Genomic DNA, 44,919 nt, shown 5'->3' with positions numbered 1-44,919 from the left:
GACGTATAGCCTTTAAATGACTTTACAGCTTTGTGGATGCCAAACTGAGGATCTACTTCCAAAAGCATATGAACATGATCTGGCATGATCTCCATTTCCAGAATGTCTACAGAAAGATTTGTAGCATACTCTGTGAGCAGCTCCTTCAGCCGGACGTCCACACCGTTAATTAATACTTTTCGTCTATACTTTGGACACCATGCTACATGGTATTTACAGGAATAGACGACATTGTTGTTTGATTTATATGTTGTGTTCATATTTATATTATACTATAGTTCATTAGTTAATACAATTACTATTTTGTCCATCTTCAATTACTTGCATAAATTCGATGGACGCGTCTTATATCCCCATAACTGAAGCAAGGGGTTTTACGACGCATTGGATAAAAACAGGCAATGAAATCGCCGCCTGGTTTCAAAACACGCCATATTTCATGAAATGCTTTTTGCTTATCAAGAAATGTATGAAAACCATTCATACTGACAACGGTATCAACAGATTCATCCTCCATTTGCAGGTTTCCCACACCCCCCTGAATACATTTGATATGCGCATGACTACCAAGTCTTTTTCTGGCTTGTTCAAGCATATCCATGCTGTAATCAATACAAGTAATATGTGCATTTTTCAGAGAGCTCCATTTGTTTTCCGTAAATACAGCAGTTCCAACCGGAACATCAAGAAGCTTTCCTGAAAAGTCATCAGGAACATATGATAAAACTTTTCGTGCTATATCATTATCATCCGTGCCACTCCAAAATAGCTTAATATACAGTTTGCTGAAAATATTTCTTTGCGTAAGAACATCGTCATATATATTTTTTGATGTTTCATAAGCATTTTGTATTTTGTCTGCCATATTACCCTCCAAATTTAATTTTAATTCTAAAAGCTTAAAACTATCGTTCTCTAATCTTCCTGACATTACGATTCATGAGGTGTCTTCCAATATGTCTATAAGCAAATGCTTTAAAGGCTGAAATTTCTTGATGATGTTCCTTCAACAGTTCATCTGGACAATCATAAACACCAAAATCCTGATTGATTCCCTCGCTCTGAATATAAGTATTGTTCCTATCAAACTCAATAATGAGATTTCTGAAATCCTTGACTGCTACTCCATAACCGCAAAATGCACCTGTACATTCCGAATTTTGTTCCTGTAACTTCTTTATGTAGGTTTTATCCAAAATGAAAGCTTCCAGTTCGTACCACTGATTTTCGAAATTAATTTCTACCCAGCTATGGAAAATACTTTTTGGAGCATTACGGTAAACAAACCCGGTCATAGCCCCTTTCTGCAATCTTTTATCAATCGTAAAACCATGTACTCTGCATGGAATATTGCAGGCACGTAAAAGTGCCATAAATAAAGTTCCTTTTGTATTACATTGTCCATAACCATCTGCAAGTACTTTTGAAGCTGAAATTCCGTCATCAATATTATATCCAAATAAAACATCATCTCTTACATAGTTGTAGATTGCCTTAATCCTTTCAAATTCACCCATTTCCTTCCATTTCATATTTTGAATAAGTTTTTGAATTGCCGGATTAGAAAAATCAACCATTCGTGTTTCCCTAAGATACTTATCTTTCATTTCCTATCGCCTTTCCCATAGGTTTTCTCACAACACAATGCATTCGCATACCTTTACGAATTTCAAATTTTTCTACTTTTAATCCTGCTTTTTTGCAACATTTTATGACCACATCTCTTGTTGGCACTTGGACATCTCCATGTCCGCATATATTTGCCAACGGCATTTCCAATGTATTCATTAGCCATACCAATACTTTATTGTCACTGGTCACATCTCTCAGTATCAATCTTCCATTTGGGCGAAGACATCTTTTCACACTGTCAAAAAATGCCTGTGGATCCGGATAATGATGGAAGCTCATAGAACAAATAATTGCATCAAATGAATCCTTTTCAAAAGGAAAGTTCTCACAGTCTCCTACAACAAATGTTGTATTTGGTATATTTTTCTTTTTTGCCTGTTCAATCATTGCCGGAGTCAGATCCAGTCCTGTATAATACCGGTCTGGATGTTTTTCTGCTAATAAAGAAATCATCGGAGCAGGCCCACAGCCTGCATCTAATAAATCTCTAAATGGCTCCTTCTCTAATTCTTCCAGAATATCCGGATAATCTTTCTTGCACATTTCGTAAATGCCAGCATGGTTACTTTCATATCTTCCTGCTGCTTTTGTAAACTCTTTAATTGACAATTTTTTATATTCTTCATTTTTCATGCTTTTTTCTCCAATCACTGTACCTTTTTCGCCTTGCATCCGCATTTCTTCATTTTTTTCATATAAACATAAAACTGCTTATGCAATTCCCTCATTTCATCTGGTGCCTTCATAGCATGTTGATACATAAATTTATCTCCAAAACTGCTTCCAAATGTAACTGCCAGCATAATCGTCAGAAATGACAATGGCAAAAAGCGAAAAATATTCATTTTCCATGGTGACAGTTTACCCTTTTGTTTTCGCAAAAAATTAAAATTTCTTTTCAGCCTTTCTGCTGTTTTCCTCATGATTTTCCATTCTTTTTCCACTTTCTCCGGATCGTCTGATTCATAATACGCATCTGCAATCGGTACCACCATAGCAAGATGACAAAGCTGCCATAGATGCATATCCGTTACTTTCTGGTATGGTATATGAGCATGCCTCAATAGCTCTGAAAACTGCTTAGTTCTTTCGGATTTATTTCCTGATATTTCTGCAAATGTTGTCGGCTGAATCAACCTTGGAGTAAGTGCTGCATCAAGGATACCATCATCATTTATACTTCCGCCTGCTCCTGGAAAAGCCGGTAATATTCTTCCTTTTCCGACAATGTCTTCCCATTTATTGTAACTGTCCAGTGAATTTATCATTGTAACAATCGTATTACTTTTATTATTTTTCAATTCAGTAAGTGCTTCATACAGCTGGTTTTCCCGGACAGTAAGCAAGACAAAATCATAAATATCATCGTTTGGTAGTTCTCCAAGAATCCTAATCTCTGCCTTTATTACTTCCTGATTTTTCTTATATTGCAATCCATTATTTCTTAAAACCTCAAGTCTTTTACCTCTGGCATAAATATTTGTATCATAACCGGCTTCTGCAAATAAAGCCGCATACAAGGATCCAATCACACCAGCACCATAAATCAATATTCTCATAAGAATCTTTCCTCTCCTCTTACCCCAGTGCCACATCCAAGATCATCATCAAACTAAATCCAAGTGCAAAGAAAAGCGTACCGATATTCGAGTGCTGTCCCTGAGACATTTCCGGAATTAGTTCTTCAACCACGACATATAACATAGCTCCTGCTGCAAAGCTGAGTAAATATGGTAATGCCGGGATTACCAGCTGTGCGACAAGAATCGTCATTACTGCTCCAATCGGTTCAACGACTCCTGAAAGTACGCCTCCCAGAAATGCCTTTCTCTTACTTTCACCCTCTGCCCTAAGCGGCATGGATATAATCGCTCCTTCTGGAAAATTCTGGATAGCAATTCCAAGTGATAAAGCAAGTGCACTTGTTGCTGTAATCTGTGCATTTTCAGCAAGAAATCCTGCATACATTACACCAACTGCCATACCTTCAGGGATATTATGTAACGTAACTGCCAACACCATCATCGTAGTACGGCCAAGTTTGCTTTTCGGTCCCTCTGTCTGATCACTTCCAACATGAAGATGTGGAATCAAATGATCAAGTGCGAGTAAAAACAATATACCAATCCAGAACCCAACAACTGCCGGAACAAACGATAAAGTTCCCATATTCTCAGATTGTTCAATTGCCGGAATCAGAAGACTCCAGATTGAAGCAGCAACCATTATACCTGCTGCAAACCCTGCAAGTGCACGTTGCAGTAACTTGCTAAGTGTTTTTCTCATAAAAAACACGCATGCTGCACCTAGCGTTGTTCCAACAAATGGAATCAGTATACCTTCAAAAACATTCATTAGCATTATATATTCCTTTCTGTATAGTCAAAAGTACTTTCACATCGCTCTGTTGTTAGCTTTGACTAACTACCATGTATAAAAGAAACCGTGCAAAAAGCAAACTGTAATTTCACACGGTTTTCCTTATGTTTAAGTATATCACTTACGAAATCATATAACAATATAATTCTTTTAACAATTTACAAGAGAAAGATCATCCATGTATGCACGATCTGCAAAAATCTCAGATGCTGTACGAAGTCCCTTGCTCTCAGCGATATCACCAAGAACTGCTCCTGCACAGTAATAAACGATCAGATCTTTGTCATACTCGCAGATTGCCTCACAGATCGCTGTGGAAATATCCTCGTCATACTGGCAGCCATTCCCCATTGCTCCATGAGGAGCGACATGCTGAAGCTTCATTCCGTAGCTCTTGGTAAATGCAGCCAGTGCTCCGATCTGGTATCTGACATAATTCTTAACTTCATCATGAGAGAGAACCATCTTTCTTCGTCCAAAGCCAAGAAGATCCGGATATCCAGGATGGGCTCCAACCATAACGCCACGTTCCTTTGCCATGCGGACTACCTTATCCATTACCATCGGATCGCCTGCATGCCAGCCACATGCTACATTTGCTGTTGTGACATATTTGATGATTTCTTCATCGCCGCCAAGCTTATATGCGCCAAAGCTCTCACCCATGTCACTGTTTAAGTCGATACTGTACATGTTGCTACCTTTCTTTACTTGTTGAAAGTATAACATGTTAAATAAAAATAATAAAATAGATTATTTTTTCAGAATATATTAATATTTTCTATATTTCTTTTGCAATAAATTTTACTTTTCTTTGATCCGTTCTTTGAAAAGCTGTTGACAAAGATTTTTATATATGATTAAATAGTCATATGAACATTAATTCATATATTCATATAAAAAACAAACGAATCAGCAAGGAGAGTTCATATGGAAGAAAAATTAAAGAAAGATTCCATGAAGTCCGCAGATTCCTGCGGCTGCGGTCACGAACATGCGCATCACAGCCATGATGAGCATGAAGAACATCACGATCATGAGCACCATCACCATGATGAGCACTGCGTCTGTGGTTGCGAGAATCATGACCATGAAGATCATGAACATGAGCATCATCACCACCATGAGCACTGCGGCTGTGGTTGCGAGGATCACGAGCACGAACATCATGCACATGAGCATCATCATCACCATGACGAGCACTGCGGCTGTGGTTGTGAGGATCATAAACATGAACATCATGAACACGAGCACCTTCACCACCATGACGAGCACTGCGGCTGTGGCTGCGAGGATCCCGAACACGAACATCATGCACACGAGCACCTTCACCACCATGGCGAGCACTGCGGCTGTGGCTGCGAGGATCATAAACATGAACATCATGAACACGAGCATCCTCATCACCATGACGAGCACTGCGGCTGTGGTTGCGAGGATCATAAACATGAACATCATGAACATGAGCATCATCATCACCATGACGAGCACTGCGGCTGTGGTTGTGAAGATCATAAACATGAACATCATGAACACGAGCACCTTCACCACCATGACGAGCACTGTGGTTGTGGCTGCGGGGATCACGAGCATGAGCACCATGATCACTCCCACAATGCTCTCACCGCAAAGCGTGTCTACATTCTGGAGAACCTCGGCTGCGCTCACTGTGCTTCCAAAATGGAGGAACGGATCCAGGCTCTTGAAGGCGTCGAAAGCGCTACCATTACTTTTGCAACAAAACAGCTTCGCTTAGGGGCTGCAGATCCAGACGCTCTGCTTCCGCAGATCCGCAAGATCTGCACATCCATTGAGTCTGAAGTTAAAGTTGTTCCGAGAAATCCAGCTCCGGCAGCTTCCACTGACACAACAACCAAGACCTATCTTCTGGAGAATCTAGGCTGCGCTCACTGCGCTTCCAAAATGGAGGAACAAATTGCAAACCTTGAAGGCATTTCCGAAGCAACCATCACTTTTGCAACAAAACAGCTTCGCTTAACTGCAAAGAATCCGGATCGATACCTGGATCAGATCCGTAAGATCTGTACATCCATTGAATCCGAAGTTCTTGTAAAAGAAAAGGATCCGAAGCCAAAGGCTCAGTCCCCAAAAACAGTGACTCACACAACCGCTTCCAAGAAGAAATTTTTCTCCAAGGAAAACATAGATATCATCTGTATTATCATCGGTGCAGTACTCTTCGTTGCCGGAGAGATCATGGAACACAAAGGCTTTGGTACCAGTGCCACTCTTCCTGTATTTGTGATCGCATACCTGGCGCTTGGGGGTGTTATCGTTGTAAAAGCTGCCAAAAACATCTCTCACGGACAGATTTTTGACGAAAACTTTCTCATGAGCATTGCAACACTTGCCGCTTTTGCCATCAATGATTCTGCTGAGGCCGTAGGCGTTATGCTCTTTTACCGCATCGGCGAGCTTTTTGAGGAAAAAGCCGTTGAACGAAGCCGCGGGCAGATCATGGATGCCGTAGACCTTCGTCCGGAAGTTGTAAACCTGGTCACAAGCGATGATATCCAGGTAATTCCCTCTGAAGAGGCTCAGATCGGAGACATTCTTCTGGTCCGTCCCGGAGACCGCATCCCTCTTGATGGTATCGTAATTGAGGGAAACAGCCGTATCGACACTTCTCCGATCACAGGAGAGCCTGTACCGGTTGCTGTAAATGAAGGTGATGAGATCACTTCTGGCTGCGTCAACACCTCCGGCCAGCTTAAGATCCGCGTGGAAAAACCTCTGGAAGAATCCATGGTCACTCGTATTCTGGATTCCGTAGAAAACGCGGCAGCAAGCAAACCGAAGATCGACCGCTTTATCACACGTTTTGCCAGGGTTTATACTCCTTGTGTTGTAGGAATCGCAGTGGCAACTGCCATACTCCCATCCCTTGTTACCGGAAACTGGCATTACTGGATCTACACAGCCATTACTTTCCTGGTAATGAGCTGCCCTTGTGCTCTTGTACTTAGTATCCCGCTGGCCTTCTTCTCCGGGATCGGTGCCGGTTCTAAAAAGGGTATCCTTTTCAAGGGTGGCCTTTCCATCGAAGGATTAAGTAAGCTCGGCGCTGTGATCATGGATAAGACCGGTACTATCACAGAGGGTAACTTCCAGCTTCAGAAGGTTGTTGCCACCGGTAAATACACGGAAAATGAACTCCTTTCCATGTGTGCAGGCTGTGAACAGAACTCCACACATCCTATTGCAAACAGCATCGTTGCTGCCGCAAAGGAACGTGAGATCCAATTTGAAAAACCGATCTCCCTGGAAGAAATTTCCGGTCACGGGATCGTTGCGGAAATGCCGGAGGGAAAAGTTCTCTGCGGAAATCGCAAGCTGATGGATAAATTCGGAGTTACAATCGGAGAATTAAAGGAAGCCGCTTACGGCTCTGAAGTATTTATGGCAGTAAACGGAACCTTCGCAGGATATATGCTGATCTCCGATACCATCAAACCTGACGCAAAGGAAGCCATTGCTTCTCTGAAAAAGCTTGGTCTCCACACCGTTATGCTCACTGGAGACTCCGAAGACAGTGCACAGGCTGTAGGAAAAGATGCCGGGATCGATGAGATCTATGCAAAGCTTCTTCCGGAGGATAAGCTCAATGCCCTGAAAAAGGTCCGCCAGGCACATGGAACGGTTATGTTTGTCGGTGACGGTATCAACGACGCTCCTGTTCTTGCAGGTGCTGATGTAGGTGCTGCCATGGGAAGCGGTGCAGATGCTGCCATTGAAGCCGCAGATGCCGTATTTATGAATTCCAATGTAGATGCGATCCCTCAGTCCATTGCCATTGCACGAAGCACAAACCGTATTGCATGGCAGAACGTAATATTTGCCCTGGTGATCAAGATCGCAGTTATGATCCTTGGTCTTGCCGGACATGCCAACATGTGGATGGCCGTATTTGCAGACACTGGCGTTGCCATGATCTGCGTGCTGAATTCCATTCGTATCCTGTATAAAAAATAAGATCCGTTCTGCAGGGCAGATATCCTGCAGCGGATCCCTGTGCATCCATACACCTCCCCAGTGATGCAGAAAAGAATTTGACCGGTGCGTTTTTTTCAGCTACAATAGAAGTTAACAGTTTGGAGGATGCGCAAATGAAGAAAACACATATAGATTACCCGATCAATGATGATACACTGTACCGGCTTGCCGACCTGTTCAAGGTTTTCGGTGATCCTACCAGGATCCGTATCCTGTACGTACTTTCTGTGGAAGAGCTCTGTGTTCAGGATATTGCCGATCGTCTTTCCATGACCCAGAGTGCCATTTCCCATCAGCTCCGGGTACTGAAGCAGATGTCACTGGTCAAATTTCGAAGAGATGGAAAAACCATTTACTACTCCCTGGCAGACAGCCATGTGGCAACCATCATGAATCAGGGGCTGGAACACGTTACAGAAGAATAACGCATAAAACACAATGCAAAAAGCCAATCCGCTTCCCAATGGAAGAACAGATTGGCTTTTTTCTCTGCCTTACTCGTGCATCATTTGTATTTATCCCTCGCCCTGTGGTGAAGCACCATCGCTCCGTATGCAGGCATCTTCACCTGAAGAATCCCTGCATCTGCAATATATTCTTCCGGCATTTCCGTATAACCCTCTCCGGAAGAAAGCATCAGACGCTGAAAAACCGTTGCTTCTTTCCGGCTTACACCGGTTTTCCAGGCTGTTACCCTTATGTCTCTCTCCTGATCCTGATTATTAAGGATCACTATGATCTGTTCAGAATCAGAAAAACGACCATAGCTCAAGCCCTGATGATCGTTCCACAGAAATTCCAGGGAACCCTTTGCAAGAATCGGATATGCCTTGTGTATGCAGATCATGCGTTTATGAAAGTCCAGCATCTCCTGGTCTTCTTTTCCCCAGGGATAAGTTCTGCGGTTATCCGGATCTGTAAAGCCGCAGACGCCGGCCTCATCCCCGTAATATACCGTAGGCGCACCAGGCCACGTCATCTGGATCACAACAGCCTCTCTCATGATGGCAGGATTGATGCCTGCAGATGCTGCCTCTGCGCCTGCGTAGGAAAGCCTTCCTACTCTGTGATTGGTCCTTGTCAAAAATCTGGAATGGTCATGGTTTGAAAGCTCATTCATGGCTCCATAAAGCGCTCCCATATGCAAAGACTGCATATGATGCTTCATCGCCCCGATAAAGGCCTCACTGTTGCCATAAAGGTCCTCCCGGTACTCATCACTGTGCTTCTCCATTCCGGTCAGGAACCAGGTTACAGGCTCCATAAAAGCATCATAGTTCATAACTGTATCCCACTCATCGCCGCGAAGCCAGCTTTCCGGATTTCCGTAGTGTTCTGCAAGGATCACTGCATCAGGATTGGCTTCTTTTACTGTCCTCCGGAACTCTTTCCAGAAGTGATGGTTAAAATCATTGCTGTGGCCCAGATCTGCAGCTACATCCAGTCTCCAGCCGTCTACGTTATACGGCGGCGAAACCCATTTTCTGCCCACATCAAGGATCGTCCGGCAAAGCTCCTCAGATTCTTCGTAGTTCAGCTTTGGCAGGGTATCATGGGTCCACCAGCCGTCGTAGGTTGGATTATAGGGCCAGCGGTTCTGATCCTGAAAGCAGAAGAAAGAACGATAAGGGCTGTCCGCCGAAACATAGGCCCCCTTTTCGTAGCCTTCCTGATTTTCGTAGATCCGTTCCCTGTCCATCCATTTATTAAAGGATCCGCAATGGTTAAATACCCCATCCAGGATCACTTTCATTCCTCTTCTGTGAATTTCCTCCACAAGCTCCTGAAAAAGCTTATTACTGGCCTCCAAATTCCGTTTATTGGTCACACGGCGGATATACTTAAGGGCATGACTGTTGTCACTGTCTCCGGGACTTAACAGACCATCACAGTCCTCTACGATCCTTCCGATATGCGGATCGATATGATCGTAATCCTGACAGTCATACTTATGGTTGCTGGGAGAGACAAAGATCGGATTCAGATAGATCACATCCACTCCAAGCTCCTGAATATAATCCAGCTTATCCATAACTCCCTGAAGATCGCCGCCATAAAATTCCCGGACACCCATCACAGCCGGAACCTTTTCCCAGTTATCCACTTTTACGGAAGTGTCCCCGATATAGAAATATTCCCCTGTTTCCACATCATTGGAAGGATCTCCGTTACAGAAACGATCTACATAAATCTGATACATCACAGCACCCTTCAGCCACTCAGGCACATGATATCCGGGATAGATCTCAAATTCTGTCCTTTCCTCATGTCTGGTGCTTACACCATTTGTATCATAATAACAGGTAACAAGTCCTGAATGGATCTCAAAGTAATATCGTACAGGATTTTTTTCCATTACGATCTGTGCAGTATAATAATCAAAGCTTCCGGAAGTTTTTTCCCACTTCATTTCCAGATATTCTCCGTCATGCACAAGACAGACGTTGTCCACATTATTTCTCTGGGTACGAAAACGGATCGTAACTGTATCACCTTCCCGTGGCTCCACAGGTGTACGGTAATATTCCGTCCCGTCACTGAACATTGCGTCTTTATTTAATACCGGACTCATATTGAGTATATACCGCATCTTCTTTGCAGTCTCCATGCTTTCATATAACATTCTATTTTCCTCATTCCGTCTTTAGTACCATGTTTTTAAATATATTATCTTAATTTTTTCCATCCCGCAAGCATATATATGTTTTCTCCATAATTCATCTTTTATTTTTGGACAGTAAAAAAGACAGCTGGTTAGGCTGCCTTTTTTGGAGAAGGTATTTCTTCTTATGGGGTGTAGCAAAAACTATATAATGTATTGGGGGGTTTTTACGGTATTTATAGTACCATGTGTCCACCAAAAAGTGTGCACAAAGTTCACAAAATTCAATATGTTTTTTTGTGCATTTTATTCGTTTGTTTTTGCAACCTCTTCTTTTTCTGTTGTAAAAAGTGCTTCGAACTCTTCACGATGTATCTTTTCCTTCTCGAGAAGAAGGGCCGCACAGCTGTGAAGAACGCCGATATTCTCACGGATGATGCTCTCTGCATTCTCATGGCACTCACGGATGATACGGGAAATCTCCCCATCAATCTCTCTTGCCACTTCCTCACTGTAGCCTCTGGTATGTGCCAGATCACGGCCGATAAATACCTCATCGTCATCGTTGCCATAAGCGATCAGACCGATTTTTTCAGACATGCCGTATTTCATTACCATAGAGCGTGCAGTCTCTGTGGCACGTTTGATATCATTGGAAGCACCGGTGGTGATATCTCCGAAGATAATCTCCTCAGCCACACGTCCGCCAAGAAGCGTGGTGATATCCTCCAGCATTTTGTTCTTTGTATTAAACATCTCATCATTATCCGGCAGCGGCATGGTGTAGCCGGCAGCTCCCATTCCCGTAGGAATAATGGAAATGGTGTATACCGGATCCATATGAGGAAGTACATGGAACAGGATCGCATGGCCTGCTTCATGATAAGCTGTGATCTTTTTCTCTTTATCAGAGATGACCTTGCTCTTCTTTTCTGCACCGATCCCAACCTTGATGAATGCTTTTTTGATATCCTTCTGCATGATATAAGGACGACCCTCTTTTGCAGCATCAATGGCAGCTTCGTTAAGAAGGTTCTCCAGATCTGCGCCTGTAAATCCTGCGGTTGTCTGGGCGATCTGGCGAAGATCCACATCATCTCCCAGCGGTTTGTCCTTGGCATGAACCATAAGGATCTCTTCTCTGCCCTTGACATCCGGGCGTCCCACACCGACTTTACGGTCAAATCGTCCCGGACGGAGGATCGCAGGATCCAGAATATCCACACGGTTGGTCGCTGCCATTACGATGATTCCTTCATTTACTCCAAAACCATCCATCTCTACAAGAAGCTGGTTCAGCGTCTGTTCTCTCTCATCGTGGCCGCCGCCCATACCGGTTCCCCTCTGACGGGCTACCGCATCGATCTCATCAATAAAGATGATGCACGGTGCATGACGCTTGCCCTCTTCAAAAAGATCTCGTACACGGGAAGCACCGACACCAACAAACATCTCCACGAAATCGGATCCGGAAATGGAGAAAAACGGAACTCCGGCCTCTCCTGCAACTGCCTTCGCGAGAAGAGTTTTACCTGTTCCCGGAGGGCCCACAAGGATCACTCCTTTCGGGATCCTTGCACCTACCTTGGTATACTTCTGTGGGGATTTCAGGAAATCCACCACTTCCTCCAGATCCTCCTTCTCCTCCTGAAGACCTGCAACATCCTTGAACGTTACTTTCTTATCATCAGGGGACGACATCCTGGCTCTGCTTTTTCCGAAATTCATCATCTTCGCATTGCTTCCGCCGCCTCCAGACATCTGCCGGTTCATCATCATAAAGAAAAAGAGAAGGATCGCGCCGGTAAGCACTACCGGAAGTACTGTTCCGATCATGGAGCTGTCCTTGGGTACATTGCGGATCGTCGGATCGATATCATGTTCTTCAAGAAGCGCCTCCGCTTCCTTTACATCGGTTACGTAGACTGTCTTCTGACCATCTGAAACAATGTTTGCTGTTACATAACCGGTGGGCACTTCTCTGTTCTGATGGATCACCGCATCCGTCACTTTGTCTTCTTCCAGAGCCTTTTCCAGCTGGCCCATTGTGTAGCTGCCCTGGGTAGATACCTGGTCATTGAGATACAGATATCCTGCAATCAGTGCCACAATAAGCAGAAGGTACAGGCCTATCTTACCTGAATGCTTGCTCACTTGGTTAAATCTCCTTTCAGTCCTGAAGCTCCACTACTCCGATGTAAGGAAGGTTTCTGTATTTCTGGGCATAATCAAGTCCGTATCCTACTACAAACTCGTCCGGAATATTGAAGCAGCAGTAATCTACCGCTACATCTGTCACACGTCTCTCCGGTTTGTCAAGAAGTGTACAGAGTCTGATGCTTGCCGGATGTCTGCCCTTCAGGATACGCAGCAGATAGCTTAAGGTTCTGCCTGAATCAATAATATCCTCTACGATCAGAACATCTTTCCCGTCCAGTGGCTGATCCAGATCCTTGACGATCTTTACAACACCGCTGGATTTCGTATCATCACCGTAACTGGACACAGACATGAAATCCAGTGTTACCGGGCGTGTGATCCTCTTGGCAAGCTCACACATAAAGAAAACGCCGCCTTTCAGAACGCAGATCATGTGTACATCTTTTCCGTCATAATCCTTGTTGATCATATCTGCAACTTCCTGGATACGGGCATCTACCTCTTCTTCACTGAGTAAAACCCTGATTTTTTCGCTCATGCTAAAGCTCCTCCTTGGTAATGTAATTCTAACACTCTCCCTGTAGTGGAAGTGATCTTATACTTCTCGTTCATCCGTCCTCCCGGGATCCAGAGTATCTCAGATCCTACCGCAACAACCGGAAGCCTGTCTCTCATCTCCGCCGGAATCTTCTCATCAATAAAGATCCGGTTCAGCTTCTTTCTTCCGCCTTCACTGTTTACAGTAAGATAATCTCCCTGTCTTCTGGTCCGAACGCATGGACTATTTTTTATTTTATCATAATCAAACCATTTCGTATACTTTTTTTCTTCAATCTTCTGTTTCTTATAAGAAAAAATTTTCGACTCAAAAACTCCGAAAGGACTTTCCAGAATTCCAGGTACCGGAAGCTCCATAGACATTTCTCTGAGACCTGCCGATACTTTTTTTTCAGTGGAAGCAGCGTTCTCTCTGTCTGATGCAGAGTTCTTTTTCAGACATACCCCTCCGTACTGTCGTATTACCCGCAGCGATTCCGGAAGGTTGATATAACGACCGTTTTCTTTTTTTTGAAGCGAAAGGACCTGGTCCACATGAAGAGATGTAAAGTCCTTACGTTTTCCTGCCAGTATCTCAAACGCCTCCATCACCGCATATTCCTGAAGGATAGGATCCTGTGCAAAAAATTTTTCATCCAGAAGATAGCCATTTTCTTTCCGGCAACCTGCCAGAAGCTCCCTTCCCTTTTTCTGAAGATACGAATCTGCCTCTGCCAGAACCCGTGCGGTTTCTGCCATATGCTCCACCGCTTTTGCATTGATCTTCTGTTCCATAGCCGGAAGAATATGGTTACGGATCCGGTTTCTTGTATAGTCATCTGAAAGATTGCTACTGTCTGTGATATAGGAAATACCTCTCTCTTTCAGATAATTGACGATCTCCTTCCGTTCTAAACACAAAACCGGCCGGATGATCTCACCATTTACCGCCTGTATCCCGGAAAGTCCCCGGATACCGGTTCCCCTTGCCAGATGATGCAGCATAGTCTCTGCCAGATCGTTGCGATTATGTGCCAGCGCAACCCGGAACTGTCCGTTCTTTTTTGACTGTTCTCCGGAAAAACCAAGTCTCTTTTTTTCCTCCTGAAATGCCTGTTTTCGCACGATCCTTCCGGTTTCTTCTTCTCCCAGCTTCCACTTTTCGGAAAGCTCCGGAACCGGATAATGCCTGGACCGGAAAGGGATTCCCCAATCCCGGCAGATTTTTTCCACAAACTGCTCATCCCGGTCCGCCTCCTGGCCCCTGATCCCATGATGGACATGAACCACTTCCATGGAAAAACCGATCTCTTTCTGAAGACTTTTCAAAATATGAAGCATTGCTATGGAATCCGCCCCTCCGGAAACCCCTGCCACAACCATATCCTCTGCTTTCAGCATCCGATTGTCTCTGATATATTTTCTTACACGTGTGATCATTTTTTCTCCTGTAACCAAAAATACTCTATTTTTTCCACAATCCTGCCACAACTACTGTCATATCATCCCTGGCATGATAATCACTGTATCCCAGGACCCTTTCCAGTATTCCCCGTCCCATCTCCCTGGGCTCTTTTTCCCGGACATCCATAATGATCTCCTTCATGGTTTCCTCTTCCCGTTCTGTAGGAAGTGCATCCAGAACTCCATCTGTCATCATGATCAGATAATCTCCATGATAAAGCTTCCTTGAGGCAGTATCAAAATCCAGCTGCTGGACCAAGCCTGCTGCAAGATTTTCCGAAGCAATGGATTCCACCCAATGATCTCTTTTAATAAATGTGGAAGACGCCCCTGCTTTCAGAAAATCACAGATCCCGGTATAAAGATCCACCGCACAGATATCAACAGTAGAAAACATCCCTTCCCGTCCTTTCAATAGCAGTGCGGAATTCACCATTCTGGCAGCTGTCTCTTGAGAAAAGCCTGATTCCAGAAACTGTTCCAGAAGTTCTACCACGATCTCGCTTTCTTTAAACGCTTCTATTCCGGAACCCATCCCATCAGACAGACAGAGAAAAAACCTGCCATCCTCTTCCTGACGACAGATATAATTGTCTCCGGAAACCTTTTCCGCTTCTCTTGTAAGCCGCGCTACTCCGTAAAGCATCTGATAACTGACATCCTCCACAAAATGAACCATACGAAAATCTCCATTTACAATACTGCGGCTGTCGGCGTCCGGCGTCATGGAGCTTCCGCAGATCCTGGACAGGATCTGTGCGATTTCTGTCATAGAAACACACTGTCCGCTCCTGGCTCTCAGATTCAGAAATATCTGCCGTCTTCCTTCGATCTTATCCATGACCCAGACATTTTTTACAAGTACATGCTTTTTACGAAGAGCCTTTTTCAGATCTTCCTGAAACTGCGGATCTGCCGGCATGATATCATACAGCTCTTCTGCCATATGATCCATGATTCTCGAGATTTCCGTCAGCTGCTGTGCAACTGCAAGCCGGCTTTCGATCATCCGGTTGTCCCACACGAGATTTTGCCTTTCTTCACGAAATCCCTCATTCAGGACCTGAAAATACTGGGCGGAACGGCCACATGCTCTCATCCATTCACTGCGGGCTCTCTGGATATTCTCCTCATTGCCTTCCTCCATGGTACGGATCATATTCTCACTGCCCCGCATGGTTTCCCCGGCACGCTCTCCCCAGCAGATCTCTCTCTGATAACATCTGGAACATACAGCCGCACTGGTGTCCGATATGATACGGTTCAGCTGTCCTCCGCTCAAAAATTCCTTACGGTAAGGCATTCCATAGAATGTATCCGCAAGCTTCCGGAAGGATGCTGCATACCGTTCCACTTTTTCCTTCTGGGGATGGCTTTCACAAAGCGGCAGCATTTCTTCTTTTTCCTTCGTTTTTCCCGAAAAGACAGTTTTTGCCATGTCCCGGAGTATCAGCAGTATGCTGACTACGAGCATGGCAATGATCCATTCCTGCATATTTTCCCCTCCCCTTATAACCTTCACTGACTGAACATTATAAAGGAAGATCCCTGAAATATCTGTCAAAGCCGCACGAAAATGTCAAAAAAAATTTCGTCGAAACCTTTGATTTTCAGCTATTTTTCTTCCTGAAACACGATCTCGTTGTCTTTCACAAGTCCCAGCTTCTCACGAGCCGCCTCTTCCACATATTCGTCGGTCTTCATATGTTCTTTCTCTGCTTCAATCTCCTTGGTACGTTCCTTCTCACTTTCAATGGACTTCTCCAGTGCTGTAGCTTTGGAATCATAATAATCCCTGCGCCGTTCCAGAGTCTTACTCTGCAGCATAAGGCTTCCCAACAACACCAGTGCGATCACCATGATCCCCGCCATGCCAAGATAATTATATCCGATCCGTTTTTTTTCTTTTCCCTTTTTTGGATTTTTCAATCTGCTGCTCCTTTTTTACACAATCTGATCTCTTTACCTTTTACGAGCTTATACATCCAAATTTTACAACTTCTTCAAAAAAATATCAACCGGTTTGCTGTCATTTTAGCTTTAATGGAGCAGTCTTTTTAAAAGGGATCCTTCTTTTTTGTCCTTTTTCCTGCCAAGATAGGTAAGACTGTCGATTTTTCCCTCCAAGCTAAGCTGCCCGCTTTTCAGATCAAGATGTTTTACATGAAGTCCTTCGCCTTTTATGGATAACTTTCCTTCCTCTGTATGCAGCAGTATTTCTTTTTCATCGAAAGAGATCACCTCCCGGATTCCCGTTATGGTGCCGCCTTTCTGCCGCTCCAGCATCAGACTGTGAAATGCTGCCGGTTTCTTCTCGTCCAATCCATACCTCCCTGGGGATGATTTCTCTTTTATTTTATGAAAAATCCATCCGGAATAGACCATCACGCCCAAACGGCAGCTGTCTCTGCATCAGATATAGCGGAACATGCTTTCCACCTCATCCTTTTTTACCGTTTCCTTAACTTCCAGGACTTCAACCTTTACATTACGGCTTCCAAACTGGATCTCCACAGTGTCACCGGTCTTTACCTGTACAGAAGCCTTGGCCGGCTTGTCATTGACCAGAACTCTTCCTGCATCGCAGGCTTCATTTGCCACCGTACGGCGTTTGATCAGTCTGGATACTTTCAGATATTTATCAAGACGCATAATTTTTCCTCCTAAAAAAGCAGGGGAAACCAAAAACCGGTTTCCCCTGCCGTTATCACTCTGAACCAACAGATTATTTACCGTTGACAACGTCCTTTAAAGCTTTTCCTGCTTTGAACTTCGGAGACTTGGAAGCCTCGATCGTCATGGTCTCACCAGTCTGAGGATTTCTTCCCTCTCTTGCAGCTCTTGTGCTTACTTCGAAAGTTCCAAATCCAACCAGCTGAATCTTCTCGCCTTTTTTCAGTTCATCTGTTACAACATCGATAAAAGATTTCAGAACAGCTTCTACATCTTTCTTGGAAAGATTGGTGTCTTTCGCCATTGCTGCCACTAACTCTGTTTTATTCATGGTGTTTCCTCCTATAATTGATGTTCTCTTATTTTTGACTTTGCTTTATATATATACCGCTTTTGGCTTATAATGTCAAGGTTTTTCGCATATTACAGGCGGAATGTGACCATTTTATCATTTCATGGAATCAACCATTTCAAGAACAGCCTTGCCCATTGCATCGGATTTCTCCTCTGCATCTGCAAGAGATGTTCCCTTAACGCCATAATAGAATTTAACCTTAGGCTCTGTTCCGGACGGTCTTACGCAAACCCATGCATCATCGGTAAGCTCATAGTAGAGAACATTGGAATTCGGAAGTCCTGTCGGCTTCTTCTCACCTGTTGCAAGATCTGTGATCTCATCCAGCTTGTAGTCACGTACAGCAGTCACCTTATGTCCGGCAAACTCAGCAGGCGGATTCTGACGAAGTGTTGTCATGATCTCCTGGATCTTCTGAAGTCCCTCGATACCCTTCATGGTAACTGCCTGAATGGCATCCTTATAGTAACCGAACTCCTCATACATATCGATCATTGCATCCCAGAGAGTCTTGCCCTGTGTCTTATAGTAAGCAGCAGCTTCGCAAAGCGCCATGGTAGCAACAATGGCATCCTTGTCCCTTGCATAGGTTCCGATCAGGCAGCCGTAGCTCTCCTCAAATCCGAAAAGATATGTACCCTTGCCACTGTTCTCAAATCCGAGGATCTGCTGTCCGATGTATTTGAATCCGGTAAGTACTTCGATAAGATTCACGTTGTATCCTTTGGCAATGGCATCTGCCAGGTTTGTTGTAACGATAGTCTTTACAAGAGCTCCGTCCTCCGGAAGGCTTCCGTTTACAGCCTTTCTCTGGCTCAGCTCATAGTTTGCAAGAAGGCATCCGGACATGTTACCGGTAAGATCATGATACTCTCCGTTTTTATCCTTTACGCGAACGCCAAGACGGTCTGCATCCGGGTCTGTAGCAAGTACGATGTCTGCATCCACTTCCTTCGCAAGCTTCAGGCCAAGCTCAAATGCCTCTGCTGCCTCCGGGTTCGGATAGCTGACTGTCGGGAAATCCCCGTTCGGAAGCTCCTGCTCCGGTACTACATATACATTCTCAAATCCAAGCTCTTTAAGGATCCTTCTGGCCGGGATATTGCCGGTTCCGTGAAGAGGTGTGTAAACGATCTTCAGGTTTCTGCCCTCTGCCTGAATCGCATCCATATGGATGATCTGTTTCTTAAGCTCTGCCATGTAAGCATCATCGACAGCCTGTCCGATCACTTCGAAAAGTCCTGCCTTTACTGCGTCTTCCTTGTCCATGGTCTTTACGGTATTCCAGTCGGAGATCGCCTTTACCTCGCCCATGATACCGGAATCATGAGGTGGTGTGATCTGCGCGCCGTCCTCCCAGTAAACCTTGTATCCGTTGTATTCCGGAGGATTGTGGCTGGCTGTTACGTTGATACCTGCCACACAGCCCAGATGACGTACTGCAAAGGAAAGCTCCGGTGTCGGACGAAGTGTCTCAAAGATATAAGCCTTGATCCCGTTTGCTGCCAGGCAAAGTGCTGCTTCCTGGGCAAACTCCGGTGACATATGACGGGAATCATATGCGATAGCAACTCCCTGGGATTTCTTGTCAACCTTGGCAATATAATTGGCAAGCCCCTGGGTTGCTCTTCTTACCACATAAATATTCATACGGTTGGTACCTGCGCCGATGATACCACGCAGGCCTGCCGTACCAAACTCTAGATCCATATAAAAACGCTCTTTGATCTCATTTTCGTCGTCTTTGATCGCTTTCAGTTCTTCTTTTGTCGCCTCATCGAAGTATGGGTTTTCAAGCCACTGATTATAGATTTCTTTATAATCCATGTTCCAAAATACCTCCCTGTTTCTTTATATAAGATAATTAATATTATATAACAATTTTCAGAAAAAGGGAAGTTTTGTTTTTTTCACATTCAGAATCATTACTGCCTGAAGCACTGTTTTGAAAATTCCTCCCACTGTTTTTTCTGATGAATCAGGGTTCTCAGCTTTTCCACATTTTTTCCGGAGATCACAGCCTTGTTATGTGTATAATAATGGTTTGCCAGTTTCCAGTATTTTTCCGGATAACAGAACCGGACTCTCAGGTTCTGCCACTCAGACTCCGAGAGCGGCCGTACGGAATCATATGCAGAAAGCATCTTCTGCGCGAGGTGCAGATCCCAACTGTATTTCTCCAGGATTTTCCGCATAAAGCGGTACAGATCTGCCATCTGCACATCAAAGCTCCAGTGACTGAAATTCGTCACCGCTGTGTTTTTCCCAAGTATCAGCACATTATGCTGATTATATTCGCCATGACAGATACTGCCGCTTTGAAGAGACTGCTGCCGCAGATTTTTATAATCCGTGGTTTCCAACATAGCTGCCGCTTCTTCTCCTTTTTGCAGAAACCATTCCACGCTTTTCAGATAATCCTTCTCAAAAGAATTGACCGCTCCTTTTTTTCGGATAAAACGGCGTATTTTTTTCATTTCCTGATTATGCCGGATATATTCTTCCTGCAGATTTCTTCCCGCATAATCCATTTCCACAGGAAGCTGCATGATCTTGTGGATCTGTGCCAGAGTCCGGATGCTTTTTAAAATATCGTTTTCGGATCTCGTGTCACATTCCCGACCCTCAAACCAGATCTGTGCAGTATATGGAACAGAATCTTTGTCCCTGCTTACCAGTACGCCTTCCCTGTTTCTGAGATAGGCGTCCACAAGACAGTTCTGTTCTTTCATTTTTTCAAGAAGCTGCTGCTGCATGGAAAGCTTTTTTTCCGAGCCATGAAATTCCCGGAGTATCACCGGACCTTTTTCTGTCCGGCACAGAAGTGCCCCCCGCACCCTGCCGGAGAATGAAGCCGTAAGCCCATACTGCTCCAGAACGCTCAACCCATAATCATACAAAAAAGTTCCCCCCTGCCTTATTTTACGTTCTATTTTATGCAGGGGGGATTTTTGTTATTCTATTCGGTTTTTATGCTGTCTTTTTCTGCTGTTTCAAGAAGTTTTTCTTTTGTATTAAGGGTTGGATCTTTCAGCACACAGTCAAGAAGTCTTTCGAGCAGTGCTCCCAGTGCCGGTCCGGCCGGATGTCCTGCCTTTATAAGATCCTTTCCGGAAACTGCCAGGGTTTTCAGAGATGTACATTCACCTCTTTCAAGGATCCCCTGATAAGCTTCCGTCACACCGCTTAACCGTGCCAGCTTCTCCTCCCTCCTGTAAGTACTCTGGGATAAAAGATCTGCCTTCTGCACTTTCAGATACAGCGGAAAAAGCTCTTCTCCAATAAGATTCACAGCTCTCCGCACATCCTCGGCGTCCGGAGTGGGACGAAGATCATGATACCGGATCAGACGACAGGTATTTCGGATCGTTACATTATCAAATTTCAGACGGCGCAGGATCTTTCCTGCCAGCTTTTCGCCTGCCGGTCCGTGAGTCTTAAAGTGGTCTCTTCCATTCTCGTCTGTCTTTTTTACAACCGGCTTGGCAATGTCATGAAGAAGCATGGTGATACGAAGAAGCCTGTCATTCTCGATCTCCGTAAGGCTTTTCAGGATGTGCTCGCCTACGCTGCAGCAGTGATGGGGGGTATTCTGCGCTGTTTCCATACAAGCATCAAATTCCGGAAGAAATTCCCGGGTAAGGCCTGTCTCCCAAGCTGTCCGGAGGTAATCCGGATGATCGGATACCAGAAGCTTTACAAGCTCTGTCTGGATACGCTCTGCACTGACATACTCCAGGTTCCCCGACATCCGCGCCAGTGCCGCTTTCGTATTCTCCTCCACAGTAAAACCAAGCTGTGCGGAAAAACGCACTGCACGGAGCATCCGAAGAGCATCCTCTGTAAAACGTTCCACCGGATCCCCGACACAACGGATGATCTTCCTATTGATATCCTCCATTCCGCCAAACAGATCCACCAGTCCATGATCCGGATGATAAGCCATGGCGTTAATGGTAAAATCTCTTCGTTTCAGATCTTCCTCAAGACTCCTGGTAAAGGTCACGGCATCCGGGTGACGGCCATCATGATATTCTCCGTCCACACGGTAGGTTGTCACCTCAAAGCCCTCTTTGCCCATCATTACAGTTACTGTTCCATGCTGAATCCCCGTATCTACAGTTCTGTGAAAAAGTTCCTTCACCTGCTCCGGAAGTGCGGAGGTAGTGATATCCCAGTCCCCAGGCACCCGGTTCAGGATGGAATCCCGGACACAGCCGCCAACAACATATGCCTCATAGCCGGCTTCATTGAGAGTACGCAGGATCTGTTCTGCTTTTTGTGGTATGTTAATCGTCATAATAACTCCTCTTGATGATCGCTGCTGTCCGGTAAAGCGGACATTCGCAATCCGCTTCGCTACTTGCTCATGAACGCAGTCGCTTCGCGATCTGCGTTCAAAACACGTTTACATTTCACTGTATTATCTCCATGTCAGCAGCCAAATAATATTCTGATATGTTTTCCTTAACGCTATTATAACATAGATTCATAAAAACAGCGGAGCATATTTTGCCCCGCCGTTGTTTCCGCAATATGATCATCCCACTTTTTTGAAGTGGCCTGCTGTATTTTTTAGTATGCGCGTCCCCAGTAAACCATCTTCTTAGCCGGTTTTCCACAGCATACGCAAACGTCGCTTAACTGCTCCTGCTCAAACGGCATACATCTGGATGTTGCCTGGAAATCTTCTTTGATCTTATCCTCACATGCACGGTCTCCGCACCACATAGCTTTGATAAAGCCAGGCTTGCTGTTGATGATCTCGCCAAACTCCTCATAATTCTTTGCTACATAAGTATGTGCCTCCCTGTGTGCACGTGCGCGCTCCAGCATATCATGCTGAATGGTATCCAGAAGCTCTTTTACCTTATCTGCAAGCTCCTCGAAGGATACGGTATATTTCTCGCGGGTATCTCTTCTGCAGAGAACTGCCTGTCCGTTCTCGATATCCTTTGGTCCGCACTCTACACGGATCGGAATACCACGCATCTCCTGCTCTGCAAATTTGAATCCCGGGCTCTTGTCTGTAGCGTCGACTTTCGCACGGATGCCTGCTGCTTTCAGTGCTGCAAGAAGCTCGTCTGCTTTCTCCATAACACCCTCTTTACGCTGCTGGATCGGTATGATCACAGTCTGTACCGGAGCGATCCTCGGAGGAAGAACAAGTCCGCTGTTATCACCGTGAACCATGATGATAGCACCGATCATACGGGTTGTCATTCCCCAGGATGTCTGGTGAACATATTTCAGTGTATTATCTTTATCTGTGTACTGGATTCCGAATGCTTTGGCAAAGCCATCTCCGAAGTTATGGCTTGTACCGGACTGGAGGGCCTTACCGTCGTGCATCAGAGATTCGATGGTGTAAGTAGCCTCAGCACCTGCAAATTTCTCTTTATCTGTCTTCTGGCCCTTGATGACCGGAATCGCAAGAACTTCCTCGCAGAAGTCTGCATAGATGTTCAGCATCTGGATGGTACGCTGCTCCGCTTCCTCAGCTGTTGCGTGAGCAGTATGTCCCTCCTGCCACAGGAACTCTCTGGAACGAAGGAAGGGACGTGTTGTCTTCTCCCAGCGTACAACGGAACACCACTGATTATATACCTTTGGAAGATCTCTGTGGGACTGGATCTCTTTCTGGTAGAAATCACAGAACAGAGTTTCAGAAGTCGGACGCACGCAAAGTCTCTCCTGAAGCGGATCAAGACCGCCATGAGTCACCCATGCAACCTCCGGAGCAAAACCTTCTACATGATCTTTCTCTTTATCAAGAAGAGACTCCGGAATAAAGATCGGCATGTAAACGTTCTCTACACCGGTCTCTTTAAATCTGCGGTCAAGCTCATGCTGGATATTCTCCCAGATCGCATAACCTGCAGGTTTGATCGCCATACAGCCCTTAACACTTGTATAGCCACAAAGCTCAGCCTTCTTAACAACGTCTGTATACCACTGAGCAAAATCCTCATCCATAGATGTGATGGCCTGTACTAATTTCTTTTCTTTTGCCATGATAAATCTCCTTTTTCTTGTGATCTGTTACATATTGCCGGCTGTCAGGCAGCCACAGCAATCCGGAATCCTTTCAGCTCACTCTCTGTCCCATAAATCGTATGCTGCAACCACAGTCCCGTTTTACGGACAAAAAAATAAGCCCTCCGAATCCCTCACAAGGGACCGAATGACTTCGGCGGTACCACCCCAGTTAGCACAGAAAACCTGCACTCTCTCAAAAACCCGTTAACGCCGGAAAAACACGCCACGCTTCAATCACGCAGAGCTCCGAGGCCGGTTCCACAGTTCACCCGACAGGATCCTCCCACCACCATCTGGCTCCCGCCAGAGGGAATCCCTCTCTGCGCCACATCCCTGTGTACTATTCTCATCAACGCCATATCTTCGATACATTCTAAACGAAACCCCTCCCAAAGTCAACCCCCAAAAATCCTTTTCGGATTTTTGGGGATCTTTTCGGATCTTTTCATTCTTTTAAATTTCTCCAGTATACAGGGAACAGGGCGCCTCCGCGCCCGCCTTCCCGTCCACTTTCAAAACCGTACCCGTGCCCGGAAAGGGAGGGGTGCAGGGGAGGGAAAAGCGGGCTTCGAAACTCCGAGCGCCTTTCCCTCCCCTGCGGTTTTTATACTGTTGTCAACAACGCCTCAAACTTTCCTTCCATCTCATACTCGCCGGTATTCGCCGTAATAAACAAACTATCCCCCTTCTGAACATCCACACACTCATCCCTGGACTGCACCTTTCCGGTACCATCCAAGACAAGTAAACTTGCGAATGAAGTCTTATCAATCTCCCCAAGGATCTTCTTCATCTTCTGTCCATCCAGAACCACCTTATCAACCGTAAAATAATCACAGTCCACAATATGCGGTTCAAAAGACTTCTTCCGAATAATCGGCACCCTCTTCGTCACCTGAAGTGCCTTCTCAATATGAAGATCTCTCTCCTTACCATTGGCATCCTTCCGACCATAATCATAAACCCTGTAAGTCACATTGGAATTCTCCTGAATCTCCGCGATCAGATTTCCCTTACCGATCGCATGAATAGTACCCGGCTCAATAAACAGCACATCTCCTTTATGAACCTCCACCTTATTCAGCACTTCCAGAAGTGTCTTGTTCTTGATTCTCTCCTCAAACTCTTCCTTGGAGACTTCCCTGGAAAATCCGTAATAAAGACCTGCTCCTTCCTCACAGTCCACAATATACCACATCTCGGTCTTGCCGTACTGTCCCTCATTCTTCATGGCATATTCATCATCCGGATGCACCTGGATCGACAGATCATCTTTTGCATCGATAAATTTGATCAGAAGAGGAAACTGGCTGTAATGACGACTGTGGGTACCGGTAACTTTTTTGCCTTCCATAAGGATGTACTCATTGAGAGTCTCTCCTGCATATTCCCCATTGGCAACATAGCTTGGTCCGTCTGGATGGCAGGAAAGCTCCCATGTCTCGGCAAGCTTGTCCCCGTCATATTCTTTTCCGAACTCTGTCATCAGTCTTGTTCCGCCCCACAGATAATCCTTGCAGCTTGGTTTTAATTTTAAAATTGCCATAACCTGTCATCCTTTCTCTCATCTCTACCGGATAAAGCGGACTGTCACGCCCGCTTTATCTTACCCGATGTCATCTCTGACATCTCTTCGTTATTATCGAATACCCAGTTCTGTATCCTCTTCTCTTACAAGGCTGTGATCCTTGATATAATCAACAATCTCATCCAGTGTTGTAAATGCAACACCAACATAACTATCTGCTGCTCCGTAATAAAGAGCGATCTTTCCGGATTCGGAATCATGGATCGTTGCACACGGGAAGCATACATTCGGAACAAAGCCTCTCTCCTCATACCAGGTCTCCGGTGTAAGGAGGAAATTCTCGCAGCGGTATTTTACTTTTGACGGCTCATCAATATCCAGGATCGCACCACCGATGGAGTATACATAACCATTACAGGTTCCTGTTACACCATGATAGAAAAGAAGCCATCCTTCACTTGTCTCGATAGGAGCAGCGCCACCGCCGATTTTTACAGATTCCCACCACTCCGGGCTCTTGCCCATCACGTGACGGTGTTTTCCCCAGTAGATCATATCCGGGCTCTCGCTTAAGAAAATATCGCCAAACGGTGTATGTCCACTGTCAGACGGTCTTGAGAGCATCACATAATTTCCGTTAATTTTTCTCGGGAAAAGAACCGCATTTCTGTTAAACGGAATAAATGGATTTTCAATTCTTGTAAAAGTCTTGAAATCAGTTGTTTTCGCAACACCGATGGAAGCACCGTAGAAGTCCTGGCACCAGATCACATAATACGTATCCTCTACTTTTACAAGACGTGGGTCATATGCATATTTCGGCATAAAGGGCTCGCCTTTTTCATTGACAAAATTGATCTTCTCTTTGTCAAAAGTCCAGTGAAGTCCGTCCTCACTTCTTCCGAGATAGATAAACGGAATTCCATTCACCTGCTCTCCACGGAAAACACCAATGAATTTTCCTTCATAAGGAACAACTGCACTGTTAAAGATTCTTGCTACACCCTCGACCGGGTTACGTCCGATCACCGGATTCTCGCTGTAACGCCACAACGGAGCTCCTGTAAGATTTTCCGGTTTATCCTGCCACGGCACGTTCGGAACGGCCGGACTGATCATTTTATATTTGCTCATACCTGTTTCTCCTCTTTTAAGATCTCAAGATTTTTTGTGATCAGCTCACAACGCTGTTTTACGCAGTCCGGAGAACGCTTCGGATCTTCCGGTGTATTGAAAAGATAGTCTTCCATCTTGTCGATGGTGGTTGTTGCCACGTGCATTCTGGTATCACAGGAAGCGTAGTAAATGTAAATGGTTCCGTCATCATCTGCAATGGCTCCGTTTGTGAACACTACATTGGAGACATCTCCCACTCTTTCCTCACCGAAAGGAACGAGGAAAACTCCGGAGGGCTGGGCAAGTACTTTGGAAGGATCCTTAAGATCAGTGGCAAATGCATAGAGCACATAGCGAAGACCTGCTGCAGTGTTGCGGACACCGTGGGCAATGTTGATCCAGCATTTTTTGCCGCGAATCGGCACTGCACCGGCACCGTTTTTTGCTTCTGTAATGGTATGATAAATTCTGCGGCTGATGATTTTTTCATCGTCGATCACTGCATGGCAGATATCCTTGCAGAGTCCGAAACCGATTCCACCGCCGCTTCCTGTCTCAATAAATCCATCCATCGGGCGTGTATAGAAGGCATATTTTCCGTCTACAAACTCCGGATGAAGGCACACATTTCTCTGCTGTGGAGACTGAAGGGTTTTTAAGTTGTCAAGACGTTCCCATGTTTTCAGATCTTTGGTGCGGACGATTCCTGCCTCTGCAACGGCTGCAGAAAGGTCGCTGTTGTCCGGGTCTTTGCTCTCGGAACAGAACACACCGTAGATCCATCCGTCCTCATGCTGTGTAAGACGCATGTCATATACATTGGTCTCTTCCGGACAGGTATCCGGAAGAACTACCGGGTAATCCCAGAAGTGGAATCCGTCGATTCCGCTGTCACTCTCTGCTACCGCAAAGAAAGATTTCCGGTCATTTCCTTCCACACGGACTACAAGATAATATTTTCCGTTGAGTTTGATGGCTCCGGAGTTCATCACTGCATTGATTCCGAGACGTTCCTGGAAATTCGGATTTGTTTTTTCATCAAGATCATATCTCCAGTGCACCGGAGCGAATTCCCTGGTCAGCACCGGATACTCATAACGATCATAGATTCCGTTATACCACTGTGTTTTCTGGTTTTTTCTGGCAACCAGTCTGTCCACTTTTTCTTTTTCAATATAGTACTGTTTATGCAATGTCTTTCATCCTCCTGATCACTTCTATACACATACGTCCATTGTGATACGGACATTTCCACGGCTCCACGATGGGTTTTTCCACCGGAGTATGATCTTCGTGGATACACCAGTACCACTCGGAACCGTTTCTTTTATCAATCATGTAATTCTTAATGTAACCCCAGACATCCTCTGCTGCCTGAAGATATTTTTTCTCCGTGGGATCTTTTTGATATCCGTTGAGGAAACCTACTACGGATTCCGCCTGTACCCACCATACTCTGGTGGTATCGTTGATACCGTTCTCACATTCGTTCATAAGGGAATGGTCACGGTATGCGGTTTCATATACATTGGCAAGGATCTCTTTTGTGACCGGCGCAACCTTTTCGGTATACGCCGGATCATCCAGCACTTCAAGGCCACGGTCGATCAGCCAGGATGTTTCTATATCGTGTCCGTAGGAGTAGAGATCGATGAGGGTATTCCACTGTCTGTCGAAAAATACTTCCTGTCTCTTCTGTGCCGGGTTGTATACTTTGTCTGCGAAAAGATCCAGCATAAAGCGCAGACGGTCTCCGGTGAATTTATCTTTTGTCACACGGTAAAATTCTGTATAAGCTTCGAAAACATGTAAAAGGGTATTCATTGTTTTCTCAGCGATCACGCCGTTCTCAGAAAGTTTATCGTTTTCCTCCGGCTGAAAATTCCGGTTAAAAGCTTCCAGATATCCGAACTCATCGGTGCATTTTTCTTCGATGATCTTCTGCAGATCTCTTGCAATGGAAATAGCTTCCTCATTTCCGGTGGTATCATAATAGGAAGAAAGGGCATAGATGGCAAAAGCCTGATTGTACGTATGTTTTGTTGTATCGAGCGGTTTTCCGTCATATGTTACAGACCAGAACACACCTCCGCATTCCTGATCCAGACATTTTTCCTTCAGGAACTGATAGGCATGATCTGCATATTCCCGTTCTTTTTCAAATCCCGCAAGTCTGCTTACACTGGAAAAAAACCAAAGGATCCTGCTGTTTAAAATGCAGCCTTTTTCATATTTTTTATCTAGCGCAAGATCGTAATCCATGTAGCCGTAATATCCACCGAATTCTTCATCCTTCAGGTTTTCCCAGAAAGGAATGATCCCGTTTTTCAGATGTTCTCTGATCTCATTTACCATAATCGTCTGCTCCTCTTTAACCCTTGACTGCACCTGCGGCAACACCACTGTAAATCTGATTCTGGAAGATAATGAACACGATCAGTGCAGGAAGAAGAGAGATGATAACACCTGCACAGATTAAGTTGTACTGGCTTCCCAGTGGTCCGGTAAATGTGTAAAGTGAAGTTGCAACGGTACAAAGTCTTGTTTTGTCCTGAAGGTAAAGCTGTGCACAGTAGTACTCGTTGTATGTATTGGCACCTTTCAGGATGATGGATGTTACAATTGCCGGTTTCAGAAGCGGAAGAAGGATCTTTCTGTAAATGGTAAAGTAAGATGCTCCGTCCAGGTATGCGGATTCATCCAGGGAAACCGGCAGATTCTCAAAGTACTGAATGAAAATATAAATAGAGATAACGTCCGTACCACACATCATGATGATGTATCCGTACAGGGTGTTTACAAAGTTCAGGTTTACCATGATCTCGTATACAGCGACCTGCATGGCAACTGCCGGAAGCAATGCCGCAAAAGTAAATGCGTTACGGATCAGGCTGTTACCCGGGAATTTGAAACGGTTCAGTACATAAGCCAGCTGTGTACCGATGATAATGGATACTGCAAGAACTACTACCAGAACGATCAGAGAGTTACGGAATGCAACCAGCATGTTCGCTTTGGTGAATGCTTTTACAAAGTTATCAAAGTTCAGCCAGCTCTTCGGCAGGGTCATAACGTTTGTTGACTTGTACTCTGCATCTGTCTTAAATGCTGTGATCACACAGGAAACAATTGGAAGCACTGCCAGGAATGCAAAGAATATAAGGGATGCATATTTTACGATCGTCCAGATCACGAATCCCGGACTGTACTGTTTTCTTCTTTTGTAAGAAGCTGCTGCTGTCTGTGCCATAACCTAACGTCCTCCCTTCTGTGCTGCTTTTGCAAGTTTTGCTGCTTTTTTCTTCTTTTTCTTTGCATCATAGGATTCATCATCGGTAGTCGCGTTACGGAAAACAAACTTGAAGAATGCATCCTGTAAAAATTTCGCTATGATGATGATCACCAGAAGGAATACTGCCATTGCCGATGCCAGACCAACTTTCTGGTTTGTATGGGCGATCGTATTCATAACTACGAAGAAGGTACCTGTTCCGTTTGCACCTGTTGTGATAACGAACGGAGCCTCGAAAGCACTTAAGGATCCTGTAATGGACAGGATGATATTCAAAGTTACAATGGTCTTGATACTTGGCAGGATAATGTAAATGAACTGCTGGAACTTATTTGCACCATCCAGGTCTGCCGCCTCATAAAGAGAATCATCCACAGACATGATCGCACCGATGAAAAGTACCATGTTCTGTCCGAAATATCTCCATACAGAAGATCCTACCAGTGACCAGTTGTTTACGGACTGATCTTTCAGCCAGTAGGGAAGGTTGTCAAGCTGAAAACCACACCACTGCAGAACCGTATCAAATACGAATCCACGGGTGTAAAAGAATTTAAAGATAAATCCAATGGCAATACCATTGATCAGATATGGGAAAAACATAAATCCTTTGAAAAGGTTGCTGCATTTTACTTTCATGCTGAGGATCGTAGCCAGGTAAAGCGCGATTGCAAGCTGGATCAGGGCACCAGCCATATAGTAAAGGCAAAGCTTCAGGGCACCGATGATATCGTCTCGTTTGAAGATTGCTCTGTAGTTATCAAGTCCTACAAATTTTCTTGCACCTACGTATTTCATCTTATAGAAACTGAATTTTACCATTTCCGCAAATGGAAGATATGTAAACACAAGTAATAAGATCAATGGAATAATCGTAAATGCGAGAATGACAAGCATCTGCTGACCTTTTCGGCTCTTGATCCACTCGCCGAAGCTCTTTTTTGTTCCACTCTGTCCCATAGTTTCCCTCCATTTCAAAGGCGGGGAAAACGCGTCCCCGCCTGAGTGATCTGCGTTTGTATCCGTGCAGATTATTCGTTTACTTCTACGTCATCTGTATCCTGAGCGTCACTCCATTTCTCGTTCCACTCTTTCATGATGTCATCAAAATCTTCGTCTCCGTTGGAAGCGTGCTCAACGATCTCCTGGATCTTCTCGTTTCCGCCTGCGCCTACCATAAGCTCGGAATCTGCATTCAGCTCGTTCAGAACATCTTCCTCACCCTCAAGTGCCGGCTCATTGGAAATAAACTCTACATTGTTATCTGTGAATTCCTGATATACTTCCGGAAGATCATCATCGCCAACTGCGATTGGAAGACCACCCTCGTTGTAGGAATATCCTGATTTCTCTGTCATCCATTTTACAAAGATCATGGAAGCTTTCTGGTTGTTCTCGTCGCTGTTTGCGTTGATACCGAAGCAGTAGTCCTCATCTGCCGGTGAATACTGTTTTCCGTCTACTGTGATCGGGAATGCGAAGTATCCGATATCATCTGCATTGTCTCCTGCGCCCTGCATCTGCGGGTAAGCCCAGGAACCAAGTACCATTGTTGCGATCTGACCGTTGTTCAGCATACCTTTGCTGCTCTCCCAGTCTGTTGTGGAGTAGTCATCCTCTGTAAGTCCGTCTGCAACTGCATCGTAGAGAATCTTGTAAACGTTGTAAGCTCCTGTTCCGTCTCCCGGATCAGAGAATGGATCTTTTGTATGAGCGAACTCCTGGTTTCTGTATTTTGCATCGCCTGTTGCTGTGATTCCGGTATAATCATCCCATGCACCCATTGTCCAGCCTGCTGCATAGTTTGTGTAAAGCGGGATCGCATCTGTTTTGTCTTTTACTGCTTTCAGATCTGCGATGAACTCATCCGGAGTTTTCGGAAGCTCTGTGATTCCTGCATCTTTGAATACTTTCTTGTTGTAGAGAACTCCACGGCCTACTACAGTGATCGGAATACCGTATACTTCGTTCTCATACAGCCATCTGTTCGGATATTTTACTTCTTTCTTTACGGAATCAACATCTCCATAAGAGAGGAAATATGTGGAAAGATCAGATTTGTCAACCTCCGGGATCATCATGATGTCGCCCCAGTCACCACCCTGAAGACGAAGGAGAGAATCCTGTGCGTAATCGGTAACGCCCTCGATCTCAACCTTGATATCCGGATACATTTCGTTGAACTCTTTTAAGTATGCGTCCCAGTTCTTTCCTGCATAATCACTGTCAAGCATATCTGTACGGTTTGTGATCAGCTTGATGTCTGCTTTTGTATCCGTATCCTCACCAAGTTTGATGTCTGTGTATTTCACACCGTCTGCTGCAAATACGGTAGATACACCTCCTACTGACATTACGGATGCTGCCATCACGCCTGCAAGACTCATTGCCGTTGCTTTTCTCCATTTCATATTAGTTTCCTCCTTTTGAAATGATTAAATAATTAGTTAAAGTTGTTCGCTTTTGATTAACTTTAAGTTAATTATATTCTTTTATTAACTTATTGCATTAAATATTCTTGCTAATTATCACTGATTTTTGTTATTTTCATATTTTTCGTATATTACTTATAATTTTAGTATCTGTTTTTTGTATATTATGCTTATAGAATTCCGTTTATTTATTGTTTAAAATAGTTTTAGCTAAATTTTAGTCTTATTTTTAATCATTGTTTTTATGAGGAAACTTCTATTATGGATCATTTAAATTACTTAAATTTTAAGCAGCAGTTTCATTCCTGCGTACATACAAGAAAAATGGCAAATATTGAATATACTCCCGATTTTCTGATTCCAAACAGTTACCAATATAAGAAAGAACTTCTCTCGCCCCTTTCCCCTGATGATTTTCTCCATCTTCTCAGCGGTGGCAGCATTCATGCAGATTCCCCTTTATCTTTCCGTTTTTCTTCCATGAGCTGTCATCTTCTGCTCATGACCACACTTGGCAGCGGCAGGATCACCACTTCCGGCGGCAGGGAGATCTCCGCTGACGAGAATCACCTGATCTTTTTTGACTGCAGCCAGAATTTTTCCCTGCAGTCTGTTGTACTGCCCTGGAACTTTAAACTGTTTTTTATTTCAGGAAATACTTTGTCTGCCTTTTCCTCTGTTTTTACAAAAAGCAGGCAGTGCTTTTCTCTTTCCCTGACTTCACCGGTAGGGCGGTGCATCTCGTCTCTTCTGGCTCTTCCGGAAACTCCGGACGCAAAAGAGCTTCTTCTGATGCACCAGAATCTCACCACGATCCTGACGGATCTTGGTACTTCCTGCTGTTCTTCCGAAAAAAAAGCACAACCGGAAGCGCCCTGGTATCTGACAGAGATCAAGGATTTTCTGGACAATCATTATAAGGAGGAATTTTCCCTGAAGCAGTTCGAGGATACCCTGAAAATGAGCCGCTACCGTCTGTGCAGGGAGTTTTCCACCTTTTTCGGAATGCCGCCCTTACGCTATCTCACAAAAAAGCGTCTGGACGAGGCAAAAAAAATACTGCTTACCACGGATCTTTCCATCCATGAAGTAAGCAGCATGATCGGTTACGAAAATACGAACCATTTTATTAATATCTTTAAGAAATATGCAGGTCTCACACCTGGTAAGTTTCGACAAAAGGCACTGGAGGACCGATTCTCCTCACACTTTCCCGTTCAATAAATTTTCCCGGAATCACAAAGGTTCCGGTACTGTATCTGGCATCTAAAAGTTTGTGGATAATGATATGGACCACTCTCTTGGCCATCTCTTTGGTATCGATCTCATAAGTGGTAAGCCCGATACCCGCAAACTGATCTGCCAGATAGTTGTCAAATCCCACAATGGAAATATCTCCGGTCACATCATACCCTTCCCGGACAAGCTTCTGATACATCATGCTTGCCGCCAGGTCACTGTTGCAGAAAAACGCAGTGGGCATCTCGGAAGGCAGGATAAATTCTTTTTCATCATCCATCACGCCATCCTTGTCACGGTCATCGATCACCCAGTCTTCTCTCCAGGAAATTCCATGCTCCATGAGCGATTTCAGGTAGCCGAAATAACGGTCATCAATACTGGTGGTCATCAGCCTGCTTCCCACGAATCCGATTCTGGAATGTCCCATGGAAAACAGATAATTGGTCATTTCATAACCACCCATCAGATTATTGGAGACCACACAATCACTGGATTTCCCGCGTCCTGTGGTATCCAGGCTGATCAGCGGAACACCTGCGGATTCTGCCAGAAATCCTACGTACCCTCTTTCAAATTCACCCATGATGATCAGGCCTTCTGCTTTTTTCTCAAGGAGCACCTTGGGAAGTTCTTTTCGCCTCTCCACTTCGCTGCTGATTACTTCCAGCATTGCAAAGCAGGTCCGGGAGACCGCCTGTCTGGCGATCTCCTGGTAAAGTTTCCAGTAAAAAGACTGATTCTCGGACACATACCTGTCCGCAACGATCACTCCCAGTGTAAAACTTTTTCCTTCTTCTGTATTTTTGCGGGATTCACTTTTCTGATATCCCATCTCATCCGCCAGCTGTATGATTTTCGCCCTCAGTTCCTCACTGACGCCCTTCTGACCTGAAAGAGCCTTTGACACGGTCACTGTGCTGACGTTCAGTTTCTTTCCTATATCTGCAAGTCTGACTGCTTTAGCCATTTTTTAACCTCTTTTTTACATATATTGTCAATACCGGAAAAGTTTCCCTTATACCGGTTTATTTTACGCTATCATAGTTGTGTTGCAAAATCAAGAGGTTTTCGCAATAAATCGAGATGCTTTCAGGCTTCAGTCATTGCTTTTTTCAGAACCTCCAGTTTTTCTTCCGCATCTTTGAAGGAAGTTCCCTTTACACCGAAATAATATTTGATCTTCGGTTCTGTTCCGGAAGGTCTTACGCAGCACCATGCATTGTTCTCCAGTTCATAATAGAGAACATTGGATGCCGGAAGGCCTGTGGATGTGGTCTCTCCTGTGAGCATATCTTTGCGGCAGTCTGTCTTGTAATCACGGCATGTAAGAACTTTGAAGCCGCCCAGTTCTTTCGGCGGATTCTCACGTAAGGCATTCATCATGGCTGTGATCTTCTGGGAACCGTCGATTCCCTTCAAGGTTACGGTTGCAAGGTCTTCTTTATAGTAACCGTATTTTTCATACAGTTCTATCATAGCATCCCACAGAGTTTTTCCCTGAAGTTTGTAGTAAGCGGCAACCTCACAGAGCATCATGACTGCAACCGGAGCATCTTTATCTCTTGCATAGGTTCCGGCAAGGCATCCGTAGCTCTCCTCAAGTCCGAATACATAATGATGGCTGCCTGTCTCATCAAAGAGACGGATCTGCTCACCGATATATTTAAATCCTGTGAGAACTTCGATCAGTGCTGTATTGTATTCTTTTGCAACTGCTTTCGCCATATCTGTGGTCACGATGGTCTCTACCAGTGCAGGATTCTCCGGCATGGTTCCTGTTTTGGTGCGCTCACGGAGAATGTACTCGGCGATCAGCATACCGGACATGTTTCCGGTAAAACTTACGTATTCACCGGTTTTCGTATCTTTTGCGTGGACGCCGAGGCGGTCTGCATCCGGGTCTGTGGCAAGAATGATATCTGCGTCAACTTTTTTTGCAAGCTCCAGGGCAAGTGTCCATGCGTTCTTATCCTCCGGGTTCGGATACGGAACCGTCGGGAAGTTTCCGTCCGGAATTTTCTGTTCTTGCACAACATAGACCTGGGTAAATCCAAGCTCACGAAGCACTCTTCTTACCGGAATATTTCCGGTTCCGTGAAGAGGGGTATAAACGATCTTCATGTCTTTTGCAGCCTCCGGGATGATCTCCGGATGGATGCTCTGTTTCTTCAGCTGTGCGATGTATCTGTCATCAAAATCTGTTCCGATGATGCTGAACAGATTCTCTGCTCTTGCCTCGTCCTCTTCCATTGTCTTAACCATGGAAAACTCTGTGACTTTTGCAACTTCTGCCAGAATATTTTTGTCATGAGGAGGTGTGATCTGGGCACCATCCTCCCAGTATACCTTGTAACCGTTATATTCTCTCGGGTTGTGGCTGGCTGTGATCACGATTCCGGCGATGCATCCAAGTTCGCGAACAGCAAAAGAAAGCTCCGGTGTCGGGCGGAGAGATTCAAAAAGATAGGTATGGATGCCGTTGGCGTTCAGGCAGAGAGCAACCTCTCTTGCAAACTCCGGTGACATGATACGGGAATCATGGGCAATGGCAACCCCCTTGTCCTGTCCGTTCATGGCAATGATATAGTTTGCCAGTCCCTGTGTTGCCTGACGTACGGTATAGATATTCATGCGGTTGGTTCCCGCGCCGATCATTCCACGAAGGCCGCCGGTTCCAAACTCCAGCTGACGGTAGAAACGATCCTCGATCTCTTTTTCATTTCCCTCAAGGGCTTTCAGCTCCTCACGGGTCTGTGCATCAAAATACGGGTCTGTACACCACATTTTGTAGGTTTCCTGATAATTCATTTTTTATATCCTCCCTGTTTTTTATTTTTCTGTTATATTTATGCTTCCACAAGCTGGTCAAAGATCTTTCTGAGAAACAGCGAATTCACAAACGCCTGGATGCCGCCTCCCACGAACACCCAGATCCAGAAGATCGTCGAAAACGTCTGCGGCGAAACCAGAAACCAGATCACAGGAAGAAGATTTACCGCTGTGATCACCAGTGTCTGTGCGATATGACTGGCCGCCAGCCTGGCAGCATTCTCAAAAGTCTTTTTTATGGTATTGTCAAATTTTGCCAGCAGCGGAAATACATAGGAAAATACCGCCTCGCAGACGATTCCCAGCACAATACAGAAGCCATACATAAAAGAAGCGCCTCTCTGTGTGCCGGCTGTTCCCAGAATGTGAAAATCAGCCACCAGCGCAGCCACTACCACCAGAAAAATCACTGTCACGGGCAGGGACTGGAGAAAATTCTGTTTAAAAGAATGAAAAAATTCTCTGGTCACCGCAGTTTCCTCATCTTTTACCAGCTTCAGCATGACATAGTACAGCGCAATGGTCGACGCTCCGATGGTAACCACCGGAATACAGCATAACAACCACAAAATACTGAGCCAGAAAATGTTAAAGATCTTTGTCATAATCTGTGTATAAGCACTGTCACCACGAAAATTGTCTTTAAAAGCCATTGTTTTTTCCTCCCAAAAACTATTTTTCCAGCAGATAATCCAGGAATTTCAGAGCATTTTCCGGATTCTTCGTTCCCGTTGCTACTGCAAACACCGGATCTTTTATGTACTGTGACATTTCCGTAAAACGATTGTTGCCGGAAAGGCTGATCCCGTAAGGTTTCACCTCTCCCTGGCCGGTCTCATGATCTTCAAAAGATACCTCATCATCGTCCTTGTAACCGCCCGCATACTGATAGGTCTCTCCGTATTTCTTCTCAAGGTTTTCGGCAGTCACTTCATCCAGGCTCTCAAAATATCCATATCCCGCATATTCCTCAAACACTTCCTTATCCAGGATCACCACATCGATCTGCTGGCTGTGAAGATAGACCTGAAGCTTATCCAGGGCACCGTCCTTGATATAAAAAGAATCATCGATCTGAACGGTTTTCTTCTTTCCGTCAGCTCCCAGAAGTTCACTGATATCTTCTGTTGCCTGCTCAAGCTTCTTTTCATCCAGAGACTCATCGATCACCGCTGCATAGAGAAGATTCTCACTTCTGGGTCTGGCAACATGCCAGATCAGAGAGATCACCACTGCCGCCAGAATCACAACTACTGCTGCAGGAAACAGATAATAGTCTTTCAGATATTGTATTTTCTGCTGCCGGTTCATCTCCGGCCACTTTCTTACTTCTGATTTTTGCATATTCCGCCCTTTCATTTAGCTAAATTTTAATATCTTTTTAGCTAAATGTCAATCCGTTTAGCCTGCTAAATTACAGTTATCATGAACTTTGTCTAATGCGCACAAAAAAAGAGGCACTGTTTTTGTTACTTTTACAGTGCCTCCTGATTTATTTCTTATTCAGCTGTAAAATGATACAGTCTGCTCTTGAAATCTCCCCAGAAATCTTTCATCAGGAATCCGCCCTTCATCAGCATCTCTCCTGTGTAGGTTTCTTCGGTCCCTTCCAGTTTATATACGGTCTCCGGATCAAAACCTTTGAGGAAGATCTTTCTGGAATGGCTGTTTGGTACGCCAAGCACCTGCACATAGGTTACAAGAACCTCTTTTTTGTCGCGGGAAGAAAGTGCCCAGCAGTCAAACTTATGATTCTCTCTGTAGGACGCGATCCGGTAGTACTCGCCCTGCTGGATCAGATGCCTGTATTTCTTATAGGTGGCTGTCTGCTCAGGGATCAGACGCCTGTCCTCTTCCGGGATCTTTGTGATATCCAGCTCATAGCCGAAGGTTCCTGCAAGTGCCACATGGCCTCTCGTCTCAAAAGGAGTTACACGGCCGACAGAATGGTTGGGGCAGTCACTGACATGGGCTCCGATCACGGAAAGCGGATATACCAGCGCACTTCCCTCCTGGATCATCAGACGTTCCACTGCGTCCGTATCATCGGAGCACCAGATCTGCGGACTGTAGTAAAGCATTCCCGGATCAAAACGCGCGCCGCCACCGGAGCAGTTCTCAAGAAGGAGATCCGGGAACTCTGTAACCAGTCTCTCCTGAAGCTCATAGACGCCGAGCACATATCTGTGGAAAAGCTCCTGCTGTCTTTCTTTCGGAAGATAACTGCTGCCAAGGTCCGAAAGCTGGCGGTTCATATCCCATTTCACATAGGCGATGTTTGCACTTCTTAATACAGAAGCCACACATTCATAAGCGTAATCTCTCACTTCCGGTCTGGAAAGATCCAGCACATACTGGTTTCTGCTCTGTGTTGCCTCACGGCCGGCGATCTGGATCGCCCAGTCCGGATGCGCCCGGTAAAGATCCGAATCCGGTGAGATCATCTCCGGCTCAAACCAGATACCAAACTGAAGGCCGATCTTATTGACCTCATCTACCAGATATTTCAGGCCTCCTGTGATTTTTTCTTCGTTTACTTTCCAGTCACCCAGGGAACAGTTATCGGAATTTCTTTTTCCAAACCAGCCATCATCCATGACCAGCATCTCAATGCCACATTCTTTCGCCTGACGGGCAATGGCAAGCAGTTTATCTGTATTGAAATCAAAATAGGTCGCTTCCCAGTTGTTGATCAGGATCGGGCGTTTCTCATATTTGAACTTGCTGCGGATCAGATGATTCCGGTAAAAGTCATGATAACTTCTTGTCATCTGACCGAGCCCGTTTCCGGAATAGGTCATGACTACTTCCGGTGCCTGGAAGGTTTCGCCCGGTTCAAGGAGCCAGGAAAATTCCTCCGGGCTGATTCCCATGGTCATACGCAGGTTGTCAAACTGGCAGAGTTCTGTCTCTGCCAGGAAGTTTCCGGAATAGACGAAATGCATGGCATAGACTTTTCCGTTCTCCTGGTCTGTTCCGTTTGTCACAAGAGCCATAAACGGATGCTCCTGATGGCTGGATTCTCCTCTTGCGGAAGAGATCACCTGTTTTCCATAATGGAGCTCTCCGGTCTGGATATGGCGTTCTCTTGCCCAGGTTCCGTGAAGAGACAGCATGGAAAAATTCTCATTGTCCATATCCAGGCAGACACTTAAGATTTTCTCAATGCGGAGATTTTCCTGGCTCCGGTTCTGTACTTTTACGCTTCTGGTGATCACATTCTCTTCCGGGAACGCAGTATAGGAAAGTACCACTTCCAGATTCAGGATCTCGTCCTTCATGGTGATCTCCAGGGTTTCTGCCTCATCCTCTGTTGCAAAAGAAGCCGGAAGACCGGCAAGGCCTTTCTTTCCTTTAAAGATCTCATGGCCTGCATAATGAAGTTCGCATCCCATATTTCCTGCCGCATTCCGGATGTTCAGGCAGCTTTCTCTGTAATCTCCGATTCCTCCTGTAGGATATTCCATGGGGAAGAAATCAAGAAATGCAGATTTCTCCCGTTTATTTACAGATGGCGTGTATGGCGGCTCTTCCATACGCAGAAGATAATTGTCCGCATCCAGAACCAGTCTGTCCCCGTAATAAATATGTCCCAGAAATCCCTCCGGGCTTAACCCCATAAGATACGTGCTTTTTCCCGTGTCAAGACGGAATATCTTTTTCTTTTCGTCGAAACTTACCGGCATGTCCTTCTCCTCCAGATTAATTTAAGTATTTTTTAGCTTTATTATAGTTATTTTTTAGTTCCCCGTCAACATTCGTTTCTGCATTTTTCTGTTTCTTTTCCAACTGTTATTTCCTTACGGATACAGACGGCATCTCCAGATACCGGTTCAGGTCCTCCGTAAGAAGGCGAATCTTGTCTCTGGTATCCTGTTCTTTGTAGGAGATCCGCTCTGCGATCCTGGTAATGTAATTCTTTTCCTCTATGATCTCGCAGGTTTCCGGAAAATTAATGTCATAATACTGGGCAATATAAGAAACCCAGTAATCCACCGGCACCTTTCTGTCTGCGGAAAGCACGGACTCCCTTCTCAGGCAGGACTCCCACACAGCCGGAGAAATGAGATCTTTTCCCGCATCCTCTTCCGATACCCCCAGCATGGCTTCCACGGAATCCACAAGCTTCACCCTGCAGTTATCCAGTTTATCCGCATCCCGGATCAGTTTTGCATGAAACAGTGTTCTTTCATCATGGATGCCTTCCAGTTTAAAATCGCTGTGCCTGCGGATCGCGGCATCGATCAGGGCATCATACCTGTCTTCCTCTATAAAACAGCGGATCATCTTTTCCTCCCCGAAGAGAAGTTCCGCACCAAACACCGCATGGTCCATGGTTCCCGGCTCAAAGCTGTGGAAACGGCGGATCTGTTCAAATCTTCCGATATCGTGAAGCAGCCCGATAAGTTCCGCAAGCTTCACGTCTTCCTCGGAACATTCCATACGTCTGGCGATCTCTCCTGCATATTTCACCACCCCATAGGTATGTGCGATCTTCAGACGGATCTGCTCGTCATTTCTGTCATATTCATCCAGATATTTTTCAAATTCCTGCTTTGCATATGCAATGTCGATCATCCTGTCACGCTCCTTTTGGTCTTTTTCTTTTGTTTTTTATCTGCTTCTATTATAGCGGACCTGTTCCGCAAATTCCACTGAAATAAAAATCTCTGCCTGCAGGATTCTCCAAGTAACGCCAGCAGTCTCCTGCGGATGCCATCGCGCCAAAAAAGCAGCCACCCGGAACAAATCCGGACAGCTGCCTGTTATCAGACGGATACAGACCGCCTTTTTCCCTTATAAAATCATCTCACAAAATGAATCTCATAATCTCCGGAACCGGCCTCTGCCTGCATACAGCCGTTTCCTGCGGTAAAGTGAAGTCCGTCTCCGTCTTTCACCTCTTTTGCGCCATCCAGACAGATCGTAGCTGTTGTATTTACAGGTACGGAAACATGAAGCACCGTCTCTTCCGGTGTCACTTCCCAGAAGCTCTTTACTGCACCGTAAACAGAATGATATTCTGCTTTCACGTAGGAAAGATCTCCACCCATTCTCGGATAGATCACCGCATGCTTGTATCCCGGTTTCTTCTCATCGACTTCCAGGCCTGCCATCACACGAACCAGCCACTCTCCGATAGAACCGTAAGCATAATGGTTGAAAGAGTTCATGTCTGCGCTCCACATGGTTCCGTCTTCCCCGAATGTATACTGAAGAGATTCCTTTGCCCCTCTCAGGTTATCCAGATATACATTTCCTTTGGAATCCAGCACCTCAAAGCAGTCCAGACGGATTACATCACCTTTTTTACCTGCTGCGGTAACCTGAATAAGAGCACTCATATTCTGGCCGAAATCAATCACCAGATCTCCCTGTGGTGTCTCAAAAATATTTTTTGGTTTTACTTCATCCATAAGGGAAACTTTTCCGCTTCCCTGTCCGGTAAACTGTTTTTTCCGGTTTCTCCTATTCATACTTTACGATTTCTTTCCGCAGCCGCTTCATGATCCGCTTTTCCAGGCGGGAAATGTAGGATTGCGAAATTCCTAAAAGATCCGCTACCTCCTTCTGTGTTTTCTCTCTTCCTTCCCGGTTTCCGATACCGAATCGCAGACGGATGATCATCTGTTCCCGCTTTGTCAGTTTGCTGATGGCTTTTCCAAGAAGTGCGATCTCCACCTCATCTTCCAGACGTCTGGAGATCACATCGTCATCCGTTCCCAGGATATCCGAAAGCAGCAGCTCATTCCCATCCCAGTCCACATTCAGCGGCTCATCAATGGAAACCTCCATCTTTGTTTTGCTGTTTCTCCTCAGATACATCAAAATCTCATTTTCGATACATCGTGATGCATAGGTAGCAAGCTTGATATTTTTTACCGGATCAAAGGTATTGATAGCCTTTATGAGCCCTATGGTTCCGATGGAGATCAGATCCTCCACGCCTACCCCTGTATTGTCAAATTTCTTTGCAATATAAACCACCAGCCGTAGATTGTGCTCGATCAGAACCGACTTTCCCTCTTTTTCCTTTTCTGTTCCCAGCATTTCGATCACTTCAGCCTCCCGTTCCGCTGACAACGGAGCCGGAAGAATATCATTTCCACCAATATAAAAAACCTCTCCCGGACGATTGAACATAAATTTCCGGATCACCTGAAACGGATAGGATCTTGCAGCTGCTCTGTTCATAACATAAGCCCCCTTCTCAATTTAATAGTCTGGAATTCAAAAGTATCTCGTACTCTTCTCCCAAAGCTGAGGGCTCGGATGTTATTGCAAGCACCGGTTTTCCTACATGTACCACCCTTCCAGGAGTCTGGATCAGAAGTTCATCAAGGATCACTGCCAGCAGCAGTCCCTTTTTTCCATCTGCGGTATGACAGCTCAGAAAATGCGGCTGCAGGCTGACAAATCCTGTATTTTCCAGTTCCTCTGGTTTATCTTTTATATCCATCAGTTTTTTCACCTGCTCTTTCGATATCAGGCTTCCCAAAAGTTCCTGTTTGATGATCGATACCGGCTGTTTTTTCACAGGATCCATAAGGAGATTTCCGGTATCATAAAAGCCGTATGTCTGCTTCAGCTTACCCTGATATTTCAAAGTGACCGGGAAAATATTTCTTCTTCCAAACCGGAAGGTCTCGGTCACACATCCCAGGGTATAAAGTGTGCCATAAATCCCTGACAGAAAAAGCAGAAATATTTTCACTGTCATGGTTCTTTCCGTTTCCAGTGCCTGATAGATCCCGCCAACCACAAAAGCTGTGAAATACAGAGCCAGAATGGTTTTTGCAAGAAGGCCGCCTTTTTTCAGTCGAAAAGCAAACGACGCCATAAAAAAAGCGCAGCCGCCATGGATCAGTACAGCGGCAGGAAAAATGATCTTAAAAGGTGCACATACAAGCAGGCAGGATACAAAAGATCCAAAGGCAGCGGATATCACACATCTTCTGCGCTTCCCGTCAAGATGCAGAAATTTTCCCACAAGTCTTAAAAGCATGTAATCCATAAGGAAATTCGTCATAAAAACGATATCTATGTATATCCTCTGATACATAAGCTTCCCCCACTGCTGTTTCGTCTGCCATCGATTCTCAACTTTGGTAAGTGCATTTATTATAGGGCAGGCTCTTTGCATATTTTGTCAAATCCGGATGTCGATTCTTCAAACTTATCGGGTCATTTCTGTCTGTCTCGACATTTATAGTTTTTTTCTATGAATCAACGACAAAAATGTATAAATTTCCGTACAATATTTGTATTTGTTGATTTTCGCGCTTTATAGTGCTAAAATATTTTTTATTATATTTCGTAAGGAAATTCTATTTTATGAGATACAGGAGGGAATCGAACAATGATCAATATTACCGGACATACCGGGCTTACCGGCCTTCTGGGAAGCCCCGTCGCACACAGCGTATCACCTTTAATGCACAATGAGGCATTCCGTTATCTTGGACTTGATTATGTGTATCTCTGTTTCGATGTAACAGAGGAGACCCTTCCCCAAGCTGTGGAAGGACTGAAAGCCTGTGGGATCAAAGGCTTTAACCTGACCATGCCAAACAAGAATAAGATCGTGGAGCTTCTGGACGAGCTTTCTCCCACTGCCCAGCTGATCGGAGCGGTAAATACCGTACGCAACGACAATGGAAAATTAAAGGGGTTTAATACTGATGGTTATGGATTTACCCAGTCTGCCAGAGATGCCGGCTGTGATGTAAAAGGACGAACCATTACCGTTATGGGCGTTGGTGGTGCCGGAATGGCGATCTGCGGCCAGTCCGCCCTAGAGGGGGCAAAAAAGATCCATGTTTTTGCACGTCCTACCAGCCGTTACTGGGAGCGCGCCGCTGCCATGGCAGAAAAAATGTCTCATATGACAGAATGTGAGATGATACTTCATGAGATGGATGATCACACTGCGCTGAAGGATGCACTGGAGGAAAGCAATCTCCTCATCAATGCAACTTCTGTGGGAATGGTTCCGGATGTGACAGGCACCGTGATCCCGGATAAGACTCTGTTCCATCCGGAACTTACCGTAGCCGATGTTGTATATGAGCCAAGAGAAACCAGACTTCTTCGGGAAGCCCGGGAAGCCGGATGTCCAACCTTTAACGGAATGTACATGCTGCTCCACCAGGGTGTAAAGGCTTTCCACATCTGGACCGGAATGGACATGCCGGTTGAACTCGTCCGGGAGAAATATTTTAAATAAAAAATATCCGGCAACATTGACCGCCTCCGCATCACAGCGTGGCCTCAATATTGCCGGATCAGGAATAAAGGCGGCCCACTTATCACACGGGTCGCCTTTTATTTATCTATTGATCATTTATTTTTCTTATTTCTTCTCTTCCTGAACCTCGATCTTACGGATCGTTTTGTTCTTAATCTCTTCCTTGATGAAACTGATGAACTCACCAAGATCTTTCATTCCCTCATCGCCAAGATAACGGCTTCTTACGGAAACCTTACCCTCTTCTTCCTCTTTTGCACCAACGATAAGCATGTACGGTACTCTCTCAAGACGTGCCTCACGGATCTTGTATCCCATCTTCTCGGAACGTCCGTCTACAGAGCAGCGGATTCCTGCTTCTCTCATCTGAGCTTCAA

42 protein-coding genes (1 of these 42 cut by a window edge) are annotated in these 44,919 nt (G+C 45.1%); 4 read left to right on the top strand and 38 right to left on the bottom strand.

Annotated elements, in window-relative coordinates; genetic code table 11:
• The 8 genes from tnpA to LKD46_RS01865 all read right to left on the bottom strand — a co-directional run.
• Positions 1–260 (bottom strand): IS200/IS605 family transposase (tnpA, locus tag LKD46_RS01900; RefSeq protein WP_227573726.1); only part of this gene is annotated, 260 nt, incomplete at its 3' end.
• A gap of 53 nt (positions 261–313) precedes the next feature.
• Positions 314–865, bottom strand: a complete 552-nt coding sequence (locus tag LKD46_RS01895; protein WP_110102478.1) for a class I SAM-dependent methyltransferase — start codon at positions 863–865, stop codon at positions 314–316.
• 40 nt (positions 866–905) lie between these two features.
• Positions 906–1,607, bottom strand: coding sequence for a transglutaminase-like domain-containing protein (locus tag LKD46_RS01890; protein ID WP_015527132.1), 702 nt, complete (start codon positions 1,605–1,607; stop codon positions 906–908).
• The gene (locus LKD46_RS01885; RefSeq protein WP_044962031.1) at positions 1,597–2,265 is read right to left on the bottom strand and encodes a class I SAM-dependent methyltransferase; all 669 of its coding nucleotides are present in this window, start codon (positions 2,263–2,265) and stop codon (positions 1,597–1,599) included. Before LKD46_RS01885 ends, LKD46_RS01890 begins: the two co-directional genes overlap by 11 nt.
• 14 nt (positions 2,266–2,279) lie before the next feature.
• Positions 2,280–3,191, bottom strand: a complete 912-nt coding sequence (locus LKD46_RS01880; protein WP_227573725.1) for a ketopantoate reductase family protein — start codon at positions 3,189–3,191, stop codon at positions 2,280–2,282.
• Positions 3,192–3,210: 19 nt separating this feature from the next.
• Positions 3,211–3,993 (bottom strand): ZIP family metal transporter, encoded by a 783-nt coding sequence (locus tag LKD46_RS01875; RefSeq protein WP_173740065.1) that lies wholly within the window; start codon positions 3,991–3,993, stop codon positions 3,211–3,213.
• A 168-nt stretch (positions 3,994–4,161) separates the two neighbouring features.
• Positions 4,162–4,704, bottom strand: a complete 543-nt coding sequence (locus tag LKD46_RS01870; protein WP_330409194.1) for a 5-oxoprolinase subunit PxpA — start codon at positions 4,702–4,704, stop codon at positions 4,162–4,164.
• Positions 4,705–4,953: 249 nt separating this feature from the next.
• A complete protein-coding gene (locus tag LKD46_RS01865) occupies positions 4,954–5,679 on the bottom strand; it encodes a hypothetical protein (RefSeq protein WP_227573732.1) in 726 nt (241 codons plus the stop codon).
• A 12-nt stretch (positions 5,680–5,691) separates the two neighbouring features.
• On the opposite strand from LKD46_RS01865, the gene LKD46_RS01860 reads away from it, so the two are divergent.
• Entirely contained in the window at positions 5,692–8,004 is a 2,313-nt protein-coding gene (locus LKD46_RS01860; protein ID WP_331465926.1) for a heavy metal translocating P-type ATPase, read from the top strand.
• 134 nt (positions 8,005–8,138) lie between these two features.
• Positions 8,139–8,450: an ArsR/SmtB family transcription factor gene (locus LKD46_RS01855; protein WP_022427364.1), complete on the top strand. Its 312-nt coding sequence runs from the start codon at positions 8,139–8,141 to the stop codon at positions 8,448–8,450.
• A gap of 80 nt (positions 8,451–8,530) precedes the next feature.
• On the opposite strand, the gene LKD46_RS01850 is transcribed toward LKD46_RS01855, so the two are convergent.
• From LKD46_RS01850 to LKD46_RS01755, 20 genes are all read right to left on the bottom strand, one after another.
• Positions 8,531–10,648 (bottom strand): glycoside hydrolase family 13 protein, encoded by a 2,118-nt coding sequence (locus LKD46_RS01850; protein ID WP_227573724.1) that lies wholly within the window; start codon positions 10,646–10,648, stop codon positions 8,531–8,533.
• Positions 10,649–10,933: 285 nt separating this feature from the next.
• Complete coding sequence (ftsH, locus tag LKD46_RS01845) at positions 10,934–12,781, bottom strand: ATP-dependent zinc metalloprotease FtsH (protein ID WP_022427362.1); 1,848 nt, start codon at positions 12,779–12,781, stop codon at positions 10,934–10,936.
• 16 nt (positions 12,782–12,797) lie between these two features.
• Positions 12,798–13,325 carry a hypoxanthine phosphoribosyltransferase gene (hpt, locus tag LKD46_RS01840; RefSeq protein WP_227573723.1) on the bottom strand — a complete coding sequence of 176 codons (528 nt, stop codon included), beginning with the start codon at positions 13,323–13,325 and terminating at the stop codon, positions 12,798–12,800.
• Positions 13,322–14,764 carry a tRNA lysidine(34) synthetase TilS gene (gene tilS / locus LKD46_RS01835; protein ID WP_227573722.1) on the bottom strand — a complete coding sequence of 481 codons (1,443 nt, stop codon included), beginning with the start codon at positions 14,762–14,764 and terminating at the stop codon, positions 13,322–13,324. Before tilS ends, hpt begins: the two co-directional genes overlap by 4 nt.
• Before the next feature lie 25 nt (positions 14,765–14,789).
• Positions 14,790–16,283: a SpoIIE family protein phosphatase gene (locus LKD46_RS01830; RefSeq protein ID WP_227573721.1), complete on the bottom strand. Its 1,494-nt coding sequence runs from the start codon at positions 16,281–16,283 to the stop codon at positions 14,790–14,792.
• A gap of 119 nt (positions 16,284–16,402) precedes the next feature.
• On the bottom strand, positions 16,403–16,717 hold the full coding sequence (locus LKD46_RS01825) for an FtsB family cell division protein (RefSeq protein ID WP_227573720.1): 315 nt from the start codon (positions 16,715–16,717) through the stop codon (positions 16,403–16,405).
• Positions 16,718–16,828: 111 nt separating this feature from the next.
• A complete protein-coding gene (yabP, locus tag LKD46_RS01820) occupies positions 16,829–17,110 on the bottom strand; it encodes a sporulation protein YabP (protein ID WP_227573719.1) in 282 nt (93 codons plus the stop codon).
• A 90-nt stretch (positions 17,111–17,200) separates the two neighbouring features.
• The gene (locus tag LKD46_RS01815) at positions 17,201–17,440 is read right to left on the bottom strand and encodes an RNA-binding S4 domain-containing protein (protein WP_015527118.1); all 240 of its coding nucleotides are present in this window, start codon (positions 17,438–17,440) and stop codon (positions 17,201–17,203) included.
• A gap of 73 nt (positions 17,441–17,513) precedes the next feature.
• Positions 17,514–17,807: an HU family DNA-binding protein gene (locus LKD46_RS01810; protein WP_227573730.1), complete on the bottom strand. Its 294-nt coding sequence runs from the start codon at positions 17,805–17,807 to the stop codon at positions 17,514–17,516.
• A 102-nt stretch (positions 17,808–17,909) separates the two neighbouring features.
• Positions 17,910–19,643 carry a phospho-sugar mutase gene (locus LKD46_RS01805; protein WP_227573718.1) on the bottom strand — a complete coding sequence of 578 codons (1,734 nt, stop codon included), beginning with the start codon at positions 19,641–19,643 and terminating at the stop codon, positions 17,910–17,912.
• 98 nt (positions 19,644–19,741) lie between these two features.
• On the bottom strand, positions 19,742–20,716 hold the full coding sequence (locus LKD46_RS01800) for a protein kinase family protein (protein WP_022427359.1): 975 nt from the start codon (positions 20,714–20,716) through the stop codon (positions 19,742–19,744).
• 59 nt (positions 20,717–20,775) lie between these two features.
• Complete coding sequence (locus LKD46_RS01795) at positions 20,776–22,116, bottom strand: CCA tRNA nucleotidyltransferase (RefSeq protein WP_227573717.1); 1,341 nt, start codon at positions 22,114–22,116, stop codon at positions 20,776–20,778.
• 275 nt (positions 22,117–22,391) lie between these two features.
• A complete protein-coding gene (gene proS / locus LKD46_RS01790) occupies positions 22,392–23,831 on the bottom strand; it encodes a proline--tRNA ligase (protein ID WP_227573716.1) in 1,440 nt (479 codons plus the stop codon).
• Between the two features lie 628 nt (positions 23,832–24,459).
• The gene (locus tag LKD46_RS01785; RefSeq protein WP_227573715.1) at positions 24,460–25,401 is read right to left on the bottom strand and encodes a type I phosphomannose isomerase catalytic subunit; all 942 of its coding nucleotides are present in this window, start codon (positions 25,399–25,401) and stop codon (positions 24,460–24,462) included.
• Between the two features lie 93 nt (positions 25,402–25,494).
• A complete protein-coding gene (locus LKD46_RS01780) occupies positions 25,495–26,517 on the bottom strand; it encodes a glycoside hydrolase family 130 protein (RefSeq protein ID WP_227573714.1) in 1,023 nt (340 codons plus the stop codon).
• Complete coding sequence (locus LKD46_RS01775; RefSeq protein ID WP_227573713.1) at positions 26,514–27,692, bottom strand: glycoside hydrolase family 130 protein; 1,179 nt, start codon at positions 27,690–27,692, stop codon at positions 26,514–26,516. The genes LKD46_RS01780 and LKD46_RS01775 overlap by 4 nt, the downstream gene beginning before the upstream one ends.
• A complete protein-coding gene (locus LKD46_RS01770; RefSeq protein ID WP_255620632.1) occupies positions 27,685–28,854 on the bottom strand; it encodes an AGE family epimerase/isomerase in 1,170 nt (389 codons plus the stop codon). Before LKD46_RS01770 ends, LKD46_RS01775 begins: the two co-directional genes overlap by 8 nt.
• Before the next feature lie 16 nt (positions 28,855–28,870).
• Complete coding sequence (locus LKD46_RS01765; RefSeq protein WP_227573712.1) at positions 28,871–29,749, bottom strand: carbohydrate ABC transporter permease; 879 nt, start codon at positions 29,747–29,749, stop codon at positions 28,871–28,873.
• Between the two features lie 3 nt (positions 29,750–29,752).
• Positions 29,753–30,751 carry a carbohydrate ABC transporter permease gene (locus tag LKD46_RS01760; protein WP_227573711.1) on the bottom strand — a complete coding sequence of 333 codons (999 nt, stop codon included), beginning with the start codon at positions 30,749–30,751 and terminating at the stop codon, positions 29,753–29,755.
• A gap of 71 nt (positions 30,752–30,822) precedes the next feature.
• Positions 30,823–32,202 carry an ABC transporter substrate-binding protein gene (locus LKD46_RS01755; protein ID WP_227573710.1) on the bottom strand — a complete coding sequence of 460 codons (1,380 nt, stop codon included), beginning with the start codon at positions 32,200–32,202 and terminating at the stop codon, positions 30,823–30,825.
• Between the two features lie 282 nt (positions 32,203–32,484).
• On the opposite strand from LKD46_RS01755, the gene LKD46_RS01750 reads away from it, so the two are divergent.
• Positions 32,485–33,447: an AraC family transcriptional regulator gene (locus tag LKD46_RS01750; protein WP_227573709.1), complete on the top strand. Its 963-nt coding sequence runs from the start codon at positions 32,485–32,487 to the stop codon at positions 33,445–33,447.
• Here LKD46_RS01750 and LKD46_RS01745 read toward each other — a convergent pair.
• The 9 genes from LKD46_RS01745 to LKD46_RS01705 all read right to left on the bottom strand — a co-directional run bounded on the left by LKD46_RS01745 (position 33,380) and on the right by LKD46_RS01705 (position 43,357).
• On the bottom strand, positions 33,380–34,432 hold the full coding sequence (locus LKD46_RS01745; protein WP_227573708.1) for a LacI family DNA-binding transcriptional regulator: 1,053 nt from the start codon (positions 34,430–34,432) through the stop codon (positions 33,380–33,382). The genes LKD46_RS01750 and LKD46_RS01745 overlap by 68 nt on opposite strands.
• A 122-nt stretch (positions 34,433–34,554) precedes the next feature.
• On the bottom strand, positions 34,555–36,273 hold the full coding sequence (locus LKD46_RS01740; protein ID WP_227573707.1) for a phospho-sugar mutase: 1,719 nt from the start codon (positions 36,271–36,273) through the stop codon (positions 34,555–34,557).
• A gap of 38 nt (positions 36,274–36,311) precedes the next feature.
• Positions 36,312–36,947, bottom strand: coding sequence for a YesL family protein (locus LKD46_RS01735; protein ID WP_227573706.1), 636 nt, complete (start codon positions 36,945–36,947; stop codon positions 36,312–36,314).
• 19 nt (positions 36,948–36,966) lie between these two features.
• The gene (locus LKD46_RS01730) at positions 36,967–37,638 is read right to left on the bottom strand and encodes a hypothetical protein (protein ID WP_227573705.1); all 672 of its coding nucleotides are present in this window, start codon (positions 37,636–37,638) and stop codon (positions 36,967–36,969) included.
• Positions 37,639–37,793: 155 nt separating this feature from the next.
• Entirely contained in the window at positions 37,794–39,980 is a 2,187-nt protein-coding gene (locus tag LKD46_RS01725) for an alpha-galactosidase (protein WP_227573704.1), read from the bottom strand.
• A 106-nt stretch (positions 39,981–40,086) separates the two neighbouring features.
• The gene (locus LKD46_RS01720; RefSeq protein ID WP_227573703.1) at positions 40,087–40,872 is read right to left on the bottom strand and encodes an HD domain-containing protein; all 786 of its coding nucleotides are present in this window, start codon (positions 40,870–40,872) and stop codon (positions 40,087–40,089) included.
• 227 nt (positions 40,873–41,099) lie between these two features.
• Positions 41,100–41,771: a family 78 glycoside hydrolase catalytic domain gene (locus LKD46_RS01715; protein WP_227573702.1), complete on the bottom strand. Its 672-nt coding sequence runs from the start codon at positions 41,769–41,771 to the stop codon at positions 41,100–41,102.
• Positions 41,764–42,438 (bottom strand): RNA polymerase sporulation sigma factor SigE, encoded by a 675-nt coding sequence (gene sigE / locus LKD46_RS01710; protein WP_330673376.1) that lies wholly within the window; start codon positions 42,436–42,438, stop codon positions 41,764–41,766. The genes LKD46_RS01715 and sigE overlap by 8 nt, the downstream gene beginning before the upstream one ends.
• Before the next feature lie 67 nt (positions 42,439–42,505).
• Positions 42,506–43,357 carry a sigma-E processing peptidase SpoIIGA gene (locus tag LKD46_RS01705; RefSeq protein ID WP_227573701.1) on the bottom strand — a complete coding sequence of 284 codons (852 nt, stop codon included), beginning with the start codon at positions 43,355–43,357 and terminating at the stop codon, positions 42,506–42,508.
• A 297-nt stretch (positions 43,358–43,654) separates the two neighbouring features.
• On the opposite strand from LKD46_RS01705, the gene LKD46_RS01700 reads away from it, so the two are divergent.
• Positions 43,655–44,521, top strand: coding sequence for a shikimate dehydrogenase (locus LKD46_RS01700; RefSeq protein ID WP_227573700.1), 867 nt, complete (start codon positions 43,655–43,657; stop codon positions 44,519–44,521).
• 126 nt (positions 44,522–44,647) lie between these two features.
• Here LKD46_RS01700 and thrS read toward each other — a convergent pair whose 3' ends face one another.
• Positions 44,648–44,919: the 3' end of a threonine--tRNA ligase gene (thrS, locus tag LKD46_RS01695; protein ID WP_227573699.1), read on the bottom strand. It continues 1,690 nt past the right edge of the window; only the last 272 of its 1,962 coding nucleotides appear in the window; its start codon lies beyond the right edge, outside the window — the gene reads right to left on this strand; its stop codon occupies positions 44,648–44,650.

Source organism: Blautia fusiformis (assembly GCF_020686995.1).
GTDB lineage: Bacteria > Bacillota > Clostridia > Lachnospirales > Lachnospiraceae > Blautia_A > Blautia_A fusiformis.
Note: the sequence above shows the minus strand (reverse complement) of the source record. Positions and strands in the feature narration are given on the sequence as shown.

Coding starts and splice junctions, on each gene's coding strand:
- LKD46_RS01770 (WP_255620632.1), bottom strand. CDS start 28,854: ATGGTAAATGAGATCAGAGAACATCTGAAAAACGGGATCATTCCTTTC.
- LKD46_RS01860 (WP_331465926.1), top strand. CDS start 5,692: ATGGAGGAACGGATCCAGGCTCTTGAAGGCGTCGAAAGCGCTACCATT.
- LKD46_RS01720 (WP_227573703.1), bottom strand. CDS start 40,872: ATGATCGACATTGCATATGCAAAGCAGGAATTTGAAAAATATCTGGAT.
- LKD46_RS01885 (WP_044962031.1), bottom strand. CDS start 2,265: ATGAAAAATGAAGAATATAAAAAATTGTCAATTAAAGAGTTTACAAAA.
- LKD46_RS01700 (WP_227573700.1), top strand. CDS start 43,655: ATGATCAATATTACCGGACATACCGGGCTTACCGGCCTTCTGGGAAGC.
- LKD46_RS01870 (WP_330409194.1), bottom strand. CDS start 4,704: ATGTACAGTATCGACTTAAACAGTGACATGGGTGAGAGCTTTGGCGCA.
- LKD46_RS01715 (WP_227573702.1), bottom strand. CDS start 41,771: ATGAATAGGAGAAACCGGAAAAAACAGTTTACCGGACAGGGAAGCGGA.
- LKD46_RS01830 (WP_227573721.1), bottom strand. CDS start 16,283: ATGCAGGAATGGATCATTGCCATGCTCGTAGTCAGCATACTGCTGATA.
- LKD46_RS01785 (WP_227573715.1), bottom strand. CDS start 25,401: ATGGCAATTTTAAAATTAAAACCAAGCTGCAAGGATTATCTGTGGGGC.
- LKD46_RS01760 (WP_227573711.1), bottom strand. CDS start 30,751: ATGGGACAGAGTGGAACAAAAAAGAGCTTCGGCGAGTGGATCAAGAGC.
- LKD46_RS01745 (WP_227573708.1), bottom strand. CDS start 34,432: ATGGCTAAAGCAGTCAGACTTGCAGATATAGGAAAGAAACTGAACGTC.
- LKD46_RS01755 (WP_227573710.1), bottom strand. CDS start 32,202: ATGAAATGGAGAAAAGCAACGGCAATGAGTCTTGCAGGCGTGATGGCA.
- LKD46_RS01895 (WP_110102478.1), bottom strand. CDS start 865: ATGGCAGACAAAATACAAAATGCTTATGAAACATCAAAAAATATATAT.
- LKD46_RS01850 (WP_227573724.1), bottom strand. CDS start 10,648: ATGTTATATGAAAGCATGGAGACTGCAAAGAAGATGCGGTATATACTC.
- LKD46_RS01795 (WP_227573717.1), bottom strand. CDS start 22,116: ATGACGATTAACATACCACAAAAAGCAGAACAGATCCTGCGTACTCTC.
- LKD46_RS01730 (WP_227573705.1), bottom strand. CDS start 37,638: ATGCAAAAATCAGAAGTAAGAAAGTGGCCGGAGATGAACCGGCAGCAG.
- LKD46_RS01735 (WP_227573706.1), bottom strand. CDS start 36,947: ATGGCTTTTAAAGACAATTTTCGTGGTGACAGTGCTTATACACAGATT.
- LKD46_RS01855 (WP_022427364.1), top strand. CDS start 8,139: ATGAAGAAAACACATATAGATTACCCGATCAATGATGATACACTGTAC.
- LKD46_RS01780 (WP_227573714.1), bottom strand. CDS start 26,517: ATGAGCAAATATAAAATGATCAGTCCGGCCGTTCCGAACGTGCCGTGG.
- LKD46_RS01750 (WP_227573709.1), top strand. CDS start 32,485: ATGGATCATTTAAATTACTTAAATTTTAAGCAGCAGTTTCATTCCTGC.
- LKD46_RS01880 (WP_227573725.1), bottom strand. CDS start 3,191: ATGAGAATATTGATTTATGGTGCTGGTGTGATTGGATCCTTGTATGCG.
- LKD46_RS01705 (WP_227573701.1), bottom strand. CDS start 43,357: ATGTATCAGAGGATATACATAGATATCGTTTTTATGACGAATTTCCTT.
- proS (WP_227573716.1), bottom strand. CDS start 23,831: ATGGCAAAAGAAAAGAAATTAGTACAGGCCATCACATCTATGGATGAG.
- LKD46_RS01890 (WP_015527132.1), bottom strand. CDS start 1,607: ATGAAAGATAAGTATCTTAGGGAAACACGAATGGTTGATTTTTCTAAT.
- LKD46_RS01740 (WP_227573707.1), bottom strand. CDS start 36,273: ATGAATTATCAGGAAACCTACAAAATGTGGTGTACAGACCCGTATTTT.
- LKD46_RS01805 (WP_227573718.1), bottom strand. CDS start 19,643: ATGGATTATAAAGAAATCTATAATCAGTGGCTTGAAAACCCATACTTC.
- hpt (WP_227573723.1), bottom strand. CDS start 13,325: ATGAGCGAAAAAATCAGGGTTTTACTCAGTGAAGAAGAGGTAGATGCC.
- LKD46_RS01875 (WP_173740065.1), bottom strand. CDS start 3,993: ATGCTAATGAATGTTTTTGAAGGTATACTGATTCCATTTGTTGGAACA.
- LKD46_RS01815 (WP_015527118.1), bottom strand. CDS start 17,440: ATGCGTCTTGATAAATATCTGAAAGTATCCAGACTGATCAAACGCCGT.
- sigE (WP_330673376.1), bottom strand. CDS start 42,438: ATGTTCAATCGTCCGGGAGAGGTTTTTTATATTGGTGGAAATGATATT.
- LKD46_RS01725 (WP_227573704.1), bottom strand. CDS start 39,980: ATGCCGGTAAGTTTCGACGAAAAGAAAAAGATATTCCGTCTTGACACG.
- LKD46_RS01765 (WP_227573712.1), bottom strand. CDS start 29,749: ATGGCACAGACAGCAGCAGCTTCTTACAAAAGAAGAAAACAGTACAGT.
- tilS (WP_227573722.1), bottom strand. CDS start 14,764: ATGATCACACGTGTAAGAAAATATATCAGAGACAATCGGATGCTGAAA.